This is a genomic window from Cohnella terricola, assembly GCF_007786475.1.
Lineage (GTDB): Bacteria > Bacillota > Bacilli > Paenibacillales > Paenibacillaceae > Cohnella > Cohnella terricola.
The window spans coordinates 57,672-115,342 of record NZ_VNJJ01000005.1; the positions used below are offsets into that span (position 1 = coordinate 57,672).

The 57,671-nt window shown below is 53.8% G+C and carries 50 protein-coding genes and 1 other annotated feature (2 of these 51 cut by a window edge); of the genes, 39 read left to right on the forward strand and 11 right to left on the reverse strand.

The genetic code is table 11. The annotated features are described in order from the left end of the window. From FPZ45_RS10235 to FPZ45_RS10260, 6 genes are all read left to right on the forward strand, one after another. A protein-coding gene (locus FPZ45_RS10235) for a glycoside hydrolase family 31 protein (RefSeq protein ID WP_144700928.1) crosses the window boundary here: on the forward strand, positions 1 to 1,383 show its 3' portion. Its footprint begins 1,032 nt before the window's first position; only the last 1,383 of its 2,415 coding nucleotides appear in the window; the start codon falls outside the window, past its left edge; the stop codon is at positions 1,381 to 1,383. Positions 1,384 to 1,402: 19 nt separating this feature from the next. Then, positions 1,403 to 4,126 carry a discoidin domain-containing protein gene (locus FPZ45_RS10240; RefSeq protein ID WP_144700930.1) on the forward strand — a complete coding sequence of 908 codons (2,724 nt, stop codon included), beginning with the start codon at positions 1,403 to 1,405 and terminating at the stop codon, positions 4,124 to 4,126. A 175-nt stretch (positions 4,127 to 4,301) separates the two neighbouring features. Beyond that, positions 4,302 to 10,958 carry an S-layer homology domain-containing protein gene (locus tag FPZ45_RS10245; RefSeq protein ID WP_144700932.1) on the forward strand — a complete coding sequence of 2,219 codons (6,657 nt, stop codon included), beginning with the start codon at positions 4,302 to 4,304 and terminating at the stop codon, positions 10,956 to 10,958. 766 nt (positions 10,959 to 11,724) lie between these two features. Further along, on the forward strand, positions 11,725 to 12,153 hold the full coding sequence (locus FPZ45_RS10250; protein ID WP_144700934.1) for a phage holin family protein: 429 nt from the start codon (positions 11,725 to 11,727) through the stop codon (positions 12,151 to 12,153). Positions 12,154 to 12,283: 130 nt separating this feature from the next. Beyond that, the gene (locus FPZ45_RS10255; RefSeq protein ID WP_144700936.1) at positions 12,284 to 13,708 is read left to right on the forward strand and encodes an NAD-dependent malic enzyme; all 1,425 of its coding nucleotides are present in this window, start codon (positions 12,284 to 12,286) and stop codon (positions 13,706 to 13,708) included. A gap of 151 nt (positions 13,709 to 13,859) precedes the next feature. After that, positions 13,860 to 14,234 (forward strand): cupredoxin domain-containing protein, encoded by a 375-nt coding sequence (locus FPZ45_RS10260; protein WP_144700938.1) that lies wholly within the window; start codon positions 13,860 to 13,862, stop codon positions 14,232 to 14,234. A gap of 35 nt (positions 14,235 to 14,269) precedes the next feature. Here the strand turns inward: FPZ45_RS10260 and FPZ45_RS10265 are convergent, their stop codons facing one another. After that, a complete protein-coding gene (locus tag FPZ45_RS10265) occupies positions 14,270 to 14,521 on the reverse strand; it encodes a hypothetical protein (RefSeq protein WP_144700940.1) in 252 nt (83 codons plus the stop codon). A gap of 85 nt (positions 14,522 to 14,606) precedes the next feature. Here FPZ45_RS10265 and FPZ45_RS10270 point away from each other — a divergent pair, with 85 nt between their 5' ends. The 10 genes from FPZ45_RS10270 to FPZ45_RS10310 all read left to right on the forward strand — a co-directional run bounded on the left by FPZ45_RS10270 (position 14,607) and on the right by FPZ45_RS10310 (position 19,462). Next, positions 14,607 to 14,894, forward strand: a complete 288-nt coding sequence (locus FPZ45_RS10270; RefSeq protein ID WP_144700942.1) for a Dabb family protein — start codon at positions 14,607 to 14,609, stop codon at positions 14,892 to 14,894. A gap of 1 nt (position 14,895) precedes the next feature. Further along, the gene (locus tag FPZ45_RS25305) at positions 14,896 to 15,033 is read left to right on the forward strand and encodes a hypothetical protein (protein ID WP_186438360.1); all 138 of its coding nucleotides are present in this window, start codon (positions 14,896 to 14,898) and stop codon (positions 15,031 to 15,033) included. 18 nt (positions 15,034 to 15,051) lie between these two features. Further along, on the forward strand, positions 15,052 to 15,474 hold the full coding sequence (locus tag FPZ45_RS10275; RefSeq protein WP_144700944.1) for a DUF86 domain-containing protein: 423 nt from the start codon (positions 15,052 to 15,054) through the stop codon (positions 15,472 to 15,474). A 142-nt stretch (positions 15,475 to 15,616) separates the two neighbouring features. After that, the gene (locus FPZ45_RS10280; RefSeq protein ID WP_144700946.1) at positions 15,617 to 16,054 is read left to right on the forward strand and encodes a hypothetical protein; all 438 of its coding nucleotides are present in this window, start codon (positions 15,617 to 15,619) and stop codon (positions 16,052 to 16,054) included. A gap of 64 nt (positions 16,055 to 16,118) precedes the next feature. After that, a complete protein-coding gene (locus FPZ45_RS10285) occupies positions 16,119 to 16,448 on the forward strand; it encodes a YtxH domain-containing protein (RefSeq protein ID WP_144700948.1) in 330 nt (109 codons plus the stop codon). Between the two features lie 214 nt (positions 16,449 to 16,662). Continuing rightward, positions 16,663 to 17,475 carry a glutamate racemase gene (gene racE / locus FPZ45_RS10290; protein ID WP_144700949.1) on the forward strand — a complete coding sequence of 271 codons (813 nt, stop codon included), beginning with the start codon at positions 16,663 to 16,665 and terminating at the stop codon, positions 17,473 to 17,475. 133 nt (positions 17,476 to 17,608) lie between these two features. After that, positions 17,609 to 18,502 (forward strand): M14 family metallopeptidase, encoded by an 894-nt coding sequence (locus FPZ45_RS10295; RefSeq protein WP_144700951.1) that lies wholly within the window; start codon positions 17,609 to 17,611, stop codon positions 18,500 to 18,502. A gap of 65 nt (positions 18,503 to 18,567) precedes the next feature. Continuing rightward, positions 18,568 to 18,798, forward strand: coding sequence for a hypothetical protein (locus FPZ45_RS10300; protein ID WP_144700953.1), 231 nt, complete (start codon positions 18,568 to 18,570; stop codon positions 18,796 to 18,798). Between the two features lie 120 nt (positions 18,799 to 18,918). Continuing rightward, complete coding sequence (locus FPZ45_RS10305; RefSeq protein WP_144700955.1) at positions 18,919 to 19,221, forward strand: iron-sulfur cluster assembly accessory protein; 303 nt, start codon at positions 18,919 to 18,921, stop codon at positions 19,219 to 19,221. After that, positions 19,208 to 19,462, forward strand: coding sequence for a YuzB family protein (locus FPZ45_RS10310; RefSeq protein ID WP_144700957.1), 255 nt, complete (start codon positions 19,208 to 19,210; stop codon positions 19,460 to 19,462). Before FPZ45_RS10305 ends, FPZ45_RS10310 begins: the two co-directional genes overlap by 14 nt. Positions 19,463 to 19,510: 48 nt before the next feature. Here FPZ45_RS10310 and FPZ45_RS10315 read toward each other — a convergent pair whose 3' ends face one another. Beyond that, positions 19,511 to 21,496: an LTA synthase family protein gene (locus FPZ45_RS10315; protein ID WP_144700959.1), complete on the reverse strand. Its 1,986-nt coding sequence runs from the start codon at positions 21,494 to 21,496 to the stop codon at positions 19,511 to 19,513. Positions 21,497 to 21,676: 180 nt separating this feature from the next. Here FPZ45_RS10315 and FPZ45_RS10320 point away from each other — a divergent pair, with 180 nt between their 5' ends. The 6 genes from FPZ45_RS10320 to FPZ45_RS10345 all read left to right on the forward strand — a co-directional run bounded on the left by FPZ45_RS10320 (position 21,677) and on the right by FPZ45_RS10345 (position 28,511). Then, positions 21,677 to 22,312, forward strand: coding sequence for an O-methyltransferase (locus tag FPZ45_RS10320; protein ID WP_186438336.1), 636 nt, complete (start codon positions 21,677 to 21,679; stop codon positions 22,310 to 22,312). Between the two features lie 548 nt (positions 22,313 to 22,860). Then, positions 22,861 to 24,543 (forward strand): peptide ABC transporter substrate-binding protein, encoded by a 1,683-nt coding sequence (locus tag FPZ45_RS10325; protein WP_144700961.1) that lies wholly within the window; start codon positions 22,861 to 22,863, stop codon positions 24,541 to 24,543. A 126-nt stretch (positions 24,544 to 24,669) separates the two neighbouring features. Continuing rightward, a complete protein-coding gene (locus FPZ45_RS10330) occupies positions 24,670 to 25,599 on the forward strand; it encodes an ABC transporter permease (RefSeq protein ID WP_144700963.1) in 930 nt (309 codons plus the stop codon). Positions 25,600 to 25,602: 3 nt separating this feature from the next. Then, positions 25,603 to 26,517, forward strand: a complete 915-nt coding sequence (locus FPZ45_RS10335; protein WP_144700965.1) for an ABC transporter permease — start codon at positions 25,603 to 25,605, stop codon at positions 26,515 to 26,517. Positions 26,518 to 26,530: 13 nt separating this feature from the next. Then, a complete protein-coding gene (locus FPZ45_RS10340; RefSeq protein ID WP_144700967.1) occupies positions 26,531 to 27,562 on the forward strand; it encodes an ABC transporter ATP-binding protein in 1,032 nt (343 codons plus the stop codon). After that, entirely contained in the window at positions 27,555 to 28,511 is a 957-nt protein-coding gene (locus FPZ45_RS10345) for an ABC transporter ATP-binding protein (RefSeq protein ID WP_144700969.1), read from the forward strand. The genes FPZ45_RS10340 and FPZ45_RS10345 overlap by 8 nt, the downstream gene beginning before the upstream one ends. Before the next feature lie 107 nt (positions 28,512 to 28,618). Here the strand turns inward: FPZ45_RS10345 and FPZ45_RS10350 are convergent, their stop codons facing one another. Further along, the gene (locus FPZ45_RS10350) at positions 28,619 to 29,155 is read right to left on the reverse strand and encodes a TetR/AcrR family transcriptional regulator (RefSeq protein WP_222430771.1); all 537 of its coding nucleotides are present in this window, start codon (positions 29,153 to 29,155) and stop codon (positions 28,619 to 28,621) included. Between the two features lie 222 nt (positions 29,156 to 29,377). Between FPZ45_RS10350 and FPZ45_RS10355 the strand changes: the two genes are divergently transcribed. The 3 genes from FPZ45_RS10355 (at position 29,378) to tyrS (ending at position 32,683) form a co-directional block, all read left to right on the forward strand. Next, positions 29,378 to 30,265, forward strand: coding sequence for an ABC transporter ATP-binding protein (locus FPZ45_RS10355; RefSeq protein WP_144700973.1), 888 nt, complete (start codon positions 29,378 to 29,380; stop codon positions 30,263 to 30,265). Next, positions 30,262 to 31,071, forward strand: coding sequence for an ABC transporter permease subunit (locus tag FPZ45_RS10360; RefSeq protein WP_144700975.1), 810 nt, complete (start codon positions 30,262 to 30,264; stop codon positions 31,069 to 31,071). The genes FPZ45_RS10355 and FPZ45_RS10360 overlap by 4 nt, the downstream gene beginning before the upstream one ends. Before the next feature lie 59 nt (positions 31,072 to 31,130). Then, positions 31,131 to 31,360 (forward strand) — a binding site (T-box leader). Positions 31,361 to 31,408: 48 nt separating this feature from the next. Continuing rightward, positions 31,409 to 32,683, forward strand: coding sequence for a tyrosine--tRNA ligase (tyrS, locus tag FPZ45_RS10365; protein WP_144700977.1), 1,275 nt, complete (start codon positions 31,409 to 31,411; stop codon positions 32,681 to 32,683). 64 nt (positions 32,684 to 32,747) lie between these two features. Here tyrS and FPZ45_RS10370 read toward each other — a convergent pair whose 3' ends face one another. Next, positions 32,748 to 33,956 (reverse strand): MFS transporter, encoded by a 1,209-nt coding sequence (locus FPZ45_RS10370; protein ID WP_144700979.1) that lies wholly within the window; start codon positions 33,954 to 33,956, stop codon positions 32,748 to 32,750. Between the two features lie 187 nt (positions 33,957 to 34,143). On the opposite strand from FPZ45_RS10370, the gene hemE reads away from it, so the two are divergent. From hemE to hemG, 3 genes are read left to right on the forward strand one after another with little or no spacing between them, the layout of a single operon-like run. Further along, positions 34,144 to 35,199: a uroporphyrinogen decarboxylase gene (gene hemE / locus FPZ45_RS10375; RefSeq protein WP_144700981.1), complete on the forward strand. Its 1,056-nt coding sequence runs from the start codon at positions 34,144 to 34,146 to the stop codon at positions 35,197 to 35,199. Continuing rightward, positions 35,196 to 36,149, forward strand: coding sequence for a ferrochelatase (hemH, locus tag FPZ45_RS10380; protein ID WP_144700983.1), 954 nt, complete (start codon positions 35,196 to 35,198; stop codon positions 36,147 to 36,149). Before hemE ends, hemH begins: the two co-directional genes overlap by 4 nt. After that, positions 36,139 to 37,623, forward strand: a complete 1,485-nt coding sequence (gene hemG / locus FPZ45_RS10385) for a protoporphyrinogen oxidase (protein WP_144700985.1) — start codon at positions 36,139 to 36,141, stop codon at positions 37,621 to 37,623. The genes hemH and hemG overlap by 11 nt, the downstream gene beginning before the upstream one ends. A gap of 22 nt (positions 37,624 to 37,645) precedes the next feature. Here hemG and FPZ45_RS10390 read toward each other — a convergent pair whose 3' ends face one another. Then, a complete protein-coding gene (locus FPZ45_RS10390) occupies positions 37,646 to 38,347 on the reverse strand; it encodes a transposase (RefSeq protein ID WP_186438337.1) in 702 nt (233 codons plus the stop codon). Positions 38,348 to 39,456: 1,109 nt separating this feature from the next. Here FPZ45_RS10390 and FPZ45_RS10395 point away from each other — a divergent pair. Beyond that, on the forward strand, positions 39,457 to 41,655 hold the full coding sequence (locus tag FPZ45_RS10395; RefSeq protein WP_144700989.1) for an ATP-dependent helicase: 2,199 nt from the start codon (positions 39,457 to 39,459) through the stop codon (positions 41,653 to 41,655). Here FPZ45_RS10395 and FPZ45_RS10400 read toward each other — a convergent pair. The 3 genes from FPZ45_RS10400 to FPZ45_RS10410 are packed head-to-tail and all read right to left on the reverse strand — an operon-like array spanning position 41,650 to position 43,823. Continuing rightward, positions 41,650 to 42,432, reverse strand: a complete 783-nt coding sequence (locus FPZ45_RS10400) for an ABC transporter permease (RefSeq protein WP_144700991.1) — start codon at positions 42,430 to 42,432, stop codon at positions 41,650 to 41,652. The genes FPZ45_RS10395 and FPZ45_RS10400 overlap by 6 nt on opposite strands. Positions 42,433 to 42,438: 6 nt before the next feature. Then, positions 42,439 to 43,242 (reverse strand): ABC transporter permease, encoded by an 804-nt coding sequence (locus FPZ45_RS10405; protein ID WP_144700993.1) that lies wholly within the window; start codon positions 43,240 to 43,242, stop codon positions 42,439 to 42,441. Continuing rightward, positions 43,239 to 43,823: an ATP-binding cassette domain-containing protein gene (locus FPZ45_RS10410; protein ID WP_144700995.1), complete on the reverse strand. Its 585-nt coding sequence runs from the start codon at positions 43,821 to 43,823 to the stop codon at positions 43,239 to 43,241. The genes FPZ45_RS10405 and FPZ45_RS10410 overlap by 4 nt, the downstream gene beginning before the upstream one ends. 283 nt (positions 43,824 to 44,106) lie before the next feature. Between FPZ45_RS10410 and FPZ45_RS10415 the strand changes: the two genes are divergently transcribed. The 6 genes from FPZ45_RS10415 to FPZ45_RS10440 all read left to right on the forward strand — a co-directional run bounded on the left by FPZ45_RS10415 (position 44,107) and on the right by FPZ45_RS10440 (position 52,013). Continuing rightward, entirely contained in the window at positions 44,107 to 45,963 is a 1,857-nt protein-coding gene (locus FPZ45_RS10415) for a cache domain-containing sensor histidine kinase (RefSeq protein ID WP_144700997.1), read from the forward strand. Further along, positions 45,960 to 47,594 (forward strand): response regulator, encoded by a 1,635-nt coding sequence (locus FPZ45_RS10420; RefSeq protein ID WP_144700999.1) that lies wholly within the window; start codon positions 45,960 to 45,962, stop codon positions 47,592 to 47,594. The genes FPZ45_RS10415 and FPZ45_RS10420 overlap by 4 nt, the downstream gene beginning before the upstream one ends. 12 nt (positions 47,595 to 47,606) lie before the next feature. After that, on the forward strand, positions 47,607 to 49,193 hold the full coding sequence (gene nagZ / locus FPZ45_RS10425) for a beta-N-acetylhexosaminidase (RefSeq protein WP_144701001.1): 1,587 nt from the start codon (positions 47,607 to 47,609) through the stop codon (positions 49,191 to 49,193). 114 nt (positions 49,194 to 49,307) lie between these two features. Beyond that, positions 49,308 to 50,561: a CapA family protein gene (locus FPZ45_RS10430; protein WP_144701003.1), complete on the forward strand. Its 1,254-nt coding sequence runs from the start codon at positions 49,308 to 49,310 to the stop codon at positions 50,559 to 50,561. Positions 50,562 to 50,625: 64 nt separating this feature from the next. Next, a complete protein-coding gene (locus FPZ45_RS10435; RefSeq protein ID WP_246120406.1) occupies positions 50,626 to 51,375 on the forward strand; it encodes a glycerophosphodiester phosphodiesterase in 750 nt (249 codons plus the stop codon). Next, complete coding sequence (locus FPZ45_RS10440) at positions 51,372 to 52,013, forward strand: fumarylacetoacetate hydrolase family protein (RefSeq protein ID WP_144701007.1); 642 nt, start codon at positions 51,372 to 51,374, stop codon at positions 52,011 to 52,013. Before FPZ45_RS10435 ends, FPZ45_RS10440 begins: the two co-directional genes overlap by 4 nt. A 68-nt stretch (positions 52,014 to 52,081) precedes the next feature. On the opposite strand, the gene FPZ45_RS10445 is transcribed toward FPZ45_RS10440, so the two are convergent. Then, entirely contained in the window at positions 52,082 to 52,645 is a 564-nt protein-coding gene (locus tag FPZ45_RS10445) for a TetR-like C-terminal domain-containing protein (RefSeq protein WP_144701009.1), read from the reverse strand. After that, positions 52,642 to 53,367, reverse strand: a complete 726-nt coding sequence (locus FPZ45_RS10450; RefSeq protein ID WP_144701011.1) for an MBL fold metallo-hydrolase — start codon at positions 53,365 to 53,367, stop codon at positions 52,642 to 52,644. The genes FPZ45_RS10445 and FPZ45_RS10450 overlap by 4 nt, the downstream gene beginning before the upstream one ends. Before the next feature lie 178 nt (positions 53,368 to 53,545). Here FPZ45_RS10450 and FPZ45_RS10455 point away from each other — a divergent pair, with 178 nt between their 5' ends. From FPZ45_RS10455 to FPZ45_RS10470, 4 genes are all read left to right on the forward strand, one after another. After that, on the forward strand, positions 53,546 to 54,943 hold the full coding sequence (locus FPZ45_RS10455) for an extracellular solute-binding protein (protein ID WP_144701013.1): 1,398 nt from the start codon (positions 53,546 to 53,548) through the stop codon (positions 54,941 to 54,943). 77 nt (positions 54,944 to 55,020) lie between these two features. Then, complete coding sequence (locus FPZ45_RS10460; protein WP_144701015.1) at positions 55,021 to 55,902, forward strand: carbohydrate ABC transporter permease; 882 nt, start codon at positions 55,021 to 55,023, stop codon at positions 55,900 to 55,902. Continuing rightward, positions 55,902 to 56,732: a carbohydrate ABC transporter permease gene (locus FPZ45_RS10465; RefSeq protein ID WP_144701017.1), complete on the forward strand. Its 831-nt coding sequence runs from the start codon at positions 55,902 to 55,904 to the stop codon at positions 56,730 to 56,732. The genes FPZ45_RS10460 and FPZ45_RS10465 overlap by 1 nt, the downstream gene beginning before the upstream one ends. Before the next feature lie 97 nt (positions 56,733 to 56,829). Next, complete coding sequence (locus FPZ45_RS10470) at positions 56,830 to 57,333, forward strand: DNA-deoxyinosine glycosylase (RefSeq protein WP_144701019.1); 504 nt, start codon at positions 56,830 to 56,832, stop codon at positions 57,331 to 57,333. 58 nt (positions 57,334 to 57,391) lie between these two features. Here FPZ45_RS10470 and pepF read toward each other — a convergent pair whose 3' ends face one another. Next, positions 57,392 to 57,671, reverse strand: partial view of an oligoendopeptidase F gene (gene pepF / locus FPZ45_RS10475; RefSeq protein WP_144701569.1) — the 3' portion only. The gene runs 1,511 nt beyond the window's last position; the window shows 280 of its 1,791 coding nt (coding positions 1,512–1,791); its start codon lies beyond the right edge, outside the window; its stop codon occupies positions 57,392 to 57,394.

Consider the following 57,671-nt stretch of genomic DNA (forward strand, 5'->3'; position numbering starts at 1 on the left):
TATCCGGTTTATGCGGAAGGCGTTCGGAATGGCTATTTCTGCCGCAAGCTGGAAGGCGACATCTTCATCGGCAAAGTGTGGCCGGGTCTAAGCGCGTTCCCCGACTTCACGGAGGAGGAAGTTTCCCGCTGGTGGGGCGATCTGCATCGTTTCTATATCGAGCACGGCATTAACGGGATCTGGAACGACATGAACGAGCCTTCCGTCTTTAATGAGTCGAAGACGATGGATCTTGATGTCTTGCACGGCAACGGCGGAGATCCGAAGACACACGAAGAATGGCACAATCTGTATGGGTTCCTGATGTCCAAAGCGACCTTCGAAGGCATGAAACGGGGGATGGGCGGAGAACGTCCTTTCGTGTTGACCCGAGCGGGATATGCCGGCATTCAGCGTTATGCGACCGTATGGACGGGCGATAACCGGAGCTTCTGGGAGCATATGGCGATGAGCATTCCGATGGTGCTGAATCTAGGCATGTCGGGCATCGCTTTCGCTGGACCCGATGTCGGTGGTTTCTCCCATCATTCTTCAGGAGAATTGGTCGCCAGATGGACGCAGTTGGGCGCTTTGATTCCGTTCTTCCGCAACCACAGCGCGATTGATACGCGCCGTCAGGAGCCCTGGTTGTTCGGCGAACAAGTCGAATCGATCTGCCGGGAGTACATCGGTTTGCGTTATCGACTGCTGCCTTATCTGTATTCGTTGTTCTACGAGGCTCACCAGACGGGCGTGCCGATCGTGCGGTCGCTCATCATGGAATATCCGGAGGATCGGGGTGCGTATAACATCTGCGATCAATTCCTGCTCGGTTCGTTCCTCCTCGCAGCCCCCATCTATCGCCCAGGCGTTCGTTCGAGAGCAGTCTATTTGCCAGAAGGCATCTGGTACGACTATTGGACGGGAGAACGTCACGAAGGGGGACGCTCGATATTGGCCGACGCTCCGCTGGAGAGAATGCCCCTGTACGTCAAAGCCGGAGCGGTAATTCCCGAAGCTCCGCTGCGGCAATGGACCGGGGAAGCGAGCGACGAGCCCATTCGTGTGCAAGCGTACGCGGGAGCGGACGGGACGTCCGAAAGCCGATTCACGCTGTTCGAGGATGACGGCCGCTCGTACGATTTCGAGGCGGGGAAATACCGGTTGCGGGAATTCCGCCTAACGGAAACGAACGGGCAAGTGCGGTTCACTTGCGAATGCTCACATGATGGATTGTCCGGCGGACGCGAGTTGTCTCTTGTGTTTAATCAAGCTGCCGGAGAGCCGGCCGGAATCGAAATATCCGGCGATGCGGAAATCGGCGCATGGACGTATGACAGTGCGAATCGACAATTGCAAGTGACTGTCAGAGCGGCGAATTCCTTTGAATTGACCATTCGATGATCGGAGGGCGGGAAGTGTTATGCGAGTTCGTCATGCGAGGACGATATGGATCACGGCCGGAGCGGTACTCGTGCTGCTGGCCGCCGTGGCCTATTTTTTTCTGAATTCTCCGCTCGGCGCCAAGGCGAGCTTTAAGAGCAAGGACGGCTTGCTCGTCGTCAGCCGCGCGAATCTCGAGATGGCGTTCCGCTCCGACAATGGGGCGATTGCTTACCTCAAGAACAAGGCTTCCGGACAGGATCTGACGCTGGGTAACCGCGAGTCGGCGCTTTGGTGGGCTTTCCTCGAGGACGATTCGTTCGAGAATGGCCAGAAGGCGCAGGCGTTCTCCTATGATTGGAGCTCTCGCAAGGGGGAGTTGACGCTTCATTACGACGGACAAATCAAGGTCGACGTCACGGCTCAGTTCGCGGAAGACAACCGGATCTATCTGCAAGCGAAGATCGACAACCAGGCGGATCGGCCGATCAAGTCGTTCCGGTTTCCTTACGAGTTGAAGGTCGAATCGAACGGCGTCAAAGACGCGCTGCTGCCGATGCTGCCGGGCGTTAAGCTGAGAGACGCCTTTTTCAAGGAGAGCAATTCGTTTCAAGACCAGTACCCCGGCGTTATGTTCGCTTCCTATTTAGGTTTGCGCACGAGCGGCGGCGAATTGGCCGTATTCGACCTGAATGGTGCGGTCACGGCGACGACGGAGCTCGGATTCAAGAACCAGGTGGACGACAAAGGGAAGACGGGCATCGTTCATAACTACAAAACCTGGATCGAGCCGAAAAAAACGTGGAGCAGTCCAACAGTCGTGCTGGAGACAGGAGATTATGAGGCAACGATCGCGAGCTATCGCGAGTTGAACAAGATCGACGAATACCGCTCGTTGAACGACAAGCTCGGCGATAAGAAAACGGCGTACTTCGAGCTTCCTTTTTACAAAACGGATATTTCCGCGATCAAGGACGGCAGTTGGAGCAACCTGACGACGAATATCGTGGATAAAATGAACTATAACGGCGTTATTCATCTCGTCGGGTTTCAAAAAGGCGGACATGACGAGAACTATCCGGATTTCATGCCGCCGGATCCGCAGTGGGGCGGGCAGAAGGCGTTTCAAGCTTTCATTCAGGCGGCGAAGAGCAAGGGCAACCTTGTCGTTCCCTATACGAACATGAGCTGGTGGGGAGACAAGTCGCCGACTTTGGCGAAACTGCCGGAAGGAACGACGATGGAGGATTTGATCGTCCTCAAGGATAATAAGCAGATTACTAAAGAGGATTACGGCAAACATAGCGGTTATGTCGTCAATACGGGCCATCCGTTCTTCTTGCAGAGAATAGCGGAAGAGCATCAGAAGCTGTTGGACGGCGGGTTTGACGGCATTTTCGAGGATCAGTGGGGCATTCGCAATTCTCCGTACGAGTATAACGCGACGATTCCGGACGGGACCGACCCTTCCAACGCCTATTTCAAGGGCGTCCGCAATTATGTCGGGTGGATTAGTCACAAGTTGTATATGGAGGATGGAACGGATGTACTCGCGGACGGCGCGGTCGGATTCATGGGCTCCAACTACCTGTGGGACCAGCTCGGCTATCGCAAGAATACGGCGACTTACGCGGACTATTACCCGATGTCCGGCATGCTGCTGCGAGACAAGGTGATGCAGTACCAGCACGATCTGGCCGCCGAGACGATGACGGACGATCCCGACATGCTGCGCTGGAATCTGGCGATGGGATACAACCTGAGCGCGGATTTCTTTAATGGCGTTGCCAATCCGTGGATCGACATGACGGCGATCATGCAGAAAAATATATTGTCCCAGTACGGCGATTCGCTCGTGAAGAAATTCGAGGACATCGCTTCGAACGTAACTCGGACGGACTTTGGCACATACGCGGTGACGGCGAACTGGAGCAAAGACGTTGCTTTCGTGTTGAATGAGGCTACGCTGCCACCAGGCGGTTACGAGGTGTCAGCTGCCGATGGCAGCAGGAGAGCGGGGAGTTATTCGCGCCTGAACGGTCTAGATCTCGATCAGGGAGAGCACCACCTGATCGAGATTCGCGGGAAGGACACGGTCCGGGTCTATCAGCCGATCGGCGCGGATACGACGCTTCGTATCGCCGCTGGCAAGGACTGGCCGCACGCAGTCGCGGCCGCTTACCAGGCGAACGGGGCGAAGATCGCCGATCTTATGGTGAAGGAAGAGCCCGGCTACGCCGAGTTCGATTACGTAGGCGTGATTAAGGGAACCAAAATTGCTTATGTGGAGCTGTCGTCTTCCAAGGAAGCCAGCAAGGCGACCGCGACGTTCGAGAAGATCAAGGCGATGACGAACATCGCGCTGGGCGCGAAAGCGTTCGCGACCTCGAAGACGGCGGATGCGTTCCCTCCGGAGCTCACAGTCGACGGCGATCCTTATACGTATTGGGAAAGCACGGCGAAGCAGTTCCCGCAGTCGCTGACGCTCGATCTCGGCGAGGAGAAGCCGATCTCCAAGCTGATTTTGCGGCTTCCGCCGCAAGATGCGTGGGAGGCACGCGATCAGACGATCGAGGTGCTCGTAAGCGCGGACGGGGAGTCATTCACGTCGTTGCTGGCGCCGAAGGCGTACACTTTCGATCCGAAGCAGGAGAACGTGGTCGAGATTTCGCTCGGAGACGCGAAAGCCCGATTCATCCGGCTGACCATCACGGATAACACCGGTTGGCCTGCTGCCCAAATTTCGGAGTTCGAAGTATATTGACGAATTTTGACCGAATGGACGGAAAGCCGTCGCGCCTTGTCGCGGCGGCTTTTTTGCACATCGCGAGGACGTAAAATCCCTCCTATTTCCTATAAAAATACACATCGTTAGGAAGCGATTTCCAATCTATGATAAAGAGGCAGAAGGCGTTTACATTTCATAGGGAGGATCGTTCATGAAGCGGTTAAAGATCTCGTTTATGCTCATCCTGGCTTTGATGTTGATCGTATCGGCTTTCCCGGTCTACGCGGACACACCGCAAGGAGGAGGGGAGTCATCGGGCGGGGGCACGTCGTTCGCAGGCGGCTCGGAGTACGTCCGCTTGAAGAACAGATGGCAAAACAATTATTTGTACGAAAGTTCGGACGGTATCGTCCGGTACGGGGCAACGAGAGCGGACGATCGCTCGTCGCACTGGAAGCTCGAAACGGCAGGTTCCGCGATCAGACTGAAAAACCGGGCTACGGGACATTACATCGCGGTTACTCCCAGCATGCAGCGGAGCGATCCGCTAAGGGCAACGGAGGTGACGGTTAGCACGCCGGACGATCAGTGGCTGATCGAAGCGTCCAACCGGTCGGGCTTTTACGTCATCAAAAACGCGCGCGATCCATCTTCGAATTACGTCATTCACGAAGAGGATCAGCGCGGTTACGCGCAGTACAGCAACGACATTAACGTTACGTTCGAGAGCCCGCAATGGGCCGTAGAGCCGGCGGAGGACGCGGTTCCGGTTCGGCTGGTCAACCAGTTCAAGGTCGGTCAATATTTGTACGAGGATCAAGATGGCTTCGTGAAATACGGCGAAGTGCCGGCCACCGATCCTTACTCTCACTGGTACTTGGACGAGCTGTCCAATCCGGGAGACGGTACGAAGACCGTTCGCATGCGCAACCGGGCGACGGGACACGTCATCACGCAAGGGGTAGATTGGGAACAGATCAAGGCTCTGCCCTACGTTCCGGGAACTCCGGCTAAGAGCTCTTGGACGATGTCCGCGCCGGATGCCTCGGTGACGAAGGTCGTTTATTTCCAGAACGTCGAGGCGGCGCAAGAGTCTCCTCCGCTAACTTACGTACTGAATACGCAATTTCCGGACGATGTCAACGCGAGGTCGAACAGTTGGGCACAACCGACATGGGGAAGCTCGCTGTGGGGAATAGAGGCGGCAACGGACGCGGCTCCTCGAAGGATCCACAACTTCACCTCGGGAGACTTCGGCGTCGATTACTTGCATGAACAAAACGGATCCGTCCTGGTAGGCGCCCTGGACAAGGGGAACAAGGCGATCGCTTCCTCCTATCTATGGTTTCCGGAAGAATACGACGGCGGTAAACGGCTTCGTAACCTCGCGACGGGTCGCTATATAGCCGACGTCGGGATAGCAGGAGGGCCGGTGCTGGCGCTGGACGAAGGAGCGGGTGACGGAACGGACCGATGGACGATTCGGCCTTCCGAGGATTACGACGATTACGTCTCCGTTCAGAACGCGGTTTATTCGAATCATTATTTGCATATGACGACATCTCCGGGCATTGCCCAGGCCGGAATCGTCGATCCGGATTCGAAGCCGGCGCAATGGCTGTTCGAGGATCCGGCGTTCGCGTCGGACGGCGAGCAGATCTACGTCCGGATCGAGAACGTCTGGCAGCCGTTCGTGCTGTACGAGGACGCGAACGGGCAGCTCAAGTACGGCAACGCTTTATTGAACGACGAGCGTGCCCAATGGGTCATCGAACGTTACGAGGGACGCAAAAGGATCAAAAACCGGGCGACGGGGCATTACGTTAACTTGGGCTCGGCTCCCGCCGGCCGGATCGGCGTAAGCGGAGGAGACGCGACCGGGCTCGAAGCCAGATGGATCATCCAGGACGTCGGAAACGGGGTCAAGCTGATCCAGAGCTTGTCGGACCGGACGGACGGCGGCGGGCAAAACAAATACATCAATCTCCAAAATCTCAATAAGTTCGCGGAATATGCCGTCATTAATCCAGGGTGGAGCAGTCCGCGCTGGCGGTTCGTGCTCGTGAAGGATCCCGAACCGACGAATTTCCGCTTTAAAAACAAACAAAGCGGGCAGTACCTGTACGAGGCCTATTCCGGCGGAGAGTCGGGGCAATTAATGTTCGGCGATCTTCCGGCAAGCGACCGAAGCTCGGTCTGGTTTAAGGAGGACACCGGGGACGGCGTCGGGACGTATCGGTTGAAAAACCTGGCTAGCGGCAATTACGTCTCGATGGAGCATTTCGCCGCGGGCGGACACGAGACGGAGGAAGCTCCCGACGTGCCGCTCCAAACGATCAAGACGATCTATCCGGTTTGGGGCAGCGTGAAGTGGTACGTTCAGCCTGCGCCGGACGTTACCTACGCGAACATACGAAGCGGCTGGACGGGCGAGCATTTCGTCTACGCCGACGCGTCGGGAGCGGCGAAGGTGCGCAAAAACGCGGCCGATAGCGGCGACGCGCAATGGCTGGCGGAAGCGGTCGATCTCCAAGCTCCGTTGCCAACGGGCGACATTCGGATCAAAAACGTCGCGAACGGTCAATATTTGTACGAGAACGGCAGCGGAGTCGTCATGTACGGTGCTCTCGCGGCCGACAACGGATATTCCCACTGGAAGATCGTATCGGAGAATGGCTACGAGAAGCTAGTGAACCGGGTAACGGGGCACGCAATCCGGGCCGAAACGTCTAGCCGGATGATCGAGAGCAAGCAGCCGGGCGGTGCTGCCGATCCGGGTTACCTCTGGAAGCTGCAGGCGACGCCGGACGGCGCGAATTACACGATTCGCAGCGCGAAGGAGGGCATCGACGACGAACTGATCAACGTACAGGGAGGCGCGGGCTTCGCGGAGAGAGGGCTGTACCCGAGCTCGTTCGGCTCTGTTCGATGGACGTTCGAAGCGGCCCCCGACGCATTCACGACGCCGCCTTGGAACGCGGATCGCAACGTCAATACGACGACCCCGATCCAGGACGACACGAATTACGTCCGGATTCTCTCCCACGCGGGAGCGAACGGGGGAAGCCGGACATTGACGATGACGAACGGCAAGCTGCAGTTCGGTTCGGCGAATCGAACGGACGAGTCCGCGCAATGGCTGCTGCGCGACTTTAACGGCCGGAAGCTGCTCCAGAACCGTGCGACTGGAGGGTACGCGACGATCGGAGACGCGGGCGACGGTGCCTTGAACGCGCAATGGACGGTCGAGGAACGGCTCGGCTACCGTATTCTTCGCAATGCATCGCAAGCGTCGGGCAGCCTAATCGCGCAACCGCTGGGCGTTTCGTACGGGACTTCTCCGAACGCGAACGATTCGATGTGGACGTTCGATCCGGTCATCTCCGACGTCAAGTACGAAGCGGAAGACGCGTTCGTCGGAGCAGGCGTGCGAATCGGAAACGCGGCCGAAGCGGCGGGCTACTCCGGCGCCGGTTACGCGTACAGCTTCGTGAACGACAAAGGCAAAGTCAGCTTCGCGGTGCGCGCCCAGGCAGGCGGCACATACGAGACGGCGATCCGGTATCGCAATCCGGGCGAAGCCTCCGTGCTTAACCTGATCGTGAACGGTTATGCGGCCGTGCCGCTGGAGCTGCCTTCGGCGGACAAATGGACGGACGCGGTCGTGAAAGTCGAGCTCCGCCGCGGCATGAACTCTCTTGCGCTCCAGGTGGCGACTCCGGGGACGAGCGACGACGTCGCGATCGACTACGTGATCGTGCGCGGCAGCGTCAACAAAGACTACCGCGGAGCGACGCTGCCGTACACGACGTACGAGGCGGAGCAAGCGGTGACGAATGGGGAGATTCTCGGGCCATCCCGCGCCTACTTGGACGTTGCGTCCGAAGCGTCGGGCAGGCAAGCAGTCCGCTTGAACGCTGCCGGGCAATACGTGGAGTTCAAGACGGCCGAGGCGGCCAACTCCATCGTCCTGAGATTTTCGATGCCGGATAGCGCGGCCGGGACGGGAATCGAGGACGATCTGGCGCTTTACGTGAACGGACAGCTTCGCCAGCAACTGAGGCTGAACTCCAAGCATGCCTGGGAGTACGGCAGCTATCCGTGGTCGAACGATCCGAACCAAGGCAGCGGCCACCGGTTCTTCGACGAGATGCATGCGCTGATCGGCGACGTTCCCGCGGGGGCAACGATCCGGTTGCAGAAGAACGAAGGCGGGGCCGCAGATTATATCGTGATTGATCTCGCCGACTTGGAGCAAGTGGACGGTCCGTATGCCCGGCCGGCCGGGTTCCTGTCGATCGAGGATTACGGCGCGTTCGCGAACGATGGCGTCGACGATTCGAAGGCGCTCAAGGATGCGATAACGAAAGCGAAGGCGCAAGGCAAGGGCGTATGGATTCCGGCCGGGACATTTGACTTCGGAGACGAGCTGATCGTGCTGGACGACGTGACGATCCGCGGCGCGGGTATGTGGCATACGACGCTTAAGAAAGCGAAGTTCTTCGGCCGGGGCGACAACGTGCAGGTGTACGACTTGCTCGTCGACGGCGATCTGAATGTGCGCGACGACGAAGCAAGCACGCACGCGTTCGAAGGCGCTTTCGGCCTAGGCTCGGTCATCCAGAGCGTCTGGGTCGAGCATTCGAAGACGGGTCTCTGGCTTACGAGGCCGAAGAACGGAACGGAATTGACCGAAGGGCTGTACATGATGGGGCTCCGCCTGCGCAACTTGATGGCGGACGGCATCAACTTCTGCGTCGGAACGAGCGACAGCTTGTTGGAGCAGACCGACATTCGATATCCGGGAGACGACGGCATCGCGATGTGGTCGGCGGAAGGGATGGCGAGCATCAACAACACGGCGAGGTTCAATACGGTGTCGTTGCCTTGGCTGGCGGACAATATCGTCGTGTTCGGCGGCAGGGACAACAAGATCCAGGACAACATCGTCAAGGACACGATCGTGAACGGAGCGGGCATCGCGGTGTCCACCCGGTTTAACCCGGTGCCATTCTCTGGGACGACCGTCGTCGAGCGCAATACGCTTATTCGGACGGGAAGCTACGATACCGGTTTCGGACTGAATCTGGGCGCGATCTGGCTGTTCGCGGACACCAAGGATCTGAACGGCGGCGTGATCGTGCGCGACAACACGGCAATCGACAGCTCGCACGGCGGGTTGTTCCTTCAAGGCCCTAACGCGCTAGATAACGTTATTTTGCGGAATAACGTCTTGGACGGAGTCGGGACGAACGGCATCGAGGCGTCGAGCGACGCTAAAGGCGAGTTGGTATTGGATAACCTGATCGTGCGCGGCGAACAGGTCGCACTGACCGGCACGTTACCGGGCGGTCTTGCCTTGACCGAGACGGGTGAGGGAATCGCTCCGAACGGGCCGAAATACCGGGCGACCTTGAACGGCGGCGCGGACAACGTTCTTCGGCTCGTCTCCGGCGGATCGGGCACGTTGCGCTTCTGGAAGGACAGCACGGAAGTGACCTCCAGATCCGCCGTGAGCGTCGAACCGGTCGGAATCGCTTCCGTGCAGGCGAACGGATCGATTCGCGGCAACGCGGTCGGTCATGCTCTTCTTACCTTAGATGAAGGCGGTCACAAACGAATCTACACGCTTGAAGTGGTTCCATCTTCGGGTAGCGGATCTTCCGGAGGAAGCGGAAGAGGATCGACCGTTCCCGTTCCGAGTGGCTTCGCGGCGAACGACGCGAAGCTGCTGGAAGCCGTGAAAGCCGCGGTAGCCGGCGGGAAGAAGACGGTCGAGCTCGACGCGGGAGCGGACCAAGCCGGCGGCAAGCTGCCGCTGACGGTAGCGGCTCTTCGGAAAATCGCTTCGGAACACCCCGACTTCGTCCTGCTCGTGAAAAACGGCAACGCGTCCTACGCGTTCCCGGCCGATCTGATCGGCCGTCTGCTGAACGACGCGGGTCTCGCGGACGACGCGGAAGCGGTATGGACGTTCGCGATCGGTGCGCCTTCCAACGAGAAGGTTGACAAGGTGAAGGAGCAAGCGAAGAAACAAGGCTTGACGCTCGTCGGGGAGCCTGTCGAGTTCTCCGTGACCGTCTCTCGGGACGGCAAGACGGTGAAAGAGTTCACGCACTTCGGAGGAACGTACGTGGAGCGGACGATCGTGCTCGACCGCGGCCTTCCGGCCGGCGTGCCGGCAGCGTTCTACTACGACGAGAAGACGGGAACGCTCGTCTACGTGCCGGCCAAGTTCGCCGCTCGGGACGGGAAAACGACGGTAACGATTCTAAGCCCGGGGAACAGCGTATACGCGGCGGCGGTTGCGACGTACCCGAAATCGTTCGCGGATACGAAGGGCCATTGGGCCGAGGAAGCGATCGCCGCGCTGACGGCGAAGACGATTCTGAACGGTGTATCCAAGGCGGAGTTCGCTCCGCGCAAACCGGTGACGCGGGCCGAATTCGCCGCAATGCTCGTGCGGGCGCTCGGTCTCCGCGACGGCGGAGCTCCGGCGGCCTTTGGTGACGTGAAGCCGGGAGCCTGGTATGCCGATCCGGTACGGATCGCGGCCCAATACTGGATCGTCGAAGGAAGCTCGGACGGAACGTTCCGTCCCGGCGCTACGATTACCCGGGAGCAGATGGCGGTCATGGTCGCCAGGGCGTTGGCGTTAAGGCCGTCCGCCGGACCGGCCAAAGACCTTCCGGCTCTGCGGGACAAGGATAAGCTGCAATCATGGTCGAAGGAGGCGGTCGACGCCGTTCTTCGCGCCGGCATTATGGAAGGCAAATCTTCCGGCTTGTTCGCGCCGGGGGATTCCGCCACCCGCGCGGAAGCCGCCGTTCTTCTGGAACGGTTGCTGAAGGCGATGGATTTGATTTAATGGCAAGTCGACCGTGAGAGACGGCGAGGGGAAAGACATTCCCTCGCCGTCTTTTGTGCGCCATGCATGGCGATTAACCAGGCGGTGAGTACAGCCTGCCAATGGTGGGGCGTCGGAACAAGCTGAAGCTTGACCTCAAAATGGGGCTGCGTGCGTCTGCAGTCCGGCGAAACCTATCTAAATCGTGCAAAATGGGGCTGCGTGCGTCTACAGTCCGGCGAAACCTAACTAGATTGTGCAAAATGGGGCTGCGTGCGTCTACAGTCCGGCGAAACCTAACTAGATTGTGCAAAATGGGGCTGCGTGCGTCTGCAGTCCGGCGAAACCTAACTAGATTGTGCAAAATGGGGCTGCGTGCGTCTGCAGTCCGGCGAAACCTATCTAAATCGTGCAAAATGGGGCAGCGTGCGTCTACAGTCCGGCGAAACCGAATTGCAACCATCCCTTCGAGCTCGCCGATCGGGACTTAGTTGTATTTTGTGCACTTATATCCGTCGATTGTATGGAGTATCACATCGCTAGTTGTACTACGTACACTTAATTGCGCTCCTACTCCCCTGGTTCCCCGCAAACCCCAAAATTAGTTGCACAAAATGCAAGTAATTGCTTCGCACGCTTGAATTTCTGCGAATTAGTTGTACGTCCTGCAACTAATCGCCGCCGCTATTATCGCATGACTCATCCCACTCCGCCATACTCCGTTTCAATCTTGTCCACCCCGGCATATTCTGATCTATCACCGGCAACTTTAGGGGAGGGACCATACATGCAAATCCACGCCGGAGCCGTCGTGGTCTTGCTCGGAGCGGCGTTTACTTTTTCCTTCGGAATTTGGAACGAATCGCTGGCTTTTTTACTAGTACTGATGGCGATCGATTATTTCACCGGAATCGCGGCGGCAGTCAAGGAAGGGAGTGGACTGAACAGCAACATCGGTTTCTGGGGGTTGTTCAAGAAAGGGCTGATTCTGCTCATTATGATCATCGCCCACCGCTTGGATGCTATGCTGGGAGCCGACGTCGTCATGGGCAGCGCGGTCTTTTTCTACATCGCCAACGAACTGCTGTCCATTATCGAAAACTACGGAAGACTGGGCCTTCCCTTACCGGACAGGCTCAAACGAATCGTACTCGTGCTGCGAGACCGTGCCGGGGAGGACGACGCCACCACCGGTACCAAAGGCGGCAAGCCGTAACCTTTAAACGGCAACTATCCGTAATTCATGCGGCCGGGAAGGCGGTGAAATACGGTTTTTTTGTTTTGGCCGGTCTATGGCAATAATGATGAGGAAGTCATTTCTCTACGTTAGAGAGGATGGTCAGCCAATGAGACTGGAAAGCGGTACGAGCGTCATACTTCGGGTGGAAATGGACAAACAGGTCGTAACTTTCGGTGAGCTCGTTTCTTTAATCGGCCGGCAAGGGGGAGACATTGTAGCGATCGATGTCATTCAGCCTGGCAGGAAAACGGAAATCCGCGACCTTACGGTGAGCGTTGCCGAACCTTCGATCGTCGAGACAATGGCAAGCGCTGTAAGGGAAATGAAGGGCATTCATCTCGTGAACGTCTCCGACCGCACGTTTCTGCTCCATCTCGGCGGGAAAATCCAGATCCGATCCAAGGTGCCGATCAAAAATCGCGACGACCTGTCCCGCGTCTACACGCCCGGGGTTGCCAACGTCTGCCTGGCTATCCGCGATGACATCAACAAATCGCATTCCCTGACCATACGTAGAAATACAATCGCGGTCGTATCCGACGGAACGGCCGTACTTGGCCTCGGAGACATCGGTCCGCATGCGGCGATGCCGGTCATGGAAGGCAAAGCGATGCTATTCAAGGAATTGGCGGGGGTGGATGCATTCCCGATCTGCCTAGATACGAAAAACACGGAAGAGATCATCGCCATCGTACAGGCGCTGGCCCCGACATTCGGGGGAATCAATCTGGAGGATATCTCGTCCCCTAGATGCTTCGAGATCGAACGTAGACTGAAGGAAACGCTCGATATTCCCGTATTCCACGACGACCAGCACGGAACGGCCGTCGTGCTGCTTGCCGGACTGATCAACGCGTTGAAAATCGTCGGCAAAGATATTCGCGACATTAAGATTGTCGTATGCGGCATCGGGGCCGCGGGAATCGCCTGTACCCGTATGCTGCTCGCGGCCGGCGTTACCCGGCTTGTCGGCGTGGATAAGGAAGGGGCCATTCATCGCGATATCCGATACGATAACGAGGTATGGAACGAATACGCCCGCGTGACGAACCCGGACAACGAGAAAGGCCGTTTGGCCGAGGTCATCGAAGGCGCGGACGTCTTTATCGGTCTATCAAGGCCGAGGCTGCTCTCGAACGAGGACGTTCGGAAAATGAATCCCGATCCGATTGTGTTCGCGATGGCGAATCCCGATCCCGAGATTTCTCCTGAAGAAGCTGGATCATATGTGCGCGTATACGCGACAGGCCGTTCCGATTTCCCGAACCAGCTCAACAACGTGCTTGCCTTTCCGGGAATATTCCGCGGCGCTCTGGATGCCCGTGCTACGGCGATCACGGAAGCGATGAAGCTGGCCGCTGCGCAGGCCATCGCATCGATCGTAACGCCGGAAGAGTTAAACGAGGAATACATCATACCCAGCGTATTTAACGATAAAGTCGTGCCGGCCGTTCGCAGAGCTGTCGTTCAGAAAGCGATCAACGACGGCGTGGCGCGCAAAGTTCCGAGCGATTTCCGCAATCTCGATTAAGGGTCGTCGGGGACGAAAACCCCTTTTTACAAAGATGTTCATCAATTTGTCATAAGTTTTATCGGAACTTTTGTGACAAATGCTTGAGTTCGATCGCTTGTATTAGGTAAAATATGAGGTAGACATTTTGTAGGAAGCAGGGGAGCAGACGATGCATAAATGGATTATGTCCGCATTGGTGACGATCGCGTGCGCAATGGGGGTATACTTGCTGGCGACCGGACTGCCGGAGAGACCCAAGGAAGAGAAATTGGCGGAAGGCCAAGAACTTCTGAAAATCAAAGCCACGAACTTTGAATTCGATCAAGCGGAATACCATGTCAAAGCGGGAACCACTTATAAAATCAAGTTCTCCAATACCCTCGGCACCCACGGCATCGAATTCGTAGGTTTGGGAATCGACCTTACCAAGGACAATCCCGATACCGAGTTTACGTTCGATAAGCCGGGCGAATACGAGCTGCACTGTTCCATCATGTGCGGTCAAGGTCACGCCGGAATGAAGTCCAAACTGATCGTCGAGTAACGAAAGAAGGAGCCGCAAGGGCTCCTTTTCCACGATTAGGCATGTCGTCCGGATCTGGTGCGGGCTATGCCCAAATCTCCCAGGTAACCGATGAGTGCCCAACTGAGCACGGTGAGGACGTACATAAACCATACATTCACTCTATGCATATCCGTGAACAACTCGACGAACCACATCGGGACGCTGAACATCATCAGAAACAGATTGTGGGGATCGTAACCGCTCACGTTAAAAAGGCAAAGAGCAATGCTGAGCAAAACGCAAATTCCGGTAAGGGGATAACGCATAACATGGCGGACTCCCTTCGACTGGTCTTTAATCGTAGTATGCTCGGCGCTTTAACACCTCATGTTAAGAAAGGATTGGGAAAATATGATTACGCATATCGTATTGTTCAAGCTCAAAGATCGCAGCCCGGAAAGCGTTGAAGCGACAGCGCAAGTGCTTCGCGATATGGAAGGAAAAATCGACGTATTGCGGTTTCTCGAAGTAGGCAAGGACGTCATTCACTCGGATCGTTCTTATGATATCGCTTTGTACACGAAATTCGACTCCCTGAACGATCTTCAAGCCTATCAGGTTCACCCGGTACACCAGAAAGTGATCGAGCATATGACCGCGGTTCGCGAAGCGTCGGTCAGCGTCGATTACGAAAGTTAAGATGATGATCCTTGCGCAGAAAGATCCGGCCAATATGGGCGACGTGTATCAAATGGCGACTTACACGATTCTCATTCTGATTAGCGCCGTGATTATGGTAGTTTGGCTGAAAAGAAGAGGTCGCAACAAAAAGAAATAGCAGGGGGAAAGCCACCCGATGTACGACGTAAACGTAGAGTATATTCGCAAACGTCTCGCCTGCCTGCCAGAGCTTGCCCAAGCTTTATCCGCCGCAACGGTGTCCTGGTCCGGCAGCCTGATGGAAGGCTTGGCTCAGGAAAGAGCATTGCATCTGGCCGCGGAAATCGCGACGGATGTCGGACATGCAATGATCGATGGTTTCATCATGCGAGACGCCAGCAGCTACGAGGATATCATCGATATTATCGCGGAAGAAGGGGTCGTAACCGGGGAAGTGGCCGGTCCGCTGCGCAGTCTCGTTCTGCTGCGGAAGACGCTCGTTCAAGATTACGACAGTTGGCAGAGGAACGAGCTTCACCCGCTAACCGCCGAGCTGCCGCGAGTGTTGATGGGATTCTCGGATCAGGTTCAAGCCTATTTGCAGCGAGAGCTGATTTAAAAAATACGGTTCTGCCGCGCTTTTGAGCGGCGGGACCGTTTTTTTGTGTTTGTCCGATGTGTCAAGACGGGCCGTCACTTCTTATAATGAATTAACCGCATGGGCATTCGCCCGGATTACGCGGCGGACGGAGGGGAAGCGGATGGCATGGCAAGTTGCGGGTTACGCGTTTGCGGCGGCGATAGTGATCGTTGCGACGGCGATCGTAATTTTCATCTCGGCGCTGTTAAGATCGATCGGCAGATTAGATCGGGCCGTAACCGTCGTTAGCGAGGAAGCGGAAGTTTCGTTGCAAAAATGCGCGAATCTCGCAGACGAAGCCAAGGATGCGATCGCGGTATCCAGGAAGAGCCTTGAGGGTTTCGTTGTGCTCGCGGAGGGGGCGAGAGCGCTCGGAAATTCGGCTCGCGCGACAGCGCGTACGGCAGCACAGGTTACGGAGATGTACCGTGAATTTCTAGCCTCACCATTTAGCAACCAAGATGGAGATCATGAGCATCATGCGGGCTTTAAGTCGGAGTTGGCCGAGGTTTTCCGCAAGTTATGGACCGATTGGACCCAACGTCCCGGCAGAAGCTGATTTCCCCATAAGTCACCGCGGTCTGGGAACGAATGCTGACCCATTATAAGGAGTGTGACAGGAAATGCCAAACAAAAAAACCGTGGCAACGTTTTTATTGGGAACTGTGACGGGAGGCGTTACCGCGCTGCTGCTTGCGCCTAAATCGGGACGCGAACTTCGCGGAGACATCTCCGAAACCGCTCATAAGGTTGGAGAGAAGACAACCCATATAAGTCGCCAAGCCAGCGCGGCCGTTCAATCGTTCGCGAAGAGAGCGGCTGAATTATTCGCCGATGCCAGAGCCGCAGCCGATGAGGACGTAGTAGATGTCCAAACGAGCGTGAATGCCGACTTTGTCGACGCGATCGTAGTTACAGAAGACGAATCGGAGGAAGCTGCAGACGTCGTCTAGCTTTCGGGAGAAGAGATGCTCTATTCGGTAAATGATCCGGTTTGCAAAGGCAAGGCCGTCCGCTCCCGCCGGACGGCCTTTGCTTTTTCGGTGATTTGTCCCGATTGCTTCCATAACCCGTCCTCCTTTAAGCTAATATCAGGTACCTTTTGAATGATGTTCTCATAAAGTATGTTGATACGAACTCAAGATCCATGTAGAAAGCGGTGTTTCTGTGCAGCAAGCAATCGCTGTCCTTGACTCCGGCGTAGGAGGCCTGACCGTCGTCAAAGAAGTGATGCGCCAGCTTCCTGATGAGAGAATTCTGTATTTCGGCGACACCGCAAGAACGCCCTACGGTCCAAGAGCACCGGAAGAGATCATCGCATTTACCCGGGAAATCGTCGATTATCTCGTGCAATACGGCCCGAAAGCGATTGTCATTGCCTGTAATACCGCTACGGCTGCCGCATTGGAAGATATTCGAGAGCGGGTTAACTTGCCCGTGATCGGAGTGATCGACCCGGGCGCCCGGGCTGCCGTCAGTCTGACCCGTACCGGAGTCGTCGGCGTCATCGGCACGGAAGGAACGGTGAAGAGCGGCGCATACGAAACGGCGTTAAAGCGTTTATCACCTCAGGTGAAGATTATCAGCCGAGCTTGCCCGTCTTTCGTACCTTTGGTCGAAGATGGAAATTTCCGGTCGGAAGAGACGTTTCGAACGGTAGCGGAATCGCTGAATCCGCTGCACGACTATGCGATGGATTGCTTAATTCTTGGATGCACGCATTATCCGTTCCTAGCGCATTGCATTTCGGAGGCAATGGGTCCCGAAGTGTTGTTAATCAATTCCGCAGAGGAAACCGCGCGAGAAATTCAAGCGGTATTAAGCGAGATAGGGAATCTTGCGGAGAAAGAAGAATCCCCCGCCCATCATTTCTTCTGCAGCGGAGATCCGAATAAATTTAAAAATATCGCCCAAGATTGGTTGGGGAGGCCGATTCGCGTCTCTCCCGTCCTGTGGCAGGTTCCTCATATCGAGGTTTGATTTCGCAGCCCGAGAAAGCCGAGTTCCCGCGAGGATACCGGCTTTCTCGGGCTTTTTTTACCGCTGTCGGGTCATATGCTCATGGAGGTCAACATACACCATTTACAACGGATAGGAATAGGAGGGAGATGTTTTGTCGGAGACAACCGTATATGGACCGAAGCAACTGGCGAAAGAACTGAAGAAGCTGTCGCGCAAATATCCGTTCGTCAGTTACGGGTCGATCGGAAGCAGCATTACGGGTAAGCCGATCCCCTACTTGAGGTTAGGAGAGGGAGCGTTCAGGTGGCATTTTAACGGAGCGTGCCATGCCAACGAGTGGATCACCGCTCTCTTGCTGATGAGATTCGCTGATGATTACGCGAAAAGTTATGAAAGAAAACTTCCGTTCTGGGGCAAGTCGGCGAAAGACTTATTTTCGCGAACCACGTTGTGGATCGTTCCCATGCTTAATCCGGACGGCGTTGAGCTTGTTCAGCAAAGTCTGACACCCGAGCACCCTTATTATGAAGATTTGCTGCTCTGGAATCGCGGCTCGAACCGGTTTCATCGCTGGAAAGCCAATGCCAGAGGCGTCGATCTGAACGACCAATTTCCCGCTCATTGGGAAGAGGAGCGGGAAAGGCGCGCGATCCCAGGTCCGGCGCCTCGCGATTACGGCGGCGAGAAGCCTCTGTCGGAACCGGAAGCTCTCGCTTTGGCGGAATTTACGGAGCAAAACGATTTTCATGCCGTGCTCGCGCTTCACACCCAAGGGGAAGAGATCTATTGGAATTACCGCGGCGAAGAGCCGGAGGAGTCTCGTAGATGGGCGAACCGGCTGGCCGTCGCTTCAGGGTATCGCGCGGTTTACTTGGAAGGGAGCGATGCGGGGTACAAGGACTGGTTTATTTCGCGGTTTCGCAGGCCGGGATTTACGGTGGAAGCGGGCTGGGGGCACAACCCCCTGTCGCTGGACAATATCGACGAGCTATACGACGACATCGCCAGACTGCTTGCGGAAGCGCTGGATTGCGCGCCTTATTAATCGGAAAGCCGAGAGAGGGGTACACTAAGAGAAGGATTTGGCTCTTGCGAAAGGAGCGTTCTCTTATGGCTCGTAAATCCTGGTTCAGGTTATGGAGACATCTCCCCGGACGAGTGTGGAACATTCTGCGTTCGGAACGGGTTTCTTTTGGAGACAAGCTATTATTTATCGTTCCTGTAGGGCTTTATTGGATACTGCCGGATTTTATGCCGTTCATGCCGATAGACGACGCCGCGTTCACCGTGATTGTGGCGACGTGGTTCGCTCGTTCAATGGAGAAGAAATACTCGGTTTGAAAAGTTAATACCTATTGACCAACAGCGATAAGAATGAAGACGGCCGTGCAGGCCGTCTCTTGTTTTCCCGCATCAAAATAATTACAATAGAACGAGAACCTGACGGGAGTGAGACCGAACATGAATTGTAAAATTACTCGTAACGCGGCGAACGTGCTCCGGCGCGAACTGGACAAGCCCGAGAACGCGGATTTGAAGCTTAAGGTGTTCGTTACGCACAGCCATGGCGACCATGCCCATTACGGCATGGATATGGCTAAGCCTACAGATAAGGAAGAACTCGTATCCACGGATAAAGGAATCGACGTGCTTCTGACCAAAGACGAACCGTTTCTGGACGGCGTGAAGATCGACTATCTTTATTTTCCACAAGAGGGATTCGTTATTACGAATCCAAGCAAGGGGAATCATGGAGATCACTGAGAACGAACGGAAAGCGTCTCGGAACGATATCCGGATCTGCGATCAATGTAAACATATCCGGGTTAAGACGATGGTTTCGAAGCTGCAGAAGCTCGATCCGGAAGCGGAGATCAAAGTGGCGTGCAAATCCTATTGCGGCCCTTGCGCCCGCAAAGCTTTTGTTTTCATCAACGGGCGGTATATCACGGCGACTACGGAAGACGAAGCGATCGAGAAAGCCAGCCAATACGTGAAGTCTTAATTCTAATAAAGCACCGCCCTCCACAAGGAGGGCGGTGCTTTGTCTTCATTATTGTGCTGCGTCTTCCTTGCGGAATTTCGCGATCAGATCGTTCTCGATCACCCGGTCGGAGACGCTAAGATCATTCTTGGCGGACTCGGCGCCTGCCGCGCAGGCCGCCGTACCGGTCGTCTCTGCCCCATCCGCGGATAGGGAATAACAGGTTCCGTTAGCGATGACGCCGTCGGCGCTAGGCACGAAGTACACTTGACCATCGGTGAATCCGCCATTGCGGAAGACGACGGATTTTTTCGCTTCGGAGAGCATGCTGATGCCCATTAAGTAACGATGATCCGTCGGGATGCCAAGCAGATGCATCATCGTCGGCGTCGTATCCATCTGGCCGACGGCTTTGTCGACCACGCCGGCGTGCTCGTCATGCGGAAGGTGGATGAAGAACGGAACTTGGCGAACGATCCGATCCTTATCGAGATCGGATACAGGATTACCGAATAATCGTTCGTATAAGCTCCAATCGTAGACTGAATTATCGTGATCGCCGTAGAACATTAAGATCGTATTATCCCATAGTCCATCATCTTTCAAATCCGCCACGAGCGCTCCAACCGCCGAATCGACATAATGGGCTGCCTGCACGTAATCGCCGAGAATCGTGCCTTGCAGTTCTCCGACGTTCAATTCTTGATTCGAGTAGGGCAGCTTAAACGGATGGTGGCTCGATAACGTGATCGCCATCGCGTAGAAAGGCGTGATGTTCCGTTCCTCAATCTGTTCGACCGTCTGCTTGAAGAAGGATTGATCGCCGAGCGACCACCCGATCGGCTCGTCGATCGTATAGTCCTTGATCGTATAGAACCGGTCATAGTTCATATTGTGATACATGTTGTTACGGTTCCAGAAGCTTCCGTCGTAAGCGTGGTGAATCGTCGTATCGTATCCTTGGCTTTTGAGAATCGAAGGCGCGCAATCAAAGGAATTGCTCGCGAATCGGATAAATACGGACCCTGTCGGCATCGGATGCATGGAGCAGCTCGTCAGGAAATCCGCGTCCGATGTGCGTCCTTGAGCGGTTTGATGATAAAAGTTAGGGAAGTAGATGCTTTGTCCGATCAGTTTGTTCAAGTTGGGCGTGATTTCTTTTCCGCCGATGGACTGCCCGATGACGAAAGTTTGGAACGCTTCCGCCTGCACGACAAGCACGTTTTTTCCTTTAAATTCGCCGAAGAGCGGCTCGTTTTCCATTTGTTTCTGCAGCTTCTGCCGTTCCGTGAACCAGTCTTTCGCCTCTTGAAGCTGTTCGTCAGACAGCCCTTTTCCGAACCAATGCTCTTTAGCGTAACGATAAGTGTCGTATCCGTGAAATCCGAGCAAACCGGTTACGTTGTAGATCGGAACGTTCCACCAGTTGCCGACGAACAAACCTCTCGCCCAGCCGTTCTTCTGCTCCTGGACCGGATAATAGATAAGAGCCCAGCCTAAGGCAAACAGAAGCGCTGCGGGTATGAATTTGCGCCATATCCAGCCGATTCTACGGCGAGTAGGCTCGCTAATCGCGGCAAGACGCTTAGGGGACCGTCTCCAAAGCGTCCATCCGGCGAGCGCGAAGGCGATTGGAATATCCGCGAAGAAGATCCAGTCTCCAGGCTTCATGAGACTCCATATGCTGTCTTGCAGTTCGCCGACCTGGCCGGCCTGGAGCAATACGGGAACCGAAATGAAATCCTTGAAATATCGAAAGTAGATCAGGTCCGCGAACATCAAAAAGGATACCGCCAGATCAAGTAGGGCGAGGGATACTGCTCTAGCCCGACGTCCCAGTAGAACAGTCCAGAAGGAGACAAGGAACGCGGCGCCCAAGTTAACCGCCCACTTCCAATAATTCATTCCTCCGACGTTGAATTGATGATCCAGCTCGTTTAATTTGTAAAGCATCGAAGCGACGAGCAGGATTATTCCCCACAACGGCCATTTTCTCAGCAGCGCGAAAAACCGTTGCAGCCCATTGCCGACAGTCGCTCGAAAACGATCTAACATCACATAACTTCCTTTCCCCGCGAGCCTAAGTTAACGGCCGCCTTACCATTAAGTAAACTGAATGTAAAGCAATAAACAAAAATTAGTATAGCTCTTATTCCGGGTGAAACACAAACTTGTGTTAAAATAAATGCATTATCGTACGTACAACAAGAAGCGAGGACACTGACGGGGGGATTTATGGTGGATGTGACGCCTGAACAATATTTTGACTCCTTATATAGGAAGGATCCCGATTTAGAACGGGTGAACGAAAGCATTCGCGATGCGGGGATGCCGAACATTTCCGTCGCGGACGGATACGGACGGTTGCTGACTTTTCTCGTGGCGTCGACCGGGGCTCGATCCGCTCTCGAGATCGGAGCGCTGGGAGGTTACAGCGGTATCTGTCTGGCGCGCGGATTGCCGGAAGACGGCAAACTGTTATCGCTGGAACTGAAGTTGGAATACGCAGAGCTTGCCAAAGGCAACCTAGCTGCAGCGGATCTGGATCATAAGGTCGAGTATCGCGTTGGGGATGCGGCCGAGAGTTTGGAGAAGTTGGCCGAGCAGGGGGAGAAGTTCGACTTCTTCTTCATCGATGCGGACAAAGAAAACTATCCGCGATATTTGGAAGCGTGCATTCGGATAGCGAACCAAGGTGCGATCATCGCGGCGGATAATACGCTTCTCCGCGGGAAGACGATCGACGAGAATAGGCAAGGCCCGTCCGTGCTCGCGATTCGACATTTTAACCGCATCATCGCGCAGGACGACAGATTGATGGGCGTCCATCTCCCTGCTTACGACGGATTGGCATTGGCTCGCATTAAATGAATGTATAATTATTGGTGAAAAACGAGCGATTTTTAGTGTTTTGAAGTTCAAGAAAGGCTCTTTTTTACAAATGTATAATACGAATATAACGATTTCTTATAATTTAATTAGTTTTCTACTAAAATGGACCCCAATTAATTCCAAAATATCTTTTTATTTAAAGATTCATGAACACAATTTCATATTAAATTACATTCTCTTTACAATATGATCAACGAATATGAATGAATATACGAAGTGATCAATGTTTACTCATAAAGGTAAACGTTTCCTGTCATTTTTAGGTTATTATAGTTTACATTACAGGTAGGATTTCTTTACATTCCATAAACTTTCATTGCAGAATGCAAACTACATATAGTAAGATTCTTTTTGTTCCATCAAAATTACAGCTCTAAGAGAACTTTTTCTTTTGTGCGAGGTGAATTTTGGCGGAATATGCGAACATAAATTTTGCGTATATGCAGAATTTGCTACGCTTCCATGCGTGCATAGAATCTATGTTCGCTAGAAAAGATAGTCAAATAAATCGGGGAGGCAAGGGAGTTATGAAATTTAAGAAAATTCTCTCGACTGCCATGGCAGTCACACTTGCAGGCTCGCTTCTAGCGGCATGCAGCAGCAATAACAACAGCAATAAAGGCTCTGAACCGACGGGATCCGCGCAAGCATCCGCGCCGGCAAGTTCCGGAGCAAAACAAGAACTAGTGATGAACTATCGGGCGGAACCGCCTGCGCTGGACGTATCGATCGCGGAAACATCCGCGGCGTTCACGGTTCTGGGTGCAGTCAGCGAAGGTTTGTATCGTTTGAACAAAGACATGCAACCTGAGCCAGGATTGGCTTCGGCTTTGCCGGAAATTTCCGCTGACGGATTGACATACACCATTAAATTGCGCGACGGTCTGCAATGGTCTGACGGTTCTCCGCTGACTGCTAAAGACTTCGTCTACTCTTTCCGCAGAACGCTTGATCCAGCTACGAAAGCGACTTATGCATTTATCGTGGCATGGGTTAAAGGCGGCGAAGACGTAATGGCAGCTAAATCCGCTGACGACGTGAAAGCGGCTCAAGAAAAACTCGGCGTAGAAGCGAAAGACGATACAACTCTCGTCATTACGCTGGAACGCCCGGTTCCGTTCTTCACTTCCCTTCTTTCGTTCCTGACTTTCTATCCGCAGAAGGAAGATTTCGTTGGTCCTCTCGGCGAGAAGGGCGGAACGGACGCGGACAAAGTTATTGGCGCAGGTCCTTTCTTGCTGAAGAGCTGGGATCACGACCAAAAGCTCGTTCTGGAGAAGAACGACAAGTACTGGGACGCTGCTAACGTGAAGCTGACGAAAGTTACGCTGAACATCGTTAAGGACAACTCGACGGGTCTGAATCTGTACGATTCCGGCGCATCCGACTTCCAAGTTCTGAGCGGCGAGCAATATATGAACCTGAAAGGCAACCCGGAATTGGTGTTAAAGCCTGAACTCGTGACGGGTTACCTGAACTTCCAAGAAACGAAAGTTCCTGCTTTCAAAAACCAAAAGATCCGTCAAGCGTTCAGCATGGCGATCGACCGTCAAGGTTTGGTTGATACGATCCTTCAAGGCTCCGTTCCTTCGACCGGCTTCGTACCGCTGGGTAACCTCGACGGCGATAGCCAAGAATTCCGCGCGGTTGCGGGCGATGCGCAAGTGGCATTCGATCCTGCGAAAGCGAAAGAATTGCTGGCAGAAGGTTTGAAAGATGAAGGCCTTACTCAAATGCCGAAAGTTTCCATCATGGGCGACGATCACTCGACAGGCCCTAAAGTACTGGAATTCCTGGTTGGACAATGGGAACAAAACCTCGGCGTTAAAGTTGTCGCTTCGCCAATGCCGCACGCATCCCGTGTAGACAACGAGCTTAAGAAGAACTACGACATCGTTAGCTCGCTGTGGGGCGCAGACTACAACGATCCAATGACTTGGCTCGATATGTACTTGACGGGCAGCTCGTTGAACACGCAAGACTGGTCGAACGCGAAATACGACGAATTGATCAAAGAAGCTCAAACAACTACGGACGCGAAGAAACGCGCGGCTAATCTTGTAGAAGCAGAGAAAGTCTTGCTTGAAGAAGCGGCAATTTCACCATTGTACTTCCGTTCTATTCCTGTAATGGTGAAATCTAAAGTTCAAGATTTGATTCAACCTCCTTACGGTCCGGAATTCGAACTGAAATGGACTTCGATCAAGTAAGAAGCGCATAAACCGAAAGTCGATCCGTTGCAAAGCATGAAAGAGGCCGTTATTGAACGGCTTCTTTCATGTCTGTGATGACTGTAGGGAAATATTTCATTTTAAACACTGAAAGGAGGAATGGCTTTGCTAAAGTACGTTTTGCAACGGATCATCTACATGATCATCACCCTGTGGGTCATCGTCACGGCCACCTTTTTCCTGATGAAGCTGCTGCCGGGAAATCCTTTTGGTGATGCGCAGATGAAGATGAGTCCGGAAAATTTCGCGATTCTAAAGGCACAGTATGGGTTGGACAAGCCGGAGTGGCAGCAATACTTTATTTATATGGGCAACGTTCTGCAAGGTAATTTCGGCGTTTCTTATCAATTTCCGGGCCGTTCCGTCGTCTCGGTCATTCAGAACAATTTCAAGGCTTCATTGGAGCTTGGCCTCGAGTCTTTGATATTTTCCATTGCGATCGGGCTGGGACTGGGCGCTTATGCCGCTTTGAAACACAACAAAGTCGGAGACTATACCGCAATGTTCATCGCGATCGTAGGCATTTCGATCCCTTCGTTCGTCATTTCGCCGCTCTTGTCATTGTATATCGGAGTTAAATTAGGATGGCTTCCCGCGGGACTTTGGGATGGCCCATTGCACCGTATTATGCCGGCTTTCGCTTTGGCGCTAGGAACCATTGCCATTCTCGCCCGTATGATGCGGGCATCGATGTTGGAAGTATCGAGTCTTGACTATATCAAGACCGCTAAGTCAAAAGGGTTATCCTCGAGAGCTATCGTGCTCAGACATATGATTCGCAATGCTATTCTTCCGGTTGTGACCATCTTGGGTCCAATCGCGGTTAACGTCATTACGGGCACGCTCGTCGTGGAAACCGTTTTTGCCGTTCCGGGCTTGGGTTCGCAGTTCGTGACCGCGATCACGTCCAATGATTATACGATGATCACGGGTCTGACGATCTTCTATGCGGCGATACTCGTTATTGTGGTCTTCCTGACCGATATCGCATATGGACTGATCGATCCGCGGATCCGCTTGGCTGGGAGGAGGTAACACATGGAACCAATTGCGAAAGATAAGTTCAAACCGGTCGAGAAAACTACAAACGCCGACGTGATTGTAAGACCTTCCCAGACATACTGGCAGGACGCTTGGCGGCGTTTGAAAAAAAATAAATTGGCGATGGCCGGTCTGGTCGTCTTGATTGTCCTGACCGTGGTAGCCATCGTCGCGCCGATGTTCAGCAGCTACGATTACAAAACTCAGTTCCTCAAGGACGGGAATTTGAAGCCTTCCGCGGCGCATTTTTTCGGTACCGACCAATTCGGCAGGGATTTGTGGGTTCGGGTCTGGTGGGGCGTGCGCATCTCGCTGTTCATCGGGATCATGGCTGCGTCCATCGATCTGGTCGTCGGCGTGCTGTACGGCGGAATCTCCGCATACGTCGGAGGACGCGTAGATACGATCATGCAGCGAATACTGGAAATCGTATACGCGATTCCGCTTCTGTTGCTGGCGATACTGTTTATCGTCTTCATGGGACCGGGCATAACGTCGATCATTATCGCATACGCCATTTCCGGATGGGTAACGATGGCCCGTCTCGTTCGGGGGCAAGTGTTGTTGCTGAAAGAGCAGGAATTCGTGCTAGCCGCTCGTACGCTCGGCGCCAAGCCTTGGCGGATTATCGCTCAGCATCTTATCCCGAACGTGATCGGGTTGATTATCGTTCAAATTACTTTCGCCGTACCGACGGCGATCTTCTTCGAATCGTTCCTGAGCTTCATCGGAGTAGGAATTAGGCCGCCAATGGCCTCCTTGGGCAAATTGATCAGCGAAGGCGCTGGCGTCATGAGATACCAGCCTCACTTGCTGATGTTCCCAACCATCATCTTCAGCTTGATTCTTCTAAGCTTCAATTTGTTGGGTGACGGCCTCCGTGACGCTCTGGATCCGAAAATGAGAAAATAAGGAGGAGTGCCGAATGGCTAAGCCTGTTCTTGAAGTCAAAGATTTGCGCGTATCTTTCAAAATGTACGCGGGCGAAGTTCAAGCGGTTCGCGGCGTCTCCTTTAACTTGAATAAAGGAGAGGTGCTCGCGATCGTAGGCGAATCGGGCTGCGGCAAATCGGTTACAGCGCAGACGCTGATGAGACTCGTTCCGACGCCGCCTAGCTATATTAAGGAAGGCTCGTCAATTCTGTTCGACGGCAAGCTTGAAATCACTGAGCTGACGGAAAAGAAGATGGAGCAAGTTCGCGGCGCCGAGATCGGCATGATTTTCCAGGATCCGATGACATCGCTGAATCCGACGATGACGATCGGCGCGCAAATTTCCGAAGGAATCCTGAAGCATCAAAAAGTAGGCAAGACCGAGGCTATGAAACGGGCGACGGAACTGCTGACGCTGGTCGGCATGTCCAATCCCGAAGAGCGCGTTCACCAGTACCCTCATGAGCTCTCCGGCGGTATGCGCCAGCGCGTCATGATCGCCATCGCGCTCGCATGCAATCCGAAGCTTCTGATTGCCGATGAGCCGACGACCGCTCTCGACGTAACGATCCAAGCGCAGATCGTCGATCTGTTGCGCGATATTCAGAAAAAGACGGATACTTCTATCATTATTATCACTCACGACTTGGGCGTCGTAGCCGAGATTGCCCATCGCGTGCTTGTCATGTATGCGGGCAAAGTCGTCGAGCAAGGTCCGCTGAACGACATTTTCTATAATCCGCGCCATCCTTATACTTGGGGACTTCTTCGTTCTGTGCCGCGCCTGGATAGCGACAATTCGAAAGAGTTGGAGTCGATTCCGGGTTCGCCTCCGGATTTGTACGCTCCGCCTGTCGGCTGCGCGTTCGCGGCTCGTTGTCCTTATGCGATGGAGATCTGCAAAGAGAAAGATCCAGCTCATTTCGATGTCTCCGACAACCACAGCTCCGCTTGTTGGTTGATGCACCCGGATGCGCCGAAGGTTGAGCCGCCGGTCGGGATAGGAGGGCATGCACATGGCTGATCGCCCGATATTGGAAGTCCAGAACTTGCAGAAGCATTTTAATCTCGGAAATAATAAAATATTGAAAGCTGTCGATGGCTTGAACTTCTCGATCAATAGAGGAGAGACGTTTGGTTTGGTCGGAGAATCCGGCTGCGGCAAGTCGACGGCGGGCCGTACGATCATTCGCCTGTACGAAGCGACGGGCGGCAAGGTGCTGTTCAACGGCGAAGACATTCATGCCATGCAAGGCAAAGATCGGCAGAAGCTGACCCGCAACATGCAGATGGTGTTCCAGGATCCGTACGCTTCTCTGAACCCGCGCATGACAGTCGGCAAGATTATCGCCGAAGGCATCGAGATTAACGGCCTTTACAGCGGTAAACAGAAAAAAGAACGCGTGAACCAGCTGTTGCGCGACGTCGGTTTGAACGAAGAGCATGCCGGACGTTTCCCGCACGAATTCTCGGGCGGTCAACGGCAGCGTATCGGGATTGCCCGTGCGTTGGCGATCGAGCCGCAGTTCATTATCGCGGATGAGCCGATCTCCGCGCTTGACGTATCCGTGCAAGCACAGGTCGTGAACCTGTTCAAGAAGCTGCAGAAGGAACACGGCTTGACGTACTTGTTCATCGCGCACGATCTGGCGATGGTTAAGCATATTTCCGACCGCATCGGCGTTATGTATCTTGGCAAGCTGGTCGAAGTCGCGACTTCGGACAAGCTGAACGCCAAGCCGCTTCACCCGTATACGCAATCGCTATTGTCGGCGATTCCGCTGCCGGACCCGGAAGCGCAGAAGCAGCGCCAACGGATCATCCTGCAAGGCGAGATTCCGAGCCCGGTCAATCCTCCGAGCGGCTGCCCGTTCCGTACGCGCTGCCCGCACGCGATGCCGGAATGCGCGGCGACGATGCCGCCGTTCAAGGAAGTCGAGCCGGGGCATTTCGCGGCTTGCCACCTGCTTTGATCGATATATGCAAAGAGGCTATCCCAACAGTCATGGACTTAGGGATAGCCTCTTTTTTATTGTTTATCGGTTATTTTGCGGGGTATGGGGGTACAACAGTCAACCATTCATTCGTCGGACTTTCCGCATATGCCGTAAAAGAACAAGCGGGTTATGCCGTCGAAGAACGATTCCGGGTTTTCGCTACGCTGGGCGGCATCAAGAATCGTTTCATATTGGTTCATGTGTATCTGCATGTAGGCGAGGACGCTGTCGACGGAGACGTCCTCCGATATTTCTCCGCTTCTTTTTCCTTCCTCAATAATTCGAACTGTCATCGGAACTTTGTAGTTGCGATACATATCTTCGACGTAACGAGCAAGTTCCGGGTCGTTGTGAACTAGGTCTCTCACCGTTCCCGGAGGCAATTCCTTGAAAACCTCCCTCCCCACGAAGAGAATATGTTTGATTTTCTCCTTTAACGTATGTTCTCCGTTCATGAACATCTCGAATTCCAGGATCGCACTGTCGACGTAAGATTTGAAAGCTTCGCGCAGCAATGCTTCCTTGCTTCCGAAGTAATTGTAGATCGTCACCTGGGACACGTCCGCAGACTGGGCGATATCGGCGATCCGAATGCGCTTCGGTTCGGATGTTTGCAACATATTTAGCGTTGTCTCGATTATTTTTTCTTTGATCGCAAGAGTTCTTTTCTCAAAACCGTTCATCGTCTCACCTTATCGTTCCTGTTTGGATTATTTAATGAAATCATAACATAATTATATTTCATAAATCCATTGACGGTTGGGGCGCTCAGGTATAGAATTTCGGATATGAAATATTTATATTCATATATTTCATTATTTTGGGCGGCGGAGGTGCCGAGCATGTTAATTGTCGAGCATCTGACTAAAACATTCGCGAACGGAAGAGGAATATTCGACGTTTCGTTCGAGGTGAGGCAAGGCGAAGTATTCGGCTTTCTGGGACCTAACGGGGCAGGGAAGTCCACGACGATTCGGCACATTTTGGGGTTTATGAAGCCGGATCAAGGAACGGTAAAGGTGAATGGGCTCGATACGTGGCGGGAACAGGGTAAGGTACAGGCAAGCGTAGGCTACTTACCCGGCGAGATCGCTTTTATCGAAGGGATGACGGGGAAAACGTTTCTTGATTTTATGGCGGGTTTGCACGGAGTGAAGGATCTGAATAAAAGGGATCGCTTGATCGATCGGCTGCAGTTCGATGTTCATACGCCAATTCGTAAAATGTCCAAAGGGATGAAGCAGAAGGTCGGCATCGTAGCCGCGTTCATGCACGATCCCGAAGTGATCGTCCTCGACGAGCCGACGTCGGGGCTCGATCCGATGATGCAGAAAGTATTTATCGAGATCGTGCTCGAAGAGAAAACTCGCGGCAGGACGTTTCTTATGTCGTCGCACAGCTTTCCGGAGATCGAACGGACGTGCGACAGAGCCGCGATTATCAAGGATGGAGTGATCGTCGCCGTTAAAGACGTCCACGAGCTGCAATCGATGCAGCGGAAGCTGTTCGAGATTACCTTCGAAAGCGCGGAAGAGGCGGCGTCGTTCGAAATATCCGGTTTGCCGATCGAATCCCGCGAAGGCAATCGGGTTAGAGTGGCCATCCAAGGCAATTACGATCAATTCGTGCAAGAGACGGCCAAATACCGGATACGCAATCTCGATCTGTTCACCCAGAACCTGGAGGACGTCTTCATGAATTATTACGATCGGAAGGGGACGATGAAATGAACGTCGTCTTGTATAAGCAGATGATGAAGGTTCATTTGAAAGGATTCATGAACTATGGGTTCGGGTCCGCATTCTACATTCTGCTAATGTTCTGGTTGTATCCCGGAATCGCCGATAACGCGAAAGCGATCGACGAGATCGTGAATTCAATGCCTGAAGGCGTGGGAAGAGCGTTCGGATTGAATGGTTTCGACAGCATGGAAGCTTTTATTTCGGGGGAATACTACGGTTTGATTCTCGTTCTGATTCTCGCGATCGTATGCGTGCAACTCTCGACGCAGCTTATGGCTAGACTCGTCGACCAAGGCTCAATGGCTTATCTGTTGTCGGCTCCGACGACAAGAGGGAAAGTTGCGCTGACGCAAGCGGCCGTCCTGGCATCCGGGTTGCTCGTCATTCTTGCGGTGACGACCGTCGCCGGTCTCGTTGGACACGTCTGGATCCTGGGAGATAAATACGACTTCAATACGGAGCGCTTCATTCTGTTGAACGTCTCGGCTTTCCTGCTTTTCTTCGCGGTCGGCGGCATCTCTTTCCTGGTATCCTCTTTATCCGATGACGAGAAGAGGGCGATGAGCATCTCCGGAGCGATTACGTTCGGCTTTTTCAGCATAGATCTGATCAGTAAATTCAGCGAGAGCGTCGAGTGGTTGCGATACTTCACCCTCTTTACATTGTATCGTCCGGGGGACATCATTAACGGGAAAGGAGACGCTGCCGTCGCCTTTCCCGTCCTATTCGGCGTTGCAATCATTGCCTTCGCGCTTGCCGTCTTCCTGTTCCGGAAACGGGATTTGCCTCTTTAATTCTGCAAGGGTTGACAACATATTTCCCTTGGGGTAAAGTGATTCAAATAAAGCATTAAGCGAAAGCGTTGAAGGGAATCAGTAGCGTTCGTGTTCGCGTTCCAGAAAGCCGGCGGTCGATGCAAGCCGGTGCGCGTGCGAAAGGCGAATTACGTCCCGGAGCTTCTTGTTCCGAACCCGTGCCGGCACGGAAGGACAAGACGGCAAGCCTGCCGTTATCGGGCGTGAGCGGAGTATGCGCATTGCCGCGTGCTCAAATAGGGTGGTACCGCGATGACTCGTCCCTGTCTAACGACAGGACGGGTCTTTTTTAATTTGATTAAAGGAGAGATTTGCCATGGCTCGACTCGACCAACAATTGCTCGATAACCTCGAATACAGAGGTTTGATCTACCAAACGACCAACCGCGAAGGCCTGCTGGAGAAAATGAACAAGGAGCCGATCGTACTCTACGGCGGCTTCGATCCGACGGCGGATAGCCTGCATATCGGACATTTGCTTCCAATTCTCGTTTTGCGTCACTTCCAGCAAGCGGGGCATAAGCCGATCGCCCTCGTAGGCGGCGGAACCGGTCTGATCGGGGACCCGAGCGGACGTTCCACAGAACGTTCCCTGAATACGTCCGACACGGTCGCTCTATGGACCGAGCGCCTGAAAGATCAGCTTTCCCGCTTTTTGGACTTCGAAGGCACGGATAATCCGGCCAAGCTCGTCAGCAACTACGACTGGCTCGCGCCGCTCGACATCATCACGTTCCTGCGGGATATCGGCAAAAACTTCACCGTCAACTACATGCTCGGGAAGGATTCGGTCGACTCGCGTCTCGCGAACGGTATTTCCTTCACCGAGTTCAGCTACATGATCCTGCAATCGTACGACTTCTACAGGCTTCTGACCGATCACGACTGCTCGCTTCAAATCGGCGGCAGCGACCAATGGGGCAACATTACGGCGGGACTCGACCTGATCGGCAAAATGGGCGGAGGAGACGCCTACGGCATGACGCTGCCGCTTGTCACGAAGAGCGACGGCAAGAAGTTCGGCAAATCCGAATCCGGAGCCGTCTGGCTCGACCGCAATAAGACGTCCGTATACGCATTCTATCAATTCTGGATCAATACAGACGATAACGATGTCGTTAAATTCTTGAAATACTTCACGTTCCTGGAGCGCGAACGGATCGCCGAGCTCGAGCAAGCGGTGGCGGAACGTCCCGAGAAGCGCGAAGCGCAACGCGAACTGGCTCGCGAAGTAACGCGTCTCGTGCATGGGGACGAAGCGGTCGTCAGCGCGGAGAAAATCACGCAGGCGCTGTTCTCCGGTGACGTGACCCAGCTTAGCGAAGCCGAGCTCGTCGAGGCGCTGCAGGATATGCCGACGACGGTCGTTACGGGCCAGGACGAGAGCCCGCTGCTCGAACTGCTGCTCGAGACGAAAGCCGCTCCGTCCAAGCGCCAAGCCCGCGAAGACATCGAGAAAGGCGCCGTTTACCTGAACGGCCAGAGAGAGCAAGCGATCGACTTCGTTCTGACGAAGGAACACCGCCTGCATGGCAAATACGCTGTTTTGCGCAGAGGGAAGAAAAACTACTTCCTCGTGAAATTCGAATAGTCCGCGAACATAAGGAACCGTCCGAAAAGAGTTTCGACTCTTGCCGGACGGTTCCTTTGTACTTCTAACCAATCTTAGCCGTTTTTTGCGCACGCAGCGCTTGCGTTGCCCATAGGCATGTCGCGAGCAACAAGACACCGGATAGAATAAACAAGCCCTCGATGCCGATGAATCCCGAGAGTGCTCCGCCAATGACCGGCCCCATCATATTGCCCAGGCTCAGCGCGCTGCTATTGAAGCCGAACGCCCGGCTTTCCATGCCGTCCGGTGTATATTTGCGAACAAGAGAATTCACAGTCGGAATCATTCCGCCCATGAAGCATCCGAGCAGGAAACGGAAGACGAGAAGCTGTCCGACCGTGCCCACGAACGCTTGCGGAATCAGCATGACGGCCGCTCCGCCGAGAGCAATGAGCAAAATGCGGATCGCGCCGATCCTGTCGCTCAATTTCCCGAGCAGAGGGGAGCAGATCATATTGGAGATGCCCGTCACCGAACTGACGAAACCGGCATAGAAAGCCAAATTCTCCGTCGTGCCGTGAAGGTTCTGCACGTACAAGGGCATCAGCGGCATCGGACTCAGCATCGCGAACTGAATAAGGAACGTAATCGTCAGCAGCACGGGTAATTGACGGATGACCATGAGATCGCGGAAACCTCTAATGACGCTAATCTGAGGTTTGCGAGCTGCGGCTTCTCGATCGAATTTCTCGCGAACCAAAATCCAAGAAATCGCCGAGGCCAGGAATAGCAATGATCCGGTGATATAGAAGATTGGCCTGTATCCGAAGCTATCCGCCAGCAACCCTCCGATAAAAGGGCCGAGAATCGCCCCTGCCGTACCTCCTGATTGCAGCGTTCCCATTGCGAAGCCCATTCTCTCCTTCGGGGTCGTGGCCGATACGAGCGCAACGGCGGCCGGAACATAACCGGAAATAACACCGTTCAGCATGCGCAGCACGAGCAGATGCCAAGGAGCGGTCGCGAAGCCCATCATGACCATCACGATCGACATGCCGAAGCCCGACCGCAGCAGCATCATTTTCCGGCCGTATTTATCCGAAAGCTTGCCCCACAAAGGCTGAAACAAAAACGAAGTTATAAAATTCGCCGCGAAGATCAAACCTGCCCACACGCCGATCTGATGCTCGCCCGTTAACCCCAAATCTTTCTGTAAATATAAAGACAGGAACGGTATGATCATCGTCATACCGGCCATCACGAGAAAGTTGCCGCCCATCAACACGAACAAGTTAATTTTCCAACGTTGCATCGGCTGCTCCTTTGCCTAGCATGCTTATGTACATTTAAAGTATATCATAGCGTCCAGGCGGGTCCAAAGGCGCATTGTCAAACTATTGTCATACTCCCTCCGGGCTGCTAGGTTGTTCGGGCGCGCCAAAAGGGGCATAATGAAAACAATGAAAGACTATACGTTACATAAATGAGGCAGGGATACGATGTTGAATAATGACTTGTTTTTGCGCGCGTGCCGGGGAGAGCCGGTAGAACGCGTGCCCGTCTGGTATATGCGTCAAGCCGGACGATACGACCCCGATTACCGTAAAATCAAGGAAAAGTATTCGCTGCTCGAAATCTGCCGTCAGCCCGAGCTAGCCGCTGAAGTTACGTTGATGCCGATCCGAAAGCTTGGGGTCGACGCGGCTATCCTATATTCGGATATTATGAATCCGGTCGCATCGATCGGAATCGATTTCGATATCGTCAAAGATATCGGTCCAGTCATTCATAATCCGGTTCGCAGCGCCGACGACGTAGAGAAACTGAAGCCGATCGACGTGGATAAAGATCTGTCCCACGTATTGGAGACGATTAAAATCCTGGATCGCGAGCTTGATGTTCCTCTTATTTCGTTTGCGGGTGCGCCATTTACGCTTGCCAGCTATATCATCGAAGGACGTCCGACCAAATCGTATATCCGCACGAAAACGCTTATGTACAGCGAGCCGCGCGTTTGGCACAGTCTAATGGGCAAACTGGCGGATATGGCTGCTACCTACTTGCGGGCTCATGTTCAGTCTGGCGCTAAAGCCGTCCAACTATTCGACAGTTGGGTCGGTTCTCTTGCGCCTCGCGATTTCAAAGAGTTCGTACTGCCGCACGTGGAAAACATTTTCGCGAGCATTGCGGATCTGGACATTCCTAAAATCTACTTCCCCGGCGTCAGTTCGGGAGAACTTTTGCCGCACTTGCAAGATTTGAAGGCAAACGTGATCGGTTTGGATTGGCGGGTTCCTCTCGCAGAGGGTAGACACCGCATCGGCGGCAAATTCGCGATTCAAGGCAATCTCGATCCGTTCGTACTGACCGCTCCGATGGAAGTCATTCGCGAACATGCCCGGCAACTGATCGATGAAGGCATTCAAGACCCTGGATTTATTTTTAACTTGGGTCACGGTTTATTCCCTGAGGCGTCGCTTGATAAATTGCGGGAATTAACGGAATTCGTTCATTCATATAGCGAACAACAAATTGCGGCAGGGGTGAAAGCATGAGCGGCTCGACGAAAAATCCGGTAGGCGTTCTAGTCATGTCGTACGGAACACCGGAAAGCATGGAGGGCATCGAGGCTTACTACACTCATATCCGCCGTGGGCACCCCCCGACGGCAGAGCAATTGGAAGACTTAACGGAGCGTTATCGGACGATCGTGGGCGGGGTTTTCCCGCTTCGCGAAAATACGAACCGGCAAGCTGCGGCACTTCAGCGCACGCTCGACGAAGTAGCAGGCGTAGGGGAATACGTCTGTTACCAAGGATTAAAGCACGCGGCGCCGTTCATCGAAGACGGGATTGCGGCCATGGCGGCCGATGGTATCCGTGAAGCGATTGGAATCGTGCTTACGCCTCAGTATTCAGCGATGAGCGTTGGGGGTTACCTCAAGAGAGCGCAAGATGAAGCAGACAAGCACGGAATTTCGTTCAAAGGAGTTAAGGAATATCATCTTCACTCCGAACTGATCGATGCGTTAAGCAAACGGGTATCCGAAGGCTTAAACAAGTTCGGCGACGGACGCGCGGAGACGCTGGTGCTTTTCAGCGCACACAGCTTGCCGGCCAAAATTCTCGAGATGAACGATCCATACGCGGATCAATTACTCGCGACGTCCGCAGCGATCGCCCAAGCGGCAGGTGTGGACAAGTGGCAGTTCACTTGGCAGAGCGCAGGGCAGACCGGACAGCCATGGCTCGGGCCGGACATCCTGGAGACGCTTGAAAAACTCGGCGCGGAAGGCGTTCGTTCGGTGCTGGTCGCGCCGGTCGGATTCGTTTCCGACCATTTGGAAGTGCTGTACGACATCGACATCGAAGCGAAGAAATTCGCGGAGGAACACGGCATCCGTCTTGAGCGGATCCGCATGCTGAACGACGATGCCCAATACTTGGCGGCAATGGCCGATACGGTAATCGGGCTTGCGGTCGGGAGGAAAAGCGATGAATCATAAGAGTCGCCGAGTGGCGGTGCTGGGCGGCGGGTTGACGGGGCTCAGCTCCGCCTTTTATTTGCGGGAGCTTGCCAAGGAGCGGGGAGAAGAGATCAAAGTCACGGTAATCGAGGGCTCCGATCGGCTTGGCGGCAGAGTAAACACGCTTCGCAAGAACGGTTTCGTTATTGAGCGCGGACCTGACTCTTTTCTAGCGCGCAAGCTTCCGATGATTCGGATTGCAAGCGAACTGGGACTTGTCCAAGAGTTGACCGGCACGAATCCAGCGGCGAAGAACACGTACATCTCGCGTGATGGCAAACTGTTGCCGATGCCGCAGGGGCTAACGCTCGGAGTTCCGTCGGATCGGGACAAGTTCATGGCGACCGAGTTGGTATCCGAGGAAGGTAAACTCAGGGCTCTGGCAGAGCTTGATTTGCCTTCGGATGTCAGTGAGGGCGATGAATCGGTCGGGGCGTTCTTGGAGCGCCGTATGGGCAAGGAAATGGTTGAACGCATTTTCGAGCCGCTGCTAGCGGGCATACATGCCGGGGACCTATACAAGCTCGGACTTGAGGCGACATTCCCTCAATTTAAGCGGATGGTACAAGAGTACGGAAGTCTGATCGCAGGCACGCGAGAAACGCAGCGCCAAGCCGCGGCAGCCAAAGCGAAAGCCGACGCCGAAGCGGCCGCAAGCTCGAACGAGGCTTCAGATTCGACGCCGCTGCCGGCGAGCGTGTTCATGACGTTCAAGAACGGCTTATCCAGCTTGATCGAAGCGCTGGAATCACGGCTTCGCGAGGATGCCAACTGCGAAATCCGCACGGGAGCAAAAGTGGAAGCCATAACGCCGATCGGCGGCGAAGAGATGGATTCGGCGTCGTATCGGCTTCGTCTGTCCGACGGGTCGACGGTCGAAGCCGATCGTGTCATATTCGCATTGCCCGCTTACAATGCCTCAGAACTACTTGCGCCTCACGTAGACGTGTCTGCGCTGAACGCGATTCGATATGTCTCCGTCGCCAACATCGTCCTTGCTTATGATGACTCGGGATTTGATCATCCGTTGGATGGTTCGGGATTTCTCGTTCCGCGTGGAGAGAACAGGCTGATCACGGCAAGCACATGGACTTCGTCCAAGTGGCTGCACACCGCACCGCAGGGCAAACGGTTGATCCGCTGTTACGTAGGGCGTGCCGGAGACGAACAAGGCGTCGAATTGGACGACGAAGCGATGTCCGCCGCCGTTCAGCGCGATCTGCGCGAGCTGATGGGATTGACCGCGACTCCGGAGTTCGTCGAAATCACGAGATTGCGCCATTCGATGCCGCAATATCCAGTCGGCCACGTCGAAGCCGTTGCAGCGTTCCGCGCCAGCTTGGCCACCAAGCTACCCGGCGTAATTGCGACTGGCGCGGCATTCGATGCCGTAGGATTGCCGGACTGCGTCGCCCAAGGCAAACAAGCCGCAGAAGCTCTTCTAGCGAACTAATCGAATGTAGTCGAACTATACGTCACCCGCAATGACTCATCGGCCGCAGGCTGGAAGAGCGATCTTCTGCCGGCGGCTTCTGTTTGCGTTCCCGCAGCCTGCCATATTCATTCAGGGAATAGATGGTCGAGCAGCCGCTGTTGATCAGCTTGATCAGGGCTCCCGCAGGGTCGTGCTCGTTGTTGTTGCGAAACCGGTATTCGTAATAATACTTCTCTCGCCGCCACTTGGGAATGCGGCCGTAATGCTTGCGGATGAAGGCTCTGGCTTTCTTCAGTAGGCTTATTCTGGCTTGTCTCACAATGTTGTGGGACTTGCCCGGCTGATACTTATCCGATCTCCAGAACTCGAACATGGTCGTATACTCGGACCTGAACATGGCGTGCCGGACTTTGTTCAGCAGCCGTAGCGCCGTGCGATATTGCAGCTTGAGCGTCTTGGCGATTTTTCGCGCCGAACAGCGCTCCCCCGAAGCGACCCAATAAAACGCGAACAGCCAGTATTGAAGAGGAAGCTTCGTCCGGTGCATGACGGTATTCGAAGTGATGGAGGTCTGCGTCTTGCAGTTGGAGCACTCGAAGAGATGCCGTTTTTTGATGACGCTGAATTTACACTCCCCGCACTTGGTGCAGATAAAACCGCGAGGCCAGCGAACCTGGAACAAATAATCGCGACAAGCCTGCTCGTCCGGGAAAGCCTCCATAAACTTGCGAACGGACATCATGCATTGTCCCCTCCTTTTCATTGAATACAAACATATGTTCCTGTTAAATCCATAATAGCAAACATGTGTTCGTATGTCAATAAAAATAGCAATTTTTCCAAAAATTTCGGATCGATTTGCGGCTAAATCTCCAATTTCGCAACCCTGAGTAAAGTGCACATACCGTATACAATGCTTGTTTTTCGCGGTTGCTATCCGGGTATTTCCGAACCTATGCAGATGACTCAGGGTAACGATTAGGGGGAGTATCGATTGAAATACGGGAATGAACCGGGTTTTGTCGGACCTATGCAGATGACTCAGGGTAACGATTAGGGGGAGTATCGATTGAAAAACGGGAATGAACCGGGTTTTGACGGACCTATGCAGATAACTCAGGGCTAACGAATAGGAGGAGTATCGATTAAATTACGGGAATGATCCGGGATTTGGCCGGACCTATGCAGATGACTCAGGGATAACGAAAGGGAGGACTGTCGATTGAAAAACGGGATTGACCCGGGATTTGTCGGACCTATGCAGATAAATCAGGGTTAACGAATAGGAGGAGTATCTATTGCAATACGGGAATGAACCGGGTTTTGTCGGACCTATGCAGATGACTCAGGGGTAACGAATAGGAGATATCGACTTATTTTCGGGATGGATCCGAGATAGGGAGTGTTGCCACAGATGTCGATAGGGGGCTACAATGTTAGCTATGGATGAATATGCGCGGAGGTAAGGGGGATTGGCGTCCATGGCGGCTCTGACTACGGTCATCTTGGCGGGAGGCCAAGGGAAACGGATGGGGGGCAACGCATCGTCACGAAGCCAGTATCTCGACCCTAATCTCTGACGATATAGATACACCGAACCAATATCCCGAATAAAGGAGCGTCGACAATTGTCCATGTATCCTGACGATAGACCTGATAGGTTCAAACGAACGGCGCTACAGCCCGAAAAAGCGAGAAGACTGATACTAAACGGAATCAAGCGTTTGCCAATCGAACGGCAGGCGACTTGGCGAGCCAAACGTGGCCGCTCATCCGTTTTCTCCTTTTCGTCGATCCGGATTTGACGTCTTTATTTGTTTTGGCAGCTTGGATAAGAAAAGGAACATGGCAATGAAAACATGTATGAATTTTATTGATGATATGAAAAAAATGGCGGGGGTCGAATTAAACGAAGTTCAACGTGAAGCCGCTACGCATGGCGAAGGCCCTTTGCTGTTGCTAGCTTCGCCCGGCTCCGGCAAGACGACGACGCTGTTGATGCGCATCGGATACCTCGTAGAAACGAAGGGCGTCTTGGCTTCGCGCATCAAGGCGGTAACGTTCAGCAAAGCTTCCGCGATGGACATGGGAGAGCGATTTGAGCGGTTTTTCCCGCATCTTGGCGGAGCCGCGCCCGATTTCTCCACGATTCATAGCTTGGCGTTCGAGATCGTCAGGGAGTTTCTTCGCCGCCGACGCATCGCTTATCGCCTCATCGAAGGCCAAGCGGGAATCACGGAGGACGAACTGCCGAACAAGACTAAGATTCTTCTCGAACTGTACCGGCGAACACATGACGATTATATGACGGACGACCAGATGGAGGAATTGACGAGGTATATTGGTTACGTCAAAAATAAGCTTATTCCGCCGGAACGATTGGGAGAGGTCAAATGCGACGTGCCGCAGGCCGAGAAGATTTTCAGCGATTACGAGAGGTATAAGCAATTCGGAGAGGACAGGCTGCTGGTAGACTACGACGACATGCTGACGATCGCCAATGAGGCGTTGTCGGAAGACGCCGAGCTTCTATCGAAATATCAGAAGCGATACGACTATGTCATGACGGACGAAAGCCAGGATACATCGCTTGTTCAGCATGCCATCGTGGAGAAACTCGTCAAGTCGCACGGCAACTTGTGGGTCGTCGCTGACGACGATCAAAGCATCTACGGATGGCGCGCGGCAGAGCCGGGTTACTTGCTTGATTTTCGACGGACTTATCCGAACGCCCGGATTCTGAAGCTCGAGCAAAATTACCGGTCGACCCCGAATATCGTGGACGTCGCGAACCGTTTCATCAAACGGAACAAGAACCGTTACGACAAGAACATGTTTACCGATAATCCTAGCGGTGAGCCGATCGTGATAACAGATCTGCCGGATTACAAATATCAGGCGAAATACGTGACAGAGAAAATCATCGACAATGGTAATCTGGAGGAGACGGCCGTTCTTTATCGCAACAACAGTTCCTCCATTATGCTCATGAATGCATTGGACCGAGCGGGAATCCCGTTTTACATGAAGGATGGGGACAATCGCTTTTTCTCGCATTGGGTCGTCGAGGATATTTTGAATTTCATGCGAATGACCTTTAGCGACAAACGTCCGGACATTCTCGAGAAAATCCATTTGAAGTTCAACGGGTACATCACGAAAAAGCAAATGGCGATGCTGCTTGAATTGAAAAAGGACGAGGACGAATCCGTATTCGACCGACTGCTCCGCCATATTCCGCTGCAGGACTATCAGATCAAGCAGTTGGAGACATGCAAGATGACGTTCCTCCAACTACAAGGGGCGGCTCCTCTAGTTGCCATAAGGACGATTAGAGACCGGCTGGGATACGATAAGGCGCTTGAAAAGTCGTGCGAGAGAATGGGCTATCGCAAAGAGTTGCTTGTCGGCATTCTGAACACGCTGGAGGAAATTGCCGAACCGCTCGAGACAATGGAGCAGTTCGCGGCCCGGCTTAAGCATCTGGAGAGGAACATGAAGCAGTCCAGAATGAACAAAGGGGCCGGGGCCGTTACCTTGTCAACTATGCACAGTTCGAAAGGATTGGAGTTCGAGAACGTCTATATGGTCGATTTGGTCGAAGGCATTATTCCTTCCGGAGATGACGTAAAAAAAGACGACAAAGGCGAGACGGACGAAATGGAAGAGGCCGCTCGGCTGTTCTACGTCGGCATGACGAGGGCGAAAACGAATCTCGAATTGCTCGCGTACAAAACGAGGGACGGGGAGCAAGTCCAGCCTTCTCGTTTCGTCGCGGAGGTTCGCCATATTCAGCATCCGCCCAAGACGGCGCAGATTAACCAGTCGCACCCTCCGCGCCAAGCCGGCCCGGCTGTTCCCGTCAACCCGAACGCGATCAAGGAGCCATCGGCGCTGGTTGTCGGCGCGAAGGTTCGGCATGCGGTATTCGGCGACGGTGAGATCGTCCTGACGATCGGGGACAGCGTGGAAATCCGTTTCGACGCAGAGACAAAACGCTTGTCCGCGAACATCTGCGTGCAGATGGGGCTGCTGGAACCGCGCTCATGATCCTGTGGATCTGTATCTGCGAACACCGAACCGCCATACGAGCAGGCACGGAATGAGGAACAGGCAGCCCGCCAGCGGCAATATCATGTACTGAGCAGAGGGGCCTTCTGTTTTGTCCAGGATGTATAACAGCGGCAAGTAATTTACGCACCCGAACGGGATGACGTAGGTAAAGAAGCGGGTGACCCATTTTTGATAGATGTTGATCGGGTATTGCGCCATTTCCCGGCCTCCGTCGGTGAAAATATTGGCTACCTCGAGTCCTTGAATGGTCCAGAAGCACATCGAGGCCATTAGGATAAAGATACCCATGAAAATGCAAACGCCGTTGAAGATCATGAAGATCAAGGTAACGGCTTTCATGAAGTTCCAATCGGCCCCCAGTCGGCTTATGGCCCAAACGAGTACGGACAAGCTTTGGAGAAGGCGGCCGAACCGGGTGAACTCGAATTTGGAACCGAGCACTTGTACGATCGTTCCGCGCGGGCGGACAAGCAAACGATCAAATTCGCCGTTTACGATCAGCGTTGAAAACATATCGAACCCTCTCCCGAGACACTCTGCGATAGCGAACGCCATGTGGATCACGCCGAAGCAGAGAGCGACTTCGAAAAAGTTCCAGCCTTGGATCTGCCCGAATCTCTCGAACATGAAATATAGTCCAGCGAATACGGAGAACGGGATGATAAATTGTCCGAAAGACAGCAGCCAGAACGACGAGCGGTATTGCATCTGGGATTTGAACAAGATGAGTAAATATTTGCCGAATAGTTTCATGGCGGATCAGCCTCCCTGTACGACGACTTTGCGCAACACTCGGCCCATCGAGAATCTGCCGATCACGACGAGCATCGCAAGCCATAGCAATTGAAGCGGGATCGTGCTGAGCGCCTCGCTTGCTTGGATATGTCCCGAGTAGACGCGAAACGGGAAATCGGCCGCGAGCCGGAAGGGGAGCGCGTAAACGATCGATTGCAGCCACTGCGGCATAAGCGGAATCGGAATGATCATCCCGGCTAGGAACTCCCCGACGACCCCGAACATGAGCAGCGATCCCGCGGAAGACATCGTGATGAAGGTCGAGATGTAAATGAGCATGGAGATCGCGACAAGGACGAGCAAGCCGAGCAGAAGCGAGACGACGAACAGTGCGGCGGTGCCAAGATTATCGGGCAATGATAAGCGATAGGGTTGAGGCAAGAACATGGCGACAAGCAAGATCGGAAAGCAGCGAAGCACCGCACTGGAGAGACGCTGCGCGAGCAGCTTGGCGTACCACAAGCCGTAAATGCCGCTCGGACGGCAAAGCTCGTATGCGATGTTGCCCGTCGTGATCAATTGGAACAGTTCATTGTCGCGGAACCAAAGCGCGATAAAAGCGAGGAAGGCTTGTTGCAGCCAGATGTAGTTGACAAGTTGATGAAGCGCCATCGGGGGACTGACGAGCGTTTGGCTGTAGAAGGCTTGATAAACCATAATTATAATAAATCCCCAGAAAAACTGCGTGGCGATTCCGGCAAGTGCTGCCGTGCGATATTGAAACCCCATGGCGAGCCGTAATTTGAAGACGGACAAGTACGCTCTCATGATATATCGTACTCCTTGTACATTCGCACGATCATATCCTCGATCGCGGATGCGCCGGTCAAGATTTCGCCGCCGCCCGCGTCCGCGTATTTCTCCCGTAAAGCCGCAAGCTCTCCGTCGTACAGCAGATTTCCTTTTCCGATCAAAATAATCCGTTGCGCCAACGCTTCGATATCGTTCATATCGTGCGTGGTCAGGATGACGGTGACCCCTTTCTCTTTGTTGATGCGCGTGACGAATTGTCGGACTGCGATCTTGGATACCGCGTCAAGCCCGATCGTCGGCTCGTCAAGAAATAGAATTCGGGGACTATGGAGGAGGGAGGCTGCGATCTCGCATCGCATTCGCTGTCCGAGGCTTAATTGCCGCACGGGCGTATGGATGATCTGTTCCAGATCCAAAGCTTCTGTCAGCAGCTTGAGGTTGTCGCGATACTCGGCTTCCGGCACGTCGTATATATCGCGAAGTAGATCAAATGAATCGATGACCGGCACATCCCACCATAGCTGGGAGCGCTGGCCGAAAACGACGCCGATGTTTTTCACGTACTTCACGCGATCGAGCCAGGGCGTGTATCCCATAATGCTGCACGATCCGCGATCGGGAACGAGATGTCGTTTAACGCGGGTAAAAGCGAAAGGAAGGAGATGGTAACATTATAGATAAAGCGCTGTCAAGTTCATTTTTTCTAATTTAAGAGCATCCTCATTGTCTATTTTTATCCCCCCATAATGGAATTGACGTCTTATAGGTCTACCTTCCGATTTCTATAATGAAGAAAGCAGAATTTCCTCCGTATCCGCCTGTAAAGCTCTTCCTCCTGCTATAATGAGATCACCATACCGAGAGGACAGAAGCCGAGAGATGAGTCTGAGCAAACGTATTTTCGCAGCGTTTATTGCCTTTATCATCGTTCCTTTATTCGTTCTTGGAAGCGTTGCTTACTTAGTCTCTCAGAAAGTGACTCAAGAGAAGTACGCGGAGCAAACCGAATTGACGCTGAAAGCCATCGGGCGGAATATCAACAATATGATTAAGGAAGCCAACTACTTCTCCGATTTCTGGGTTACGATGGACAACAGCGTGGAAGTGGTCGAGCAATCGTTCGACGACGCCAATTTGGGAAACGGAGAGATTTCTGGCGATTCGCCTAGAACGCCCGACTACGATCAATTGCTCGAGAAGGAGAAATTGCGTCAACGCGTACTGCTGACTTATCAAGGAATTAACTCGGTGACGCTCTATCGCAACGATTATACGCAAGTAAACGTTAACTTCTCGAAGGATACTCCGATCGCCAGAGAAGATTTGGAGAACCATCCGATCTACCAAGAAGCGCTTCGAAAAAATGGGGCCCCCGTGTGGGTAGGCCCGAACGAAGATACCAAGCTAACCGGAGCGAACAACCTGTTCACGCAAATCCGAGTGCTGCTTGATATCGAGACGCTGAAGAGCAAAGGGATTCTCGTGACCCGTTTCCAGATGAGCGAGTTGAACCGAATTTTCAGCTTCTACAATAGCCAAGGAAAGATCGATCGGCGTTTTCTGATCGTGGCAGGCAATGGCAATATCGTCTTCGACAACGAGAAATCGGCGGAAGGACGCCGGATAGAGGATTACGTAGATATTGTTAAAGGCATCGACATGAGCAATCGCGCGACCCAGAGCAAAACGCTCGAGTTCGACCATCACAAAAGCCTCGTTTCTGTACAGGATTTGCAATTGCAACGGCTGGGCGTTGGCGACTGGAAGCTCGTCATGGTCACTTCGTGGCAATATCTATCTGGAGACATGGGGATCGTCCTGCGCTGGATGGTCGTCATTACGTCGATCTCCCTTGTCCTGGCTCTCATATTTAATTTGATGTTCGTGCGCCGGACGATCACGTTTATCGTCCGCGTCGTCAGGGCAATGAGACAAGTGGAGCGCGGAGATCTATCGACGCGGGTCGCAGTCGTCGGCAACGACGAGACAACGGCGCTGTCCAAAGGCTTCAACAGTCTCGTGACGAGAGTGTCCGAGCTGCTCGACGACGTCAAGCAGGAGCAATCACGCAAAAGAAAAGCGGAGATGATGCTGCTGCAAGCGCAGATCAAGCCTCATTTTCTGTTTAACGCGCTGGAGTCGATCAACATATTAGCCGTACAGAACGAAGGGCGCAAGGTCAGCAAAATGGTGCAAAGGCTTGCGAACATTTTCCGGATCAGCATTCAACAGAAAGAAGAAATCACGATCGAACAAGAGCTGGAGCATCTGATGAGTTACTTGGAAATCCAGAAGTATCGTTTCGAGGAATTGTTCGAGTATTCGATCGACGTGCCGAGCCAGTTGATGGGGCACTCGATTCTGAAGCTGACGCTGCAGCCGCTTGTGGAGAATAGTATTCAACACGGTTTCGAAGGCATCGGATATATGGGACGAATCGAAGTTAGAGCCGCGATAGAAGGCCCGAATATCGCTTTCTACGTGGAAGACAACGGCATCGGCATTCCCGAGCAGCAGCTTGCAAGATTCGCGGCAAGCGGGATTACGACGCTGCAGGAAATGTACGAGGAATCTCCCGAAACCGGGGAACGGCGCGGGCTTGGCGTCGGCAATGTCGCCGATCGCCTGCGGATCCACTACGGCAATGGCTGCGGCTTGTTCCTGTGCAGCGCATCGGGTTACGGCACGGTCATCAAATGTTTGATACCTCTGAATGCGAGGAGTGATTCCGTATGAGACTCAAAGCGATATTGGTCGACGACGAAGTGAATATTCTCAAAAATTTGCAAGCGGTCATTCCGTGGGAGGAATTGGACATCGAACTCGTCGGGACCGCGCGCAACGGGGAACAAGCGCTTGAGCTTGCCCGCACCGAACGGCCGCAGTTGATCATGTGCGATATCCGGATGCCGGTCATGGACGGCATCGAGTTTCTCGGCGCGCTCCGGGAATTCGATACCGAGGCCGAAGTCATCATGATGACCGGCTATCAGGACTTCAGTTACGTACGGTCGGTCATCCGTTACGAAGTAAAGGATTACATATTGAAGCCGATCGATTACGAGGAGCTTGCCGAGACGATCAAACGGCTTGCAAACGGCGTAAGGGAAAGAAGCATCGAACAGCACTCCATGCGCCAGGAATGGAAACAAGTCGTTCATCTGGCCTACGAGAAAATGCTGTACGACCGAATCACGGATCTTGGAGATACGGCGAGTCGCCCGTTCCCGAAGCTAGGAGAGTCGGAGGACGAGAACCAGGCGTTCGCGATGATGCTCGTTGACGTTGAAGACTATACGAAACGCGTAAGATCCTGGGACGATAAAGAACGCAAGCTCTGGAACTTCGCCATACACAATATTTTGCAAGACAACTTGACGGGTATCGGCGTATCCCATTCCATCGTTCAAGTCAGAAGCGGGGAATGGTGCGTGTTGATTGAGAGGACGCCTCCGGATATTTACAACCTGGATCAATGCGTCTCTTGGGCGGAGACGCTTCGCCTAGCCGTGAATAAGTATTTGAAGATGAGCATTCGGGTGGCGCTTCACCCGGCCGAGACGACGTTGATCCAATTGGCCAAGACGTACAAAAGCTTGCAGCGTTCGCTTTACTTGTATTCTTCGGCGAATGCCGGCGTGATCGTGTCCCAGAAGTCCAAGGGAGGTTCGGAAACCTCTCACCAGCTGTGGGACAAAATCGAGGAGATGGTGACGGGGCTGAAACGTTGCGATCGCCGCCGCACGGAAACCGCGTTGAAGGAACTGGACGACAGCTTCCGTTCTTTGCCGGACACTTCTTTCGAGCGGGTCGCCCCGATTTTGCATTACTTGTGCCTTCATCTGCTTCGCGAGATGCGGGCGATGGATGTAATTACTCGCGAGGAAGAGCTCGCAATCTGGCGGCAGATCGACATGCATCAGGGGATACGCGAAACGCTGCAGGTCATTAATGGTCTGGTCGACCGTTCGCTTGAAAGCGCGTTGAAGAAAAAAACGAGCGACGTACTGATGCTGTCGGCGCGGGATTATATCGAAAGAAATCTGTCCGCGGAGCTGAGCATCGATATGCTGGCCGATTATTTGGGGATTAGCGGCAGTTACTACAGCTTGTTGTTTAAGCAGCATTTCGGGGAGACGTTCGTCGAATACGTCACGAAGCAAAGAATGGAAATGGCGCGATCGCTTCTCGCGCTGAGCGACAAAAGCGTCACGCAGATCGGCCAGATGGTCGGGTATGCGGAAAGGCGTTATTTTACCCGCGTATTCAGCAAGTATACGGGGATGCTTCCTTCGGAATACCGGGAGCGGCAGCAAAACCGGTCCGGAGCGGAGCAACCCGCATGGGCGAATCGCTTAGAGGGATAAGGAGAGATGGGGATGACAAGACAAGAGAGCTTCGAGCGTCTTACGCTGAAGGAAAAAATCGGACAGTTGTTCATGTGCGGATTCGAAGGGTTGGAGCCGTCTGACGATATTCTTAAGTTGATCAACGATTACGCCATCGGCGGAATTATTTACTTCCGACGCAATGTTCGCGATGCCAATCAGGTCGGCAAGCTGTCGGCAAAGCTGCAAGCGGCGTCCGCCAATCCGCTGCTCGTCGCGATCGATCAGGAGGGCGGCATGGTCGTCCGCATAGAGGACGGCGTGACGGTAATGCCCGGAGCGATGGCCCAGGGCGCGGCCAACGACATGGATCTGACGTTCGAAGCGGCACGATGGTCCGGTGCCGAGCTTAGGGAAATCGGCATCAACATGAATTTCGCGCCTTGTCTGGACGTGAACAACAATCCGCAGAACCCGGTGATCGGGGTTCGTTCTTTTGGCGAAGATCCGAAGCGGGTCGCATCGCTCGGGGTGGCGGCGATCCATGGCTACCGGGAAGGCGGCGTGATCGCCGTCGCCAAGCATTTTCCCGGACACGGCGACACGGCGGTCGACTCCCATCACGATCTTCCCGTCGTTCCGCACGGCGTAGAGCGCTTGAACGAAGTAGAATTGCTGCCGTTCCGCCATGCAATCGAGCAGAAGGCCGAGGCCATTATGACGGCTCATGTCGTATTTCCCGCTTTCGAGCCGGAGAACGTTCCCGCGACGCTGTCGGCTAGAATATTAACCGGACTATTGCGCAAGCAATTGGGCTTCGGTGGCGTTATCGTCACGGACTGCCTGGAGATGAACGCCATCGCGGAGACGTTCGGCGTTGCCCGCGGAGCGGTGGAGGCGATTAAGGCGGGAGCGGATCTCGTGCTCGTCAGCCACCGGGTTTCCCGGCAGACGACAGCGCTTGAAGCGGTGATGGAAGCGGTGATGACGGGGGAAATCCCGGAATCCCGCATTGATGAGGCCGCCAAGAGAGTATGGGAACTGAAACGTTCGCGAGGACTATTCGGCGACACGGTTCCCGCAACGGATCCCGGGCGCGCGGAGGAGGTGCAGTATGAGCTCTGCCGGGCGGCGGTCACGGTTGTTAAGGGCAAAGAGCATTTGCCCCTGCCCAAGATCGGCAAGACCGTTGTCGTATGGACGGAACCGCGCGTAAGAACGGAAGTCGTCGAAGTGATTCCGCAAGAACGGACGCTGGGCGCGGCACTGGAACAAGTCGGTTACGATATAGAGGAAATCCGTATCGGCATCGATCCGACTCCAGAGGAAGCGGCAGCAGCGCGTTCCGCCGCGGGAGGCGGCCGAAGAGTGATATTCGTATCGTACGATGCCGCTTTTTCCGCCGGGCAGTCCGGGCTTATCCAGGAACTGTACGCGGCGACGGGCGACGCGTTCGTATGGGTGGCGGCCAGAACTCCGTACGATTTGCTCGTCGCTCCCGATGCTCCGACGTACTTGTGCGTCTACGAGAATAAACCGGCGATGATGACGGCACTGGCCGAGGTTCTTGCCGGAGAGACGGACGCGAAGGCGAGTCAGCCGGTCACGATCGGCGACCATGCCCCGGGAACCGTGTGACCGATACCGAATAAGCGCGAAAAAGAGCGATTTTCTCTCCTTATTTTGGGAGGAAAATCGTTTTTTTGTTCACCTTGTTGTATAATTACGGGCAGAGAAAGGAGGACGGTTGCATTGACCTATTCGCGATCGCGAACCCATCATGCGAAAAAGGCGAAACGCCGCGGCAAGACGAGATTACTGCTCGTCTTAAACGGTTTTTTATTGATCGGCCTCGTCATCGTTGCCGCCCTTATTTGGAAATCCCATGTAGATCAGGACAAATCGGCATCGTCATCGTTACCGCCAACCCATGCGGCCAAACCTTCGGATGAAGGTCAGTTGGCTACGAAATCTCCGGAGCCAAAGGCTTCCGAAGAGGAGGAGGTCGAGCCGAGCGCTTCTCCAACGAAGGAATCGAACGGTGCGAAATCGGAAGGCGACGGCAAGTCGGTATCCCTCGCGTTCGTCGGAGATGTTCTTCCTGCCGCGAAGGTGTTGGAATTGATGAAAGCGAACGGCTTTGATTATCCTTACCGGGAAGCGAAAGAAATTCTGTCTGCGGCTGACATTACGGCGGGCAATCTGGAAACGCCGATCACGACGAGAGGAACCCCGGCGGAAGACAAACAATACGTATTCCGCGGAAGCACCGAAGCATTGCCGGCCTTGAAGGAAGCGGGCTTCGATTTTCTATCGCTCGCGAACAACCATACGCTCGATTACGGCTGGGTAGGCTTAAGCGATACGATGGACGCGCTTGACGACGCCGGTCTGAAGCATGCGGGCTCCGGCAACGATGATAAAGAAGCGTTCGCTCCGGCATACATAGAAAGCAACGGAATAACGGTCGCGTACGTCAGCGTCACGAGAGTCGTCCCGGAGGTATCCTGGAAAGCGGACAAAAATCGTCCGGGAGTGGCGGAGGCGTACGCGCCGGATCGTGCCGTCGCAGCGATCAAAGACGCGAAAGAAAACGCGGATATCGTCGTGGTGATGGTGCATTGGGGAGTGGAGCGGGAAGACCGCCCGGTCGCCCACCAGACGGACCTCGCGCACCGATTCGTCGACGCTGGCGCGGATCTGGTCATCGGCAGCCATCCTCACGTCCTGCAAGGCTTCGAAACGTATAAAGGCAAATGGATCGCCTACAGTCTAGGCAATTTCGTCTTCTCGTCGACCACCACGCGCTCTTCCGAGACCGGCGTATTAAACGCCAGTTGCGGCAAGGACGGAACGTGCTCGCTCAAGTTCACTCCGATGTTCGCCAAAAGCTCGCAGCCCGCGCCGATGGGAGAAGCCGAAGGCAAACAACTGTTGGCCCGATTGTCGACTTTATCGTTTGGCGCCTCCGTAGAGGAGGATGGAACGATTGTGGTACGGAATTAAAAGTTTTATAAGAGGACTTCGTAACGTACCCTTTAGGTATCATTTATTTAATGGGGGAATGAAGTTGGATAAGTCTACTCGAGCCGCTCTTCACCCGTGCGTCGCCCATCGCGGTTTCTCAGGCAAAGCACCCGAGAATACGATGGCCGCTTTCCGAATGGCGTTGAACGAGCCTTACGTATGTTGGATGGAACTGGACGTTCATCTGTCACGGGACGACGTTCCCGTCGTCATTCATGACGCAACGTTGAACCGGACGACGTCCGGCAGGGGCCGGGTCATCGACTTTACGGCCGAGGAGCTTGGAAATCTTGACGCGGGCAGTTGGTTCGACCGTTCCTTCGCCAACGAATGCATTCCTACGTTGGAATCGGTACTGAGATTAACGGCGGGAAGATGCAGACTGAATATCGAGTTGAAAGGAAATGACGCGGATTACGACCGGCTGGCCCGCAGAACGATTGAGGTACTTCGAGCCTTCGGGATGGAGAACGAGCATGTCGTGACTTCGTTCCAACCGGACATTCTTCGGGCGGTGCGCCAATATTCCCGTTCGCTGAGAATTGGACTGATCATCGACGAACGCCCAGTGAATCTCGTCGATCGGCTGATCGCGCTCGATTGTTCGTATTTGTCCATCGGCTTCAGACACATTGACGAGAAGCTTCTAAAACAGGCTTCAAAAGCGTATATCGAGGTGATGGCGTGGACGGTGAATTCAACCTCCGATCTGCGCAGGTTGGCCGCCCGGCCGGAAGCGTTCCAGCTTTGTACGAATTATCCCGACAGATGGTTGGAGGCAATCGAAAAATGAACGTTAATGAAACGGATTTGCGCAACATTTATTGCGTCGGTCGCAATTATCGGCTGCACGCCGCAGAGCTGGGAAATGAAGTTCCGACGTCGCCGATGATCTTCACGAAACCGACGCATGCCGTCATTCGGATGGAGGACGGATTGCTGAAGCTGCCGGGCTCGCAAGGAAGCATCCACTATGAGGCGGAGCTCGTCGTCGCCGTAGGAAGGCCTTACGAACCTGGGATCCGCTGCGACGAGCTGTTTACGGCGTTTACGGTAGGCCTGGATCTGACGCTGCGGGACGTCCAGGAGCGCTTGAAGGCTAAGGGACAGCCGTGGCTCGCAGCTAAAGGATTTCGGAATTCGGCTGCGTTCGGAAAATGGTTGGCGTTTCCCGGAAGCACCGCGATCAAGGAAGGCGATTTCGCTTTCCGAATAAACGATCAAGAAGTACAGCGCGGCAACGCGAACGACATGGTATTCGACTTGCAGCTGATCGCCGATTTCGTAGGAACGAATTACGGATTAGGCGTCGGGGACGTGCTGTTTACAGGTACGCCCGCGGGCGTCGGCGCGCTGAGCGACGGAGACCGGCTGGATGTTCGTTGGAACGAGGAAAGCCTGGGACGTCTGACTGTAGCGATCGCCGGATAATAAAAAAAGGAGGAGCCGGTTGCAATCGGGAAACGATTGTGACCGGCTCTTTTTGCTACGTTCCAAAATCAATTCAAATTCGCGCTCATTCCATCGATATAATAAGTAATCGCTTTGGTAACGCTTTCCGTTAAATCCTCTTTCATCTGGAAGGATCCCATCGAAGCCAGCGAGGCGAATCCGTGCACCATGCTGCGTAAGCCCCGTATCGCATGGACGGTTTCCTCCTGCGGGAAGCCGAGCGGCTGCATGAGGCGGTAGAACAGATTCAAAATGCTTTCGGCGGCTTGTTCGAACGGCTCGGGCTGCGGCGAAGCCGCGCGATTGATCGCCTCGTACAACCCGGGATGCTGCCGGACGAACTGCATATAGCGCCTGCCGACTTGGATCAACGCTTCCTTGCCGGAGTAGCCGATCGCCGCGTCGCTTAGCTCCTCCTTTAACGAGACGGACGCGAATACGGCCAGTTTCTGGCGCAAATCCGGCAGCCCTTCTACGTGATTGTAGAGCGATGGCGTCTTTATGCCGAGCAGGGCGGCAACGTTAGCAAGCGTCACCTGTTCCCACCCGTCGCGGTCCGCGATGTCGGCCGCCGCGGCGATTACGGATTCGGGCTTCACGCCTGCTCTCATCCGGTTTGCCTCCTCTCGAGTCTTTTATGCGCTTCGTCGATCGCTTGTTGCATGGCGGCGACCGGTTGTACCAACGCGGGACCATGGCCGACGGCCAGTATGGCGGGACGAAGCTCCATCAGCTTCCGTGCGCTTGCGATCGCTGTCGGCGCATGCCAAGTCGCCAAGGCGGGGAAGGGGAAAGTCCATTTCATGTGGCCCGAGACCACCAGGCCGCCTTTGGAAGTGAAGGCGTCTCCGGCGATCAGGGCACGGCTTGTCGTCTCGAAGAAACAGAAGTGTCCGGGCGTATGCCCAGGGGAGGCGACGGCGATTAACGAGCCGATGCGATCTTGATCATCGAAAACAAAGTTGGGTGTAAAAGGCGCTTTCTTCGGGATGCCGCCTTTAGGCGGAACGTTGGCCTCGTAGGGCAGCAAGGTACGATCGCCCTGAAGTAAGGCTGCGTCTCTGCGGGAAATTCCGATCTTAGCATCGGGATATTTCTCTTTTAACAACGGTACCGCTCCGATATGATCTTCGTGGGCGTGCGTCAGAAGAATGCGAGTAAGCGGCTTTCCCGTCGCTTCGATGGCACCGGCAATGCCTTTGGCCACGAACGGCATGCAGGCGTCGATCAACGTCAAGCCTTCCTCGTCTTCGATCAAGTAGCAGTTGAGCGGAAACAATCTGGGCATAAAAATCAGTTGCGTTACCGGACCCCAAGTCGTTTTGTTCATCATGAACGACCTCCTTAAACTAAACTTGTTATTATAATAACTAATATCATTAGTTTTTGCAAGGGGTAAAATCATCAAGATAATCTTATCCCTCCGTTAGCCTTTTGACTCCCTTACTTTGGATAAATTGGGGCTTACAATGAGGATGTAGCAAAACCATTCATATGGGAGGGTCTTACGAGTGAAAAAGAAGTTGATTACAGTCCTGACGACAGTCACGATGCTGTCGGCGATTTTGTCCGCGTGCGGAGGCAATAAGAACGAGGCGGCTCCGTCCACGAGCCCAAGCCCGAGCCCAAGCGAAAGCAGCAGCCCGAGCCCGAGCGATACGCCGTCTTCACCGGCGGCCGTCGAAAGATTCGACGTATCCCTGCGCCACATTCAGGTTGGGGAACTGCAAAGATTTCGGAAAGCGATCCTAGACGAAGTTGTTAAGAAATCCGAGGCGGAAGTGCCAGGCGCCAAATTCGAAATGGATGCCATAGAAGACAGCTTTAACCGCTGGACGAAGCTGCCGGCCGAGATGGCTGCAGGCAACCCGCCGAAAATCTTCGACTTGTTCGGAGGACCTGCGGAAGGTCAAAAGTACGCTCGCGCGAACAAGTTGCTTGATCTAACTCCGATTCTCGACGAGCTGGGTATTAAAGACAAATTCACTGATTACTCCACGTTTGTCGTAGACGGCAAAGTATACGGCTTGCCGATCGGCGCCGGCTCCGAAGGCTGGTTCTACAACTCCGACATTCTGAAAGCCAACAACATCGAAGTTCCGAAAACGCTCGACGAGCTCGAAGCTGCATTCGAGACGCTGAAGGGCAAAGGCATTACTCCGATCGCGATGGGTTCTCAAGCGGCATGGGTGCCGTTCATGCTCATCAACACGTTGATCTCCCGTTATGCGGGACCTGACATTCAAGCAGGGGTAGCCGACGGATCCCGTAAAATGACGGAGCCGGAAGTCGTGGCTGCGTTCGCGAAATACGGGGAATGGGTTAAGAAGGGCTACTTCACAAAAGGCGAGCTCGGTATCGATTACACTGGCCAAACAAACGAATTCATCGCCGGCAAGGCTGGATTCCTTTTTGACGGCACGTGGAGAATCTCAACGTTTAACGAAGACGGAACAGGCAAGGCGCTGCACGGCAAAGTCGGTTACTTCGCAATGCCGGCTGTATCAGGCGGCAAAGGCGACCAAACGGCCGTCAACTACAACCAAAACAATGGCTACGGCTTCTCGTCCGACGTAAACGACAACGAGAAAGCAGCTATCAAAGCGTTCATCAAAAATCTTTACTCGGAAGAATATCAAGCCCGTGGCTTTAAGGAAGACGGCGTACTGCCTTCGATGAAGGTTGATCCGGCGAAGCTAACTTCGGATAACCCGATCATGAGCGAAGTGCTCGCCAGCAACGCTGCGGCGGGAACGGTATTCCCACATTTCGACTCGCTCGTGCCAGGTCCGGTAAACGGCGAATTCGAAAAGCAAATCCAAAACCTGATCGCAGGCAAAGCGTCTCCGGAAAAAGCGGCAGACGAAATTCAAAAAGTGATGGATTCGGAGCTGGCAGCTCTTAAGTAGTCCAAGAATAGCAAGACGACAAGGTACCGCCCGCCCGTGTGGGCGGTACCTCTTTCGTCGCCTGGGGTGGGGGAACCATGAACAAAACATTGCGCAATCCATACGTATACCTGCTCTTCGTACTGCCGACCATCGGACTGTACTTCTTGTTTTTCATCTATCCGGTGCTTCAGTCGGTTTTCTACGGTCTAACGGATTGGGATGGGCTTACGCCCGCTAAGTATATCGGTTTAGGAAATTTCGAAAAAGCATTCAAGGACGACGATTTCTGGATATCCGTCAAGAACAATATGTATTTCATTCTGTTCTCGGTATTCGTGCAGGTTCCACTAATTATTTGCTTCTCACTGCTCATTAGCGGAGTGAAAAGGTTTCAGGGATTTTACAAAACGACGGTGTTCTTGCCATCGATTTTGTCGACGTCGATTATCGGAATTTTGTGGCAGTTCATGTATCACCCGAGCATTGGCTTGTTCAATAAATTCCTGGGCTGGTTCGGCGTAGAGCCGATCTATTGGCTGGCCGATCCCAAATGGGCGATGCTGTCCATATTGATCACCAATGCATGGCAATGGATGGGGTTCTACATTGTGCTCGTGCTTGCGGCCATTTTGGCCATTCCGAAAGAAATCAACGAAGCGGCGGAGATCGACGGGGCGACCGGCTTCCAGCGAGCATATCGCATCACGACGCCGCTCATTATGCCCATCATATCAGTTGTTATCATGCTTTCCATCGCCGGAGCGATGCGCGTCGTCGACATCGTCCTCGTCATGACAAAGGGCGGACCGGCGGGCGCAACGGAAGTCATGGCTTCTTATATGGTGAATAAAGCGATCAAGTACGGTCAATACGGCTACGGAACGGCACTTTCGATTATGATCTTTGCCATCGCCCTGCTCTTGACGGCGCTTTACCAAATCGCATTTGCCAGAAGGCAGGAAAGGGTCGAGTACTAATGCGTAAAGTCTTCCAAAAGAGCCTGCCTCATCTGCTGCTGCTTGTTTATGTCGTCGTCATATTATTTCCGCTCGTTTTCGTTTTGTTGTCTTCTTTCAAGACATCGAACGATCAGATCGTAACCGCTCCATTCGGGCTGCCTAGCAAGCCGACGCTCGAAAATTACTCGAAAGCATGGACCCAAGCCAAGATCAGCCGATATTTTTTTAACAGCGCCTATTTGTCCGTGACCGCGGCCGTATCAGCGATCTTGTTGGCGGCGGCGACCGCTTACGCGATCGCCCGCATGAGAATGGCCAGAGCCAGCAAAATCATCTATCAATTCATTCTGCTTGGCATGCTGATCCCGGGCAACGTCCTATTTATCGCCCAATATATTCTCGTGCAGAAACTCGGCATTCTCGGCACTCACTGGGCTTTGTATTTGCCTTATACGGCGGGGGCCTTGCCGTTCAGCGTTCTGCTGATTGTCGCCTTCATGAAAGCTATTCCTTCGGAAATGGAGGAAGCGGCCATCGTCGACGGTTTGGGCGTAATCGGTTCGTTCTTCCGTATTATTCTTCCGCTTACGCTCCCGGCGCTCGTCACCGTCTTTATCATTAACCTGCTGGGGAACTGGAACGAATATTTGCTTGCCAATTTCTTCATCAGCAAAGACACTCTACGCACGTTGCCTACCGGAATGGTCGGCTTCCGCGACGCTTTCCAGACCAGTTATCCGCTCGTATTTACGGGTATCGTCATCAGCGTATTGCCGATTCTGATCATCTACGCTTTCCTGCAAAAAACGATTATCGAAGGCCTGACCGCCGGAAGCGTCAAAGGTTAATCTAACGAAGAAAAGCGCAATTCCCAAGAATGGGATTTGCGCTTTTCTTCGTTTAAAACCTATGATAAAGGGAGGGAAGACAGAGGGAGGCCATCCAATGAACGTAAACTCGTTTCCGCCGGTAATTGACGCCCGCTCCCGGATTCTGATCCTGGGCAGCATGCCGGGCGTCGCTTCACTTAAGGCGCATAGATATTATTGGAACCACCGCAACTACATGTGGCGCATCCTATACCGGTTGTTTGGCGACGGAAGAGAACCGGACGAGGAATATGATAGCCGAATCACGTTCGCGTTGAGTAACGGAATCGCGTTATGGGACGTGATCGCAAGCTGCGATAGGAAGGGAAGCTTGGACAGCGAGATCAAGCAAGCGATCCCCAACGATATTCCGGGACTGCTCGAGCGTTATCCGAACGTGAAAAAAATCGCGTGCAACGGTACGAAGTCTTTTGCGGAGCTGAACAAACATTACGGAGAACATCCGGAGGTAGTTCTAAGAACGCCGATACGTTTGCCGTCGACAAGCCCGATCCCGACTCGGGACTATCGCGGCCTTGAGGATAGGCTGGAAGCGTGGAAACGGATCAAAGAAACATAAAAGGCAGCCGGTAAGAGGGATCTTCCTCTTGACCGGCTGCCTTCTCGTATCGGACGTTTTACTTCGTCAATTGCTCCATTTGCTCCAGCAAACTTTCGAACACGCTCATCGCCTGACGAATCGGCTCTGGAGACGACATGTCGACGCCGGCTTTCTTGAGGATGTTGATGGAATAGTCTTTACCCCCGCTCTTCAAGAAGCCGAGATAGCGTTCGACGGCAGGCTGGCCTTCGTCGAGAATCTGCTTCGCGAAGCTTGTTGCCGCCGAGAAGCCCGTCGCGTACTTGAAGACGTAGAAGCTCGTATAGAAATGGGGAATGCGGGCCCATTCCATCTCG

Bases quoted from the DNA above. Each gene is read 5' to 3' on its own strand.
- FPZ45_RS10240 (WP_144700930.1), top strand. From the start codon at position 1,403: ATGCGAGTTCGTCATGCGAGGACGATATGGATCACGGCCGGAGCGGTA.
- FPZ45_RS10245 (WP_144700932.1), top strand. From the start codon at position 4,302: ATGAAGCGGTTAAAGATCTCGTTTATGCTCATCCTGGCTTTGATGTTG.
- FPZ45_RS10250 (WP_144700934.1), top strand. From the start codon at position 11,725: ATGCAAATCCACGCCGGAGCCGTCGTGGTCTTGCTCGGAGCGGCGTTT.
- FPZ45_RS10255 (WP_144700936.1), top strand. From the start codon at position 12,284: ATGAGACTGGAAAGCGGTACGAGCGTCATACTTCGGGTGGAAATGGAC.
- FPZ45_RS10260 (WP_144700938.1), top strand. From the start codon at position 13,860: ATGCATAAATGGATTATGTCCGCATTGGTGACGATCGCGTGCGCAATG.
- FPZ45_RS10265 (WP_144700940.1), bottom strand. From the start codon at position 14,521: ATGCGTTATCCCCTTACCGGAATTTGCGTTTTGCTCAGCATTGCTCTT.
- FPZ45_RS10270 (WP_144700942.1), top strand. From the start codon at position 14,607: ATGATTACGCATATCGTATTGTTCAAGCTCAAAGATCGCAGCCCGGAA.
- FPZ45_RS25305 (WP_186438360.1), top strand. From the start codon at position 14,896: ATGATGATCCTTGCGCAGAAAGATCCGGCCAATATGGGCGACGTGTAT.
- FPZ45_RS10275 (WP_144700944.1), top strand. From the start codon at position 15,052: ATGTACGACGTAAACGTAGAGTATATTCGCAAACGTCTCGCCTGCCTG.
- FPZ45_RS10280 (WP_144700946.1), top strand. From the start codon at position 15,617: ATGGCATGGCAAGTTGCGGGTTACGCGTTTGCGGCGGCGATAGTGATC.
- FPZ45_RS10285 (WP_144700948.1), top strand. From the start codon at position 16,119: ATGCCAAACAAAAAAACCGTGGCAACGTTTTTATTGGGAACTGTGACG.
- FPZ45_RS10300 (WP_144700953.1), top strand. From the start codon at position 18,568: ATGGCTCGTAAATCCTGGTTCAGGTTATGGAGACATCTCCCCGGACGA.
- FPZ45_RS10305 (WP_144700955.1), top strand. From the start codon at position 18,919: ATGAATTGTAAAATTACTCGTAACGCGGCGAACGTGCTCCGGCGCGAA.
- FPZ45_RS10310 (WP_144700957.1), top strand. From the start codon at position 19,208: ATGGAGATCACTGAGAACGAACGGAAAGCGTCTCGGAACGATATCCGG.
- FPZ45_RS10315 (WP_144700959.1), bottom strand. From the start codon at position 21,496: ATGTTAGATCGTTTTCGAGCGACTGTCGGCAATGGGCTGCAACGGTTT.
- FPZ45_RS10320 (WP_186438336.1), top strand. From the start codon at position 21,677: ATGGTGGATGTGACGCCTGAACAATATTTTGACTCCTTATATAGGAAG.
- FPZ45_RS10325 (WP_144700961.1), top strand. From the start codon at position 22,861: ATGAAATTTAAGAAAATTCTCTCGACTGCCATGGCAGTCACACTTGCA.
- FPZ45_RS10335 (WP_144700965.1), top strand. From the start codon at position 25,603: ATGGAACCAATTGCGAAAGATAAGTTCAAACCGGTCGAGAAAACTACA.
- FPZ45_RS10340 (WP_144700967.1), top strand. From the start codon at position 26,531: ATGGCTAAGCCTGTTCTTGAAGTCAAAGATTTGCGCGTATCTTTCAAA.
- FPZ45_RS10345 (WP_144700969.1), top strand. From the start codon at position 27,555: ATGGCTGATCGCCCGATATTGGAAGTCCAGAACTTGCAGAAGCATTTT.
- FPZ45_RS10350 (WP_222430771.1), bottom strand. From the start codon at position 29,155: ATGTTGCAAACATCCGAACCGAAGCGCATTCGGATCGCCGATATCGCC.
- FPZ45_RS10355 (WP_144700973.1), top strand. From the start codon at position 29,378: ATGTTAATTGTCGAGCATCTGACTAAAACATTCGCGAACGGAAGAGGA.
- FPZ45_RS10360 (WP_144700975.1), top strand. From the start codon at position 30,262: ATGAACGTCGTCTTGTATAAGCAGATGATGAAGGTTCATTTGAAAGGA.
- tyrS (WP_144700977.1), top strand. From the start codon at position 31,409: ATGGCTCGACTCGACCAACAATTGCTCGATAACCTCGAATACAGAGGT.
- FPZ45_RS10370 (WP_144700979.1), bottom strand. From the start codon at position 33,956: ATGCAACGTTGGAAAATTAACTTGTTCGTGTTGATGGGCGGCAACTTT.
- hemE (WP_144700981.1), top strand. From the start codon at position 34,144: ATGTTGAATAATGACTTGTTTTTGCGCGCGTGCCGGGGAGAGCCGGTA.
- hemH (WP_144700983.1), top strand. From the start codon at position 35,196: ATGAGCGGCTCGACGAAAAATCCGGTAGGCGTTCTAGTCATGTCGTAC.
- hemG (WP_144700985.1), top strand. From the start codon at position 36,139: ATGAATCATAAGAGTCGCCGAGTGGCGGTGCTGGGCGGCGGGTTGACG.
- FPZ45_RS10390 (WP_186438337.1), bottom strand. From the start codon at position 38,347: ATGATGTCCGTTCGCAAGTTTATGGAGGCTTTCCCGGACGAGCAGGCT.
- FPZ45_RS10395 (WP_144700989.1), top strand. From the start codon at position 39,457: ATGAAAACATGTATGAATTTTATTGATGATATGAAAAAAATGGCGGGG.
- FPZ45_RS10400 (WP_144700991.1), bottom strand. From the start codon at position 42,432: ATGAAACTATTCGGCAAATATTTACTCATCTTGTTCAAATCCCAGATG.
- FPZ45_RS10405 (WP_144700993.1), bottom strand. From the start codon at position 43,242: ATGAGAGCGTACTTGTCCGTCTTCAAATTACGGCTCGCCATGGGGTTT.
- FPZ45_RS10410 (WP_144700995.1), bottom strand. From the start codon at position 43,823: ATGGGATACACGCCCTGGCTCGATCGCGTGAAGTACGTGAAAAACATC.
- FPZ45_RS10415 (WP_144700997.1), top strand. From the start codon at position 44,107: ATGAGTCTGAGCAAACGTATTTTCGCAGCGTTTATTGCCTTTATCATC.
- FPZ45_RS10420 (WP_144700999.1), top strand. From the start codon at position 45,960: ATGAGACTCAAAGCGATATTGGTCGACGACGAAGTGAATATTCTCAAA.
- nagZ (WP_144701001.1), top strand. From the start codon at position 47,607: ATGACAAGACAAGAGAGCTTCGAGCGTCTTACGCTGAAGGAAAAAATC.
- FPZ45_RS10440 (WP_144701007.1), top strand. From the start codon at position 51,372: ATGAACGTTAATGAAACGGATTTGCGCAACATTTATTGCGTCGGTCGC.
- FPZ45_RS10445 (WP_144701009.1), bottom strand. From the start codon at position 52,645: ATGAGAGCAGGCGTGAAGCCCGAATCCGTAATCGCCGCGGCGGCCGAC.
- FPZ45_RS10450 (WP_144701011.1), bottom strand. From the start codon at position 53,367: ATGATGAACAAAACGACTTGGGGTCCGGTAACGCAACTGATTTTTATG.
- FPZ45_RS10460 (WP_144701015.1), top strand. From the start codon at position 55,021: ATGAACAAAACATTGCGCAATCCATACGTATACCTGCTCTTCGTACTG.
- FPZ45_RS10465 (WP_144701017.1), top strand. From the start codon at position 55,902: ATGCGTAAAGTCTTCCAAAAGAGCCTGCCTCATCTGCTGCTGCTTGTT.
- FPZ45_RS10470 (WP_144701019.1), top strand. From the start codon at position 56,830: ATGAACGTAAACTCGTTTCCGCCGGTAATTGACGCCCGCTCCCGGATT.